Origin of the sequence: Mycolicibacter hiberniae (assembly GCF_010729485.1) — a bacterium.
Classification (GTDB): domain Bacteria; phylum Actinomycetota; class Actinomycetes; order Mycobacteriales; family Mycobacteriaceae; genus Mycobacterium; species Mycobacterium hiberniae.
The window spans coordinates 342,356-399,658 of the sequence record NZ_AP022609.1; the positions used below are offsets into that span (position 1 = coordinate 342,356).

Here is a 57,303-nt window from a genome sequence, read left to right on the forward strand (position 1 = left end):
GGAGCTTCGGCGCGACGAGGCCGACACCCGGATGACCGAAACCGAGTTCGCGCAACCGGCGAACTTCGCCATCCAGGTCGCACTCGCCGAGCAACTCGCCCAGTTCGGCATCAACCCGGACGCCGTGGTCGGCCACAGTGCCGGCGAGGTGGCCGCCCACCACCTCGCCGGCCTGCTCACCTTCGAGCAGGCCATCCACGTGATCTATCACCGCAGCCGGCTCCAGCAGCGGGCGAGCGGGTCGGGCAGCATGCTCGCCGTCGGTCTGGACGCGCAGACCCTGATGCGAACCCTCGATGAGGCGACCCGTGCGGCGCTGGCGGACCAGCGCGTCTCGGTGGCGGCGATCAACAGCCCGTTCGCGGTGACCCTCGCCGGCGACACCGAGGTTCTCGACGAGATCGCCCGGCAACTCAACGATGCCGCGGTCTTCAACCGTCGCCTCTCGGTGAAGGTGCCCTACCACTCCCACCACATGGACGCGGTGCGTGCCGAGCTGTTCAGCGCGTTTGAGGGGTTGTCGTCGAAGGCGGCGGTGCTGCCGTTGTACTCCACGGTCACCGGGGAGAAGCTGGACCGCTACCACGCCGGCGCCGCGTACTGGTGGCAGAACACCCGCGCCACGGTGCTTTTCGAACCGGCGATCCGCCGGATGCTCGACGATGGATACACCCACTTCGTCGAACTGGCCCCGCATCCGGTGCTGGCCGGATCGATCTTCGAGACCGCCGGCAAGCAGAACATCTCGGTTACCGCGAGCCAGCGCCGCGGCCAGGATGCCGGGCGGGCACTGCTGGAATGCGTGGGCGCGCTGTTCTGCCGGGGCCACGACATCGCCTGGTCGGTACTGCACCCCGACAGCGCGCACCGACTGCTCAAGCTCCCTTCCTACCCCTGGCAGACCAAACGGTTCTGGACCGAAACCCAGGAGGCGACCGAGGCGCTGTTCTACCAACCGGTGCATCCCCTGTTGGGGCAGAAGGTGAGTGCTGTCCACCCGACGTGGGAAGCCGAGTTGAGCACCGTCCTCACACCGTTTCTCAACGACCACCGGGTCCAAGGAAGCGTCGTCCTGCCCGGTTCGGCCTACGTCGAAATGGCTCACGCCGCCGCCGCCGAGACCTACGGCGCGACCTGCAGCGTGGACAACCTGGTGTTCCATCGCGCGGTGATCCTCGACGAAACCTGCGATCCGATACTGAGAACCACGCTGAACGAGCAGGACGGCATGCTGGAGTTCGCCGCCTTCACCGCGACGGCCAACGGCGACACCAGCTGGGCCATCACCGCCACGGCCGAACTCAACGTTCGCCCCGTCTCGCCGCGACTGCGTGACCTCTCCGTACAGCCCGACCCGCTCATCACGCTGGCCGATGAGGGCTTCTACGCCCGGACTCAGTCGATCGGCTTCACCTACGGCGATGCATTCCGATCCGTTCGGCGAGTGGCGGCCGGTGACGACTGGTCTGCCGCCGAACTGGTCATACCGCCGGCGATCGTCGACGACATCGACCAGTACCGGTTTCATCCGGCCCTGATCGACGGCGCCTTCCAGACCCTGTTCGGCGTCGCCGGCCTCGGCGAAAGGGCGGGCGACGACCCGTTCCTGCCCGCCCGAATCCGGCACTGCGCCATCTACGGCGCCCCCGCAGACGAGATGCGCGTGCACGCCCAGGTCGTCACGGCGACCAAAGACGAGGTCGAATGCGACATCACCGTCACCGATGACATCGGGACACCGCTGGCCGTTTTCAACGGCTTCACGGTGCAGTCGCTGGGCGTCGCAGCCCGCCTGTCGCTGGACCGCATCGACAGGGGACTGCTCGAACTGCACTGGCGCTTGGCCGACCACTCCCCGGACCGGCAGCCGGCCGAGCCGGCCGGCGAGTCGTCGTGGCTGGTGTTCACCGATGACTCGGGCGTGGGCGATGCCCTGACCGAGGAGCTGCGCCGCCGTGGTCACCGGGTCGCCACCGTCCGGCACCGGCGTGGCGGTGGGCTGCACGAAGCCGACGGCGGCTGCCAGATCGATCCCGGCTGCCCCGAACAGCTGGACCAGCTGTTCGCACAGCTCCACGGCGCCGCCGAACTCACCGGCATCGTCAGCTGCTGGCCCCTGGACATCGCTTCGGGTGCGGTCGAGCAGGACCGCTCGGGTGCGCCGGCGGACGACACGGATCTGCAGCTGGGCGTGCTGGCCGTCCTGCGCATCGTCAAAGCGCTCGCAGCACGGCCGACGACGGCACGCCTGCACCTGGTCACCGGCAACTGTCAGCCGGTGGCCGGCAGCCGACTCACCGGATTCGCCCAGGCCCCCGTCTGGGGCCTGGGCCGCGTCATCGGGCACCAGGAATTCGCCGAAAACTGGGGAGGTTTGATCGATATCGACGATGCCGATGACCCGGCTCAGACCGCTGTCCGCATCTGCGATCACCTGCTGGACGCCGATTCCGAAGACCAGATCGCGCTGCGCGGCGGAGCCGCTTTGGTCCCGCGCCTTCGTCCGTGCCACAGCCTGGCATCGCCGTTTCCCATCAAACTCAGCGCCGATGCGACGTACGTCGTCACCGGCGGCGTGGGTGCGCTCGGACGTCTGGTGGCCGGCTATCTCGCCGAGCGGGGAGCGCGGCATATCACGTTGCTGAGCAGAACTGAGCTACCGCCGCGGGAGGGCTGGGCCGCGTTGTCCGAATGCGACGCCCATTTCGCGACGGTCCGAGCGCTCGAGGCGATCGAAGAGCTCGGCGCAGAGATCGAGACCGCCAGCGTCGACATCACCGATTTTCAGCAGGTGGCCTCCTGGCGCGCCGATCACCTCGGCCGCGGCGGCCGCCCGATTCGCGGGCTGGTCCATGCGGCGGGCAGCGTCGACGATCACCTGCTGGTCAACATGTCCGAAGACGACTTCACCGCGGTGCTGGCCCCCAAGATCGTCGGCACCCAAGTGCTCCACGACGCGCTGCGCGACGACGCCCTGGAGTTCTTCGTGCTGTTCGGGTCCGCCGGCTCAGTCGTCGCGTCGCCGGGCCAGGGAAACTATGCGGCCGCCAATGCATTTCTCGACACCTTCGCACACTACCGGCGGGCGCAGGGCCTGCCGGCGTTGACCATCGGGTGGGGTCCGTGGTCGGTGGGCATGGTCGAGGAACTGAAGTTGGAGAACCTCTACGCGCAGCGGGGAATCGATCTGATCGCGCCCTCGGTAGGGTTACGGATTCTCGATCGGCTCATCAACCAGCAGATTCCCAGCGTCGTGGCGATGAGCGCGGATTGGAATCGCGCTCGCCGTGTCGGTTTCGCCGGACAACCGCCGCAGATGTTCGCCGATCTGGAGACCGTCGAAGGCCGTCGTGACGACGCCGAAGGGGCCTCCTCGATTCTGGCCGAGCTCGCCAACACCCCCGAAACCGAGCGTTTCGGCGTCATCGCCACCGCGGTTCGACAGCTGGTCGCCGATGTGTTCGACTGTGCGGTAACAGACTTCGAGACCAATGAAATGCTGGATGACATCGGCTTGGACTCCATGATGGCGATGGACTTCCGAGTACGCATCAACGAGGCGTTCTCCATTGATCTGCCGCTGCTGGAGATTATCCGCGGAGTCAGCGTCGACTCCCTTGCCGACCGGGTGCTCACGGAGCTGCACACCATCCACGGTGATGTTCCCACCGGGACGCCCGAGCCGGAAACGGCCCAGATCCCCGTCGAGGACGTCGACAGCGTGGTCGATGACCTCTCGGAGGACGAACTGCGAGAGTTGTTGGCCCAGCTCGATGCCCCGGCCGGCGGGCCGGACATGGACGGCGCACGGCGATGACCTCGGATCGGGCGTCAGCGGTGCAGGTACGGGGCCTGTGCAAAAGCTACGGGCGCCTGCGCGCCGTGCACGACCTGGATCTCGACATCTATGCCGCCGAGATCTTCGCCATCCTCGGTCCCAACGGTGCCGGAAAATCGACGACCATCGAGATTCTGGAAGGCCACCGCAAACGCGACTCCGGGCGGGTCAGCGTCCTGGGGCAGGATCCAGGTTCCGCGGGACGCGGCTGGCGCGCCAGAATCGGGATCGTCCTTCAGGAAACCAGTGACTTCGGGATGCTGACGGTCCAGGAAACCGTAAACATGTTCGCGAAATGCTATGGCACGGCGCGAACGTCGGGGGAACTGCTGGAACTGGTCGGGCTCGCCAGTACCTCCGGTTCGCGGGTCCGAACGCTGTCCGGCGGGCAGCGTCGCCGGCTGGATGTGGCGCTGGGGATCATCGGCCGACCGGAGCTGCTCTTTCTGGACGAGCCGACCACGGGTTTCGACCCCGAAGCGCGACGACAGTTCTGGGATCTCATCAGGCTGTTGTCCTGCGACGGCACGACCATCGTGCTGACCACCCACTACCTGGAAGAAGCCGCCGCACTGGCGGACCGGGTGGCGGTCGTGGCGGGCGGACGTCTGGCGGCGCTGGATTCCCCGGCGCACCTGACCGCGCACGTGGCTTCGGCCGCGACGGTGCGCTGGATCCAAGACGATGTGCTTCACGAGCAGCAGACCGACCGGCCCACGGAACTGATCCGGCGCCTCTCCGCCGGAGGCGGCGAACTGGCTCAGCTGACCGTCACGCGGCCCACCCTCGAAGACGCCTACCTGGGCCTGATCGAAGGGAATTGACGTGACCGACCTTGTACAGGATGCGACTGGTGCACGCAGCGTCGGACGGCAGGCGGCAACCGAACTCCCGTCGGCCGTGCGGATCGGCTTCTCGCGCGTCCTGCCCGAGCTGAAGATGTTCTACCGCCGCCCGGAACAGGTTGCGCTGACCTTCTCGATGCCGGCCGTGATATGCCTGCTGCTGGGATCGATCTTCACCTCCAAAGTGCCCGGCACCCAGACACCCACCGGAGCCGTGATCGCGGCGAGCATGCTTGCCTACGGAATCCTCTCGACGTCGTTCACCAACCTCGGCATCAGCATCGCGGCCGACCGGGAAACCGGAGCGCTGCGTCGACTGCGCGGCACTCCGGCGACAGCGACGTCGTACTTCATCGGAAAGATCATGCTGGTTGCCATCGCGAGCCTGGCCGAGGCTGCCCTGCTGTTGGTCTTGGGGGTACTGGTCTTCGACCTGCGCCTACCCACCAGTGCATCCGCATGGTTCACCTTGACGTGGGTGGCCGTCCTGGGAATCGTCAGCTGTTCGCTGCTGGGCATTCTGGTCAGCAACGTCGCCAGCAACGCGGTTTCGGCCGCCGTTCTCACCAACGGCCCCGCGGTCGGCCTGCAATTCCTCTCGGGCACCTATGTGCCACTGATGCTGATACCGACGTGGATGTTGGTCATCGGATCGCTCTTTCCCGTCAAGTGGATGGCTCAGGGATTTCGTTCGGTGTTCCTGCCGGCACAGATGGTGGTCTTCGAACCAGCCGGGGCCTGGGAGCTGGGGCGCATCTTTGTGGTCCTGGTGGCGTGGAGCGTGGCCGGTCTGGTGGCTTGCCTGCTGGTGTTCCGATGGTCGGATCGAGGTTGACCGTGCTCGAACGCAGTGAACCGCCGGCAGTTCAGCCCGGCGAAGCGATGGCGTTGTCGCGAAGGGGGACACGATGCCTTCCCTGTTGATGATCACCTATCACTTCTTCCTTCAGGTCGTGGTCATTCTGGCCACCTACCGCCTGCTGTGGCCGCTGTTCCGTCGGCTGGCTCAGGTGCAGGTGGTCGCGATGATGGTGGCGGGGTTCCTGCTGGGTCCCTCCGTTCTGGGATGGCTCTGGCCGGCCGGTCAGCGCTGGCTGTTCCCCACGAAGCTGACCCTGGGGTCGGAGACGTTCACCCACCCGAGCCTCACGGTCATCTACGTGGTCGGCCAGCTGGGCCTGGTGCTGTACATGTTCTTGGTCGGGGCATCGTTCAAGCTCGACATCCTGACCGCGCACTGGCGGCAAGCCGGCGTCACCTCGGCTGCGGGTATCGGCGTTCCCCTGGTGCTCGGCGGGGTCCTCGGAGCGTGGATGGTAAGTCGCGGAGGCTATTTCACCGACAACGTCGCATCATGGCAAGGCGGCCTGTTCGTTGCCGCCGCCGTCGCCATCACCGCCTTTCCGATGCTGGCGTGGATCGTCTACGACTCGGGACTGCTCAATACGCGGCTGGGAACGGTATCGCTGTCCTGCGCCGCTTTCGATGACGCGTGTTCGTGGGTGTTGCTGGCGACGGTGGTCGCCACAGCCAAGGGAAGCCTGTTCGGTGCGGTTCTTGCCATCGGCGGCGGGCTGGCGTACCTGCTGTTCATGGTCTATCTCGGCCGGCCGCTGCTGGCCCGATTGGAGACCTGGTCGCCGCCCCGCGCTGCGATCGAGCGAACGGGTGGACTGCCCATCGCCCACACCAGCGTTGTTCTGCTGGTCGTCCTGGCGGCGAGCTGCTTCACCGATTTCGTGGGAATCTATTCGGTGTTCGGCGCTTTCGTGGCCGGTGCCGTGATGCCGCGCGGTCCGTTGCTGACCCAGATCCGAGAGCACTTCGAGCCGTTGACGGCGTATCTGCTCATTCCGGCCTTCTTCATCTACTCCGGGCTGAACACGCAGCTCACCCTGATACTGGACGCGCCCACGCTGCTCATGGCGGCGGTCGTGCTGTTGGTGTCGTTCGGCGCGAAGTTCGGCGCGGTGGGTCTGGCAGCCCGGTGGCAGGGAATGAGCCGGCTCGAGGCCGCATCCATGGGGGCACTGGCCAATGCGCGCGGCCTGATGGAGCTCATTCTGCTCAACATCGGATTCGAAGCGGGTCTCATCTCCGGGAAGCTGTACACGATCCTGGCCCTGATGACCATTGTCACGACCCTGGTCGCGACACCCCTGCAGCGGCAGTTCGAGCGCCGCCTGCGGAAAGCGGGATCGAAGTTCGGCGTGGACGGGGAGGAGCCCCTTGTCGCGGGTGGCGTCGAGGACGCACCGGCCGTTGCCGTGCCCGGCCGGTGATCGGTCACCCGGCGCGGCGGGCGCCTCCGGCGCATACGGCGGGCGTATTTGCGTCCCGCAGCCCGAAGAGTCCGACCACAGCCCCGTTGGCTCCGAATAACTTTCATGTCAATATCACCGCAACGCAGGAGGTCCGTCGCTGTCATCGGCAGTGGAGTTGCCGGCTTAACGGCCGCCTATGTGTTGTCCCGGCACTGCCGCGTCACTCTCTATGAGGCCGACACCCGGCTCGGCGGCCATGCCCACACCCACTTCGTCACCGCTGACGACGGCAGCGCCCTTGGCGTCGACTCGGCCTTCTTGGTTTACAACGATCGGACCTACCCGACGCTGTGCCGGCTGTTCGACGAGCTCGGGGTGCGCGGCACCGAGACCGACATGTCGATGGCGGTGCGCAACGACGCGACAGGCCTGGAATACGCCGGAGCGCAGGGCGCCGCGGGCCTGTTCGCCTCACCGCGGACGCTGCGTCCCCGCCACCTGCTGATGCTGGCCGAGATCCGGCGCTTCCACCGTGCGGCCACCGCCGTACTGCGGCAGTCGACGCCGGATGATCTGGAGCCCCTCGGCGCATTCTTGGCACGGCACGGCTTTTCCGGCTACTTCGTCGTCAACTTCATCACGCCGCTGGTGGCCGCGGTGTGGTCCTGCCCGGCCGATGATGCGCTGAGCTACCCCGCCCGCTACCTGTTCACCTTCCTGCAGCACCACGGGATGCTCTCGGTGTTCGGATCCCCGACGTGGCGCACCGTGACCGGTGGCTCGGCGAGCTACGTGAACCGGATCGCTGCGCGGGTTGACGAGATCTGCACCGACAGTATCGTTTGGGCGCTGCGCCGGGTGTCGGACGGAGTGCTGCTGCACGCGCCCGGCGTGGGGCAGCGGCACTTCGACGCCGCGGTTGTCGCGGTGCACCCCGATCAGGCGTTGCGCCTGCTGCACAGCCCCACAGCCAAAGAGCGGGCCGTGCTCGGGGCCATGCCCTATTCGGCCAACCATGCCCTACTGCACACCGACGAATCCGTGCTGCCCCGGCATGCCAGAGCCCGGGCGTCGTGGAACTACCGGATAACCGCGGACCGCCGGGGTGTGCTGGTGACCTACGACGTCAGCCGGTTGATGCGCATCAAGTCCCGCCGGCGCTTCCTGGTCACGCTGGGTGGCGCAGATCTGGTCGATCCGCGATCGGTGCTTGCCGAGATGACCTACCAGCACCCGCTTTTCACCCCGGAGTCGGTCGCCGCCCAGCGCCGTCTGGCCGAACTCGGCGATCACCGCATCGTGTTCGCCGGTGCCTACCACGGCTGGGGCTTTCATGAAGACGGCGCGGCGTCGGGCGTCCGCGCTGCGTGGCGACTCGGGGTCGACTGGGCGCCGGCCGCGACGTGCGATCGGGCGTGCGCATGCTGACCCCGGCGATCTATCGGACCGCGATCACCCACCGCAGACAGGTGCCGGTGGTCCACCAATTCGCCTATCGCGGATACAGCTGGTTCATCGACGTCGATGAACCGCCCCGCCTGCCCCGGTGGTTGAGCCCGTTCGCCAGATTCGACGCCGGGGATCACCTGCACGGGTCCACTGGCGACTCGCTGCGGCAGCGCGTCGACCGATTCCTGGCCGAACGCGAAGCCGCCGTCCCCGCCGGACGCGTCTACGCACTGCTGCAGGCACGGGTCGGCGGTTATGCGTTCAATCCGATCAGCGTGTTCTGGTGCCACGACCGGCACGGAGAGCTGCGGCACGTGATCGCCGAGGTGCACAACACCTACGGGCAACGTCACGCCTATCTTCTGCCCCCCGCCGAGGCGCCGGTGCGGGTCGCCAAACAGTTCTATGTGTCGCCGTTCTTCACGGTCGCGGGTCACTATCTGGTGCGGGCTCCCCGCCCCGGGCGTGGCGTGGACATCAGTATCTCGCTGTACCAGGACGACAGGCCGGTGTTCGCCGCGACGATGCGCGGCGTCGGGCACCCGGCCACCCCCGCTCGCGTCGCCCGCATGCAAGTCCTGGCGCCGCTGGCGCCGCTGGTGGTCGCGGCACGCATCCGTCTACAGGGCATCGCAATCTGGTTGCGCGGAGTTCCGGTGGTGAAACGATGACTGCCCCAACGGGTTTGGTGCCAACCGTTGACGTGGACCCGGGCCGGTGGCCGCAGCTTGTGCACAGTCCGTCGGGGCCCGTGGCGGCCGCATCCGCGGTGGTGGTGCACGCCCTGCTGCGGCGCGCGGCGCGACGCCTGCCGGTGCGCCTGCAATACCCCGGGGGCAAGAGCTTCGGTGCCGCCGACCCCCGAACCCCGGCCCTGGTGATCGCCCAGCCGGACCGCATGGCGCGGCGCATCGGACGATCCGGGCTGATCGGATTCGGCGAGGCGTATATGGCCGGCGAGTGGCACTCCCCGGACCTCGTCGCGCTGCTCAGCGTCCTGGCCGGCGCGATGGATGAGCTGGTCCCGGCTTCGCTGCAGCGCCTGCGGCCGCTGGTGGTGGCCTCAGGACCGCGGTCGGCGAACACACCCGACCGTGCCCGCCACAACGCCTCGGCTCACTACGACCTGTCCAACGAACTGTTCGCGGTGTTTCTCGACGAGACGATGACCTACTCCAGTGCGCTGTTCGACCGGATTCCCAGTTCCCAGGCGGTACTCACCGGCGCCCAGCGCAACAAGATCGACCGGCTGCTGGACGCGGCCGCCGTCGGGCCCGGCAGCAGGGTTCTGGAGATCGGCACCGGCTGGGGCGAGTTGTGTCTGCGCGCGGCGGGCCGCGGGGCGCACGTTCGCTCCATCACGCTGTCCCGTAAACAACAGGAGCTGGCCAGGCAGCGGGCAGCCGTCGCCGGCGTCTCCGACCGGGTCGAGATCGAGTTGTGCGACTACCGCGAGGTCGCGGGCAGCTACGACGCGGTGCTGTCGGTGGAGATGGTCGAGGCCGTCGGCTACCGGGCCTGGCCGGAGTACTTCCGCGCCCTGGACCGTTTGACCGCCCCGGGCGGCCGGGTGGCGATACAGGCGATCACCATGCCGCACGCCCGGATGATGGCCAGCCGGCACACGCTGACCTGGATTCAGAAGTACATCTTCCCGGGAGGTCTGCTGCCGTCCACGCAGGCGATCTCCGGCGTCACCGGCTATCACACCGGACTGCGCACCGTCGACATGCGCGCATTGGGCCCCCACTACGCCGAAACGCTGCGGCTGTGGCGGGAACGCTTCAACCACAGCGACTCCGCCGTGGCCGCGCTCGGCTTCGACGAGGTGTTTCGCCGGATGTGGGATTTCTACCTGGCCTACTCGGAGGCGGGCTTCCGGTCGGGCTATCTGGATGTCTACCAATGGACGTTCGCCAAACCCGGCGAACCTCCCCCGGTGAGGGGGTAGCGGGATGCCCGCGGTTTCACGCACCTTCGACGAATGGTTTCCAACCACTGCGTCGGTGACGGTTCGGCGGCTAGGCTGGCGTCCGATGAACCAGCCCACCGCGGGTGCCTCCGAACTGGATGCGGTACTTCACCGGGTAGCAGGGGGAAGTCTCGCCGACTTCGCGATGCTCTACGACCGGACCGCCGCGCGTGTGTACGGATTGGTTCTTCGGGTCCTGCGCGATACCGGCTACAGCGAGGAAACCACCCAAGAGGTGTATCTCGAGGTGTGGCGCAACGCCGGCAAATATGACCCCACCAAGGGATCGGCCCTGGCATGGCTGCTCGCGATGGCGCACCGCCGCGCGGTGGACCGGGTCCGCGCCGAACGCGCGGCGGGGCAGCGGGAGTCGCGTTACGGGGCGGCCAGCGCAGATCCGCCCGGAGATGTGGTGGTGGACGCGGTGATCGTCAGCGACGAGCAGCGCCGCGTGGTCGACTGCCTCGGCGGGCTGCCCGAAAAGCAGCGGCAATGCGTCGAGTTGGCATACTACGGCGGATTGACCTACGGCGAGGTCTCACAGCGTCTGGCGGTCAACCCCTCCACGATCAAGACACGGATGCAAGAAGCTTTGCGCCGCTTACGTGAATGCCTGGGTATGCCATGACCGAGCCGCACCTCCCCGACCTGTTGGCGATGGCTACGCCGTATGCGCTCGACGCCGTCTCCGACGCCGAGCGCGCAGAATTCGATCGCCAGATGGCCGCGGCGCCGAAAGCGATCGCGCAGGCCTTCGACGAAGCGGTGACGGCGGTGCACGAAGCGATGGCCCTGGTCTCCGAGGCCACCGCCGTGCAACCTCCGCCGGGGCTGCGCGAAGCCGTCATGGGCCGCGCCGTGAACCTCTCGGCCAGCCGTTGGCGATGGCGCACCGCGGTCCTGGCCGCCGCGGCGGCGATCGTGGGGGGCCTGGCGGCCGTCAGCGTCGGGATCGCACTGCGACCCGATACGCAACCCTCGGTCCCGGAACAGGTTCTCGCGGCCCCCGACGTGGCGAGCGTGTCGAGTCCGCTGGCCACCGGCACCGCCACGGTGCTGTTCTCCCGAGACCGCAGCGCCGGGGTCCTGGTGATGAACAATGTGCCGCCGCCGGAACCGGGCACGGTCTACCAGATGTGGCTGCTCAGTCCCAGCGGCCCGACGCTGGCCGGCACGATGGACGCCGCAGCTGTTTCGCCGTCGACCACAGCGGTGATTCCCGAGCTCGGGGATTCGACCGCGCTCGGATTCACCGTTGAGCCCGATCCGGGATCGCGCCAACCCACCGGGCAGATGCTTGTGGAAATTCCATTGCGTTAAGACGGGGGTTTGCTCCGATGGATCTGGGGTCGCGGGGGTACCGGCTACTCGATTCCGTTCTGGACCGCTCTGTGGTGCTCGGCTATACCCGGCTCGGGTACGGGATCCGCCGGCGCGCGTGGCCGCGCGATCCGGCACCGGACGCGCTGGCCGGCAAGGTCGCCATGGTGACCGGTGCCAACAGCGGTATCGGCAAGGCGATTGCGGCGGGGCTGGCGGCGCTGGGCGCCACGGTGCTGATGGTGGGCCGAGACCCCGAGCGCACCGAGCGCGCCCGGGCCGAGCTGGCTGCCGAAAACCCCGCGGCGGACCTGCGCGTGGAGGTCTGCGACGTCGCCGATCTGGCCGCGGTGCGCCAGTTCGCCGCCGGCCTCGCCGCTCGGCTACCGCGGCTCGATGTGCTCGTCCACAATGCCGGGGTGCTGCCCGACGAGCGAGCCGAGACTGCCGACGGGCACGAGATAACCTTGGCAACCCACGTCCTCGGTCCGATACTGCTGACCGAACTGCTGGTCCCGGCTATGGCCGCGTCCGACGACGCCCGGGTGATCCTGATGTCCTCCGGCGGCATGTACACCCAGGCGCTGGCCGCCGACGACCCGGAGTACCGCAGCGGGAACTACAGCGGCGTGACCGCCTACGCGCGAACCAAACGGATGCAGGTGGCGCTCACCCCGGTGCTTGCCGAACGCTGGAAAGCCCGCGGCATCGCCGTGTACTGCATGCACCCGGGTTGGTCGGACACACCCGGGGTGGTCACGTCGCTGCCGACTTTCCAGAAACTGACCAAACCGTTGCTGCGCACCCCGCAGCAAGGAGCCGATACCGCCATCTGGCTGGCCGCAACGACGCCCGCCCCACCGACGGGTGGCTTCTGGCACGACCGGCGACAGCGCCCCGAGCACTTCCTGCCGTTCACCCGGGAAAGCCGCGAGGACCGTGATCGGCTCTGGGCTTACTGTGCGCACGCCGCCGGACTGCCCGACAGCTGAGGCAGGCCCCGCTCAGTCGAATTGCTTGCGCAGCTGCGGCTTGACCACCTTGCCGCTGGCATTGCGCGGCAGCTCATCGAGCAACACCAGCTCTTTGGGGTGCTTGTAGCGGGCCAGCCGTTCGTTGAGGAACGGCTCGAGGTCGGTCAACGTCAGTGCGGCCTCGCCGGAGACCAGGGCCACGATCGCCACCGGAACCTCGCCCCACTTCTCGTGGGCCCGGCCGATCACGGCTGCCTCCCGGACCAGCGGGTGCTCGAACAGCACGTTCTCCACCTCGGCGCAGTAGATGTTCTCGCCGCCGGAGATGATCATGTCCTTCTTGCGGTCGACGACATAGACGAAGCCTTCGTCATCGACACGGACCAGATCGCCGGAGTGGAACCAGCCACCGGCGAACGCTTCGGCGGTCGCCTCGGGTTTGTTCCAGTAGCCCTGCATCATGGTGGGCCCGCGATAGACGATCTCGCCGATCTCACCCGGCGCCACATCGTTCATGTCGTCGTCGACGACGCGGGCCGCGATGGTCGGGATCACCTTGCCCACCGAACCGAGCTTGCGGATCGCGTCAGCGCCGTCGAGGACACAGGTGATGGGCGACATCTCGGTCTGTCCGAACACCGCGACGTTGAGCGCGTTCGGGAAGCTCTCCGCCATGGCCCGCAGTACGGTGTCCGACGCCGGCGCGGCCCCCCAGCTGATCACCTCCAGGGCCAGGTCACGTTGCCGCACAGTCGGATCGGCGCAGATCATCTGCCACTGGGCCGGCACCAGGAACACCGAGGTGGCCCGTTCCCGCTCCCATGCGTCGAGAGTGTCCGTGGAGTTGAACGCACCGAGCGGGTGGATCACGGTCTTGGTCCCGACCATCAGGTTGGGTGCGATGCTGCCCAGGCCGGCGATGTGGAACATCGGTGCCGCGCAGAAATACACCGTGTCCGGGCTGGTCTGCAATGCCCGGACACACGTCAACGACTGGGCGGCAAGGTTGGAGTGCGACAGGATGGCGCCCTTGGGATTTCCCGTGGTTCCCGAGGTGTACATGATCAGCGCCGGGGTGTCTTCGGGGACATCGGCGCCGGGATGCGGCACACCGGTCTCGGCGATCAGCGATTCGTAGTCGTCACCGAGCACCACGGCGACATCGAGTCCGGGAGTGTTCTTGCGGACCGACTCGATCAGCGGCGCGAGCACGTCGTCGGTGATGACGCCCTTGGCGCCGCTGTCGGAGACGATATAGCTGATCTCCGGGTCGGTGAGGCGGAAATTGACCGGTACGGCGATGGCGCCCAGGGCGTTGATCGCCAAGGTCGCCTCGACGTATTCGGTGTGATTGAGCATCACGATCAGAACACGGTCGCCGAAGGAGATCCCGCGCCGGAACAGCGCGCTCGCCAGGCGTTCCGAGCGGTCGTGCAGCTGCTGCCAGGTCGTGTCGACGCCCCGACAGCGGAAGGCGACGGCATCGGGCCGCATCTCGGCGTGGATCGCCACATGGTTCATCCAGTGGTTGCGGCGCGACCGCAGTGGCTGCAAGCTCATTCGCCGAAGACCGCCTTGCGCTTCTGCAGCATGGCCGTCGCGCCTTCGAAGAAGTCGGGCGAGGTGAGCAGTTCCACCTGACCGGCCTTCTCGCGGGCCAGTGCGGCGTCGAGCGCAGCGAGGTTGGTGGCGTTGAGTGCCCGTTTGGTCAGCTCGAGCGCGCGGCGCGGCCCGTGGGCCAGCTTCTCGGCGGCGGCTTCGACCCGAGCGTCCAATTCCGCGTCGGACAGCACGGCGTTGATCAGCCCGGCATCGCGGGCGGCGGTCGCCGGCAGGCGCTCGCCCAGCAGTGCCATCTCATTGGCCACTGCCCGCCCGGCCGCCGCAGCGACCAGGGCGGTGGTGCCGCCGTCGGGCATCAAGCCGATGTTGGTGAAGGAGAGCAGGAAGTAGGCGCTCTCGACGGCGTAGATCAGGTCCGCGGCCAGCGCGAGGCCCACGCCCACGCCGGCGACCGGTCCGTTGACCCGCGCGATCACCGGCAGGGGGCTTTCGGCGACCGAGGTCACCAGCCGGGCCGCGCAGTCCATCACCTCCTCGGGGCTGACACCGCCGGCGGTCGCCGACAGATCCGCGCCGGTGCAGAAGGCCTTGCCTTCGCCGGTGAGCACCACAGCCCGCACGTTGCGGTCCTCGGCTGCGCTGGAGAAGACGTCGCCGATGGCCGTCATGGTGGCGTAGTCGATCGCGTTGAGCCGGCCGGGGTTGGTGATCGTCACCCGCAGCACGCGGCCGTCGCGCGTCGCGGTCAGTTTGGCGGAGCTGGTTTCGGACACGATCAGACCCACCCTTGCGTGAACCGGGATTGCAGCACGTCACTTCCTCCGTGGATGAAAACGTAAATTGTGGTTAACGTATGGGCGGCGGCCCGAACAGTCAACACAGGGGGTGAAAATGGCCACGGCTCCAGCGGCGCCGGTGTCGACGGCTGCGGTGCAGCGGCGCCCCAAGGACCGCAAGGCCCAGATCGTGCGGGCCGCGGCCCGCACGTTCAGCCAACGGGGCTACCACGCGGTCGGTGTCGATGAGATCGCCGCCGAGGTCGGTATCTCCGGACCGGCCCTCTACCGGCACTTCGCCAACAAGTACGCGCTTTTGGTGGCGACCGCCGAATACGCGGCGCAGGCGTTGGTGACCGCCGCGAGGTCCGCCGACGAGCAGGGCCGGCCACCGGCTGAACGGCTGCGCGCGATCACCGCCGCGCTGATCGACGCCACCATCGGGATGCGCCGCGAGGGCGCGTTCTACCGGTGGGAACGGCGCTACCTGCAACCGCCGGATCGCACCGAGATCCGCGCCAGCTACGACGCGCTCAATGCCGCCATCATCGAACCGCTGGCGCAGCTGCGCCCCGGCCTTGCCGCCGCCGACACCGCGATGCTGGCCGCCGCCACCCTCAGCGTGATCGGCAGCATCTCGGCGCACCGCACCAGGCTGGGCGCCGCCGCACTTCAGGATCTGCTCGGCGAGCTGTGCTGGTCGGTGCTCACCACCGAGCTGCCACCGGCTCCGTGCGGACCCGCGCCGCGGCGCCCGCAGCGGGGCCTGCCGAGTATGTCCAAACGCGAGCGGTTGCTCGCCGAGGCCATCCGCATGTTCGGCCAGCGCGGCTTCTACGAGGTCAGTATCGAGGAGATCGCCACTGCGGCGGGCCTGAACGGCTCGAGCGCCTACCGCTATTACCCGAGCAAGGCCGCCTTGCTGGCCGTCGCCTTCCACCGGGCCAGCGACCGCTTGCTGATGGCCATCACCGACGCCCTGGCCGAGTCGAGCAGCCCGCGGCAGGCGGCCCTGCGCATCGCCGAGCGGTACACCGCGCTGGCGTTCGCCGCACCCGAGCTGGTCAACATCTACTTCGCCGAGTTCGCCAATCTGCCGGAGGCCGACCAGGCCGAGTTGCGCAGGCTGCAGCGGCAGAACGTCGACGAGTGGGCGCACCTGGTGAGCCAGGTCGGCGCCCGCGAAACCGAAGCGCTCTTCCGTGTCCACGCGGCCCTCGCCCTGGTTGTCGATATAGGACGCCTGGTTAACTTCGACAATCGAGGCGAACAGCGGATGCGGGTCCAGGCATTGATGGCGGCGGTACTTTTCGGCGACGGCCGCGGGTATGCGCAGGACGGCGCGCTGGCTACCATCGACCGATGAGTGCCGCATTGGTAGACCAGCGTGACGCCGAGACCACCGCGCGCGGACTGGCCGGGTTGTTGCTGGGCGCCGGGGCCGGTCATTTCGTCTGGCCGGGACCGTTCGACGCGATCGTTCCGCCGGAGCTTCCCGGCAGCGCCCGCGCCTATACCTACGCGTCGGGGGTCGCCGAGCTCGTCATCGGTGCGCTGTTGCTGTCGCGGCGCACCCGCCGCCGAGCCGGTCTGGCCGCCGCGGCCCTGTTCGTCGCGGTGTACCCGGCGAACCTGCACAGCGTGCGGTTGTTCTGGGCCAGGCCCTGGCTTCGGGCCGGGGCGATAGCGCGGCTGCCGCTGCAGATTCCGATGATCGTCGCCGCGTTGCGGGTGTGGCGCGCCGGCTAACGCGTAATCCGGGCGCATCCGCGATCGTTGCTGCTCGCCGAACGAATCGGGGTAGCCGGCCCACTGATTCGGCCGGCGAAGCTCGTCGTCGGTGAGCAATGCCCCCGACAGCGCCTGGCGGACCTGCTCGGGGCGGCGCCGCAGAGCAGGGTCACCGGAGTCCGCACCACCCTCCTAATGAAAATCATTGTCAATAAAGCCGTTTCTGCGGTAGCCTCCAGCTCGTCGCTTGTCGACAATCATTTTCAATAAGGTTGAAGGAGGGGTTCGTTGTCTGCACGCTGCCAAGTCACCGGCCGGGTGCCCGGTTTCGGGAATGCGGTGTCGCACTCGCACCGCCGCACCCGGCGACGCTGGTCGGCGAACATTCAGGTGCGGACCTACTACCTCCCCTCGCAGGATCGCCGGATCACCCTGCGGGTCAGCGCCAAGGGGATCAAGGTCATCGACCGTGACGGCATCGAGGCCGTGGTGGCCAGGTTGCGTCGGGAAGGTCGGCCGGTCTGATGGCGCGCACCGATATCCGACCGGTGGTCAAGCTGTGCTCCACTGCCGGTACCGGCTACACCTATGTCACCCGGAAGAACCGGCGCAACGACCCCGACCGAATGGTGTTGCGCAAGTACGACCCGGTCATCCGCCGCCACGTCGACTTTCGCGAGGAGCGCTGAGGCGTGGCCAAGAAGTCCAAGATCGTGAAGAACGAGCAGCGTCGGGCGCTGGTGGCCCGTTACGCAACACGGCGCGCTGAGCTCAAGGTCATCTGCGCGACGTCGAGCAGTCCGGAGCTGCGGTCGGCCGCTCGGCGTGAGCTGGCTCGTCAGCCGCGTGACGCCAGTCCGGTGCGCCTGCGACACCGCGACGCGGTCGACGGGCGTCCGCGCGGTTACCTGCGCAAGTTCGGACTGTCGCGGGTGCGCGTGCGCCAGCTCGTGCACGACGGCCTGGCGCCCGGCGTCCGGAAGGCGAGCTGGTAGGGCTTCACGTCCCCCGTGGCGGGTCCGGCGCCAAGCCGCCGTCCGGAGCGATGTGGGCGAAGATCTGCTGCAGCAGGGTCAGGATGTGCGGGTCGTCAACGCTGTAGATGTGGTGGCGTCCGTCACGGCGCGCATTGATCAGCCCGGCCAGGCGCAGCTTGGTCAGGTGCTGGCTCATGGTGGCCACGTTGATGCCGGCCCGTCGGGCCAGGGTGGTCACGTCATAGGCGTCCTGGGCGGCCAGCCACATCACGTGCAGGCGCGCCGGGCTGCTCAGCAGTGCGAACGTGCTCGCGGCGGAGGCCAGTTGCGGCGGGGTCGGCTCATCGGGCCGGTCGGCTGAACTGATTTCTTCGGGCCGCCGTTTTTCATCTTTAGCCATGGCGGCATTCATTGTGTCCCACGCGCGATGTCGGGATTCGCCGAACAACACATTCATATAGTTGCGCAATAGCCAAAGTGTTGGTGAGAATGAGGCAGTTCATCGCGGCGCATCGGGCACCTCGAGGGGGCTCGAACACCGCCGCCACGCCACAGGATTGGTTGCTGCCGAATTGCTTTCGAGATCGTTGCTGCGCCCGGTCGCGCTGGGACTGCGTACGGCATCAGTGGTGCTGGGCGCTGCGGTCCGCGGAACCTCAGCCACCGCCGAAGCGGTGGGGGGCATCACCTCGGCCGGCGTGCAGGTTGCTGCGCTGCCGATTCGCGAGGCCACCCGGCTGCTGTCCGGCGAGTCCGCCGCGGGATCGCTGACCCGCAACTGCTGGCGCGGCCAACAACGTGCCTGGATCGAAGTGCGCGGCCTGAACGATTCGCCCGACGTGGGCCAGCGGGTGCTCGACACGCTCAACGGCGAGCCCGCTGTGGTCTCGGCCCGGTTGAACCGCCCGCTGTCGCGGGTGGTGGTGGAACTCGCGGACGACGCTGAGCTCTCGCTGCCCGACCTGTGCCGCCTGACCGCCCGGGCCGAGCGCGGCAGCGGTGGCGTGCACCGCCCCACGGCGCCGATCTGCGCGACGCCGACCGCGGTGTTACCCGGCGACGGGCTGCTGCTGATGTCCCGGGGCGTGATGGTCGGCGTCAACGCCGCCGGGCTGGCGATCGCCTTCGCCGGGCGCGCGTTGCGCCTGCCGCACGCACCGGTCGCCGTCGACGCCGTCGCGGCGATGGCGAATTACCAGCCGTGGGTGCGCCGCCGGCTGGCTGACCAGATCGGCCGCGGAGCGGCCGACACCGTTCTGTCGCTGATTTCCACCGGGGCACGCATCGCCACACTGTCCCCGGCGACGCTGGCAGTGGACTTGGCGCTGCAGGGCATCAAGGCCGCCGAGTCTCAGGCCGCGGCCCAGGCCTGGACCCATCACGAACCGCACCTAGCCGCGCACGCCGAGCAGACGCGGCTTTACCCACCGTCGCGCCCGATGCCGCTGCCCGAGGGCGCGGTCGACCGGCACGGCCGCCGGGCCGGCTACGTCCAACTGTTCGGGTCCGGCGTGGTGGGGGCGCTCACCGGCAACCTCAGCACCGCCGCGACCGCGGCCGTCGTCACCTCCCCAAAAGCCATGCGCAGCACCACCGAAGCCTTCGCGGCCACGCTGTGCCGCTCGATGGTGCAGCAGCACGCGGCGTTACCGCTGCGCCCCGACAGCCTGCGCCGGCTCGACCGCGTCGACGCCGTCCTCATCGATCCCCGCCTACTGTGCACCGCCGACACACACCACCCGCTCGCCGCGGCGCTGCTCGCCCAGGCACGGGCCAGCGGCGCGGAGTTGATCACCCTCGACGTGGCGGCGCTGGGCGAGCTCCGCCCGGCATTCGACGAACTGGCGCCGCCCGGTGCCGGCGGCGACGACGCTCTCGATGCGGCACTGGCCGACGCCCTGACGGCACGTCAGCAAGACGGCCGCACCGTGGCCGTGCTGACCTCGACCGGCGCGAAGGCGCTCGCCGGCGCCGACGTCGGCCTGGGAATCCTGGTCGAGGACGCCGCCCTGGCTCCGCCGTGGGAAGCGGATCTGCTGCTGACCGACCTGGCCGGCGCCTGGCGGGTGCTGCACGCGATACCGGCGGCACGCCAGGCCGCTGCGCGCGGCATCGCGTTGGCCACCGGCGCATCCACGCTGGGTGCGGTGCTGATGGTTCCCGGAGTACGGGGCGGGCGCGGTCCCGGACCGGTCACCGCCGGGGCGGCCACCGGGCTGCTCTCGGGATACCTGCTGGCCCGCCAGGCGGCGCGGACGCCGGCGCCGCGGCCCGCGCCGGCCCACGAGTGGCATGCGCTGTCGGCCGAAGAGGTCCGCGGCATCCTGTCCGCCCCCGACCTCGCCGGCACGAACGCCGCATCCGAAGCCGCACCACCGCCCGTGGCATGGCAGTTCGTCAAGGCGGTGCGAGCGGAGCTGTCCGATCCGCTGATGCCGGTGCTGGCGCTCAGTTCGGCTGCCACCGCGATGCTGGGCTCGCCGGTGGACGCGATGATGGTCAGCACGGTGCTGATCGGCAACTGCATGCTCGCGGCGGCCCAACAACTGCAGGCCGAGAACCGGTTGAACCGGCTGTTGGCTCAACAGACCCCGCCCGCCCGCATCGTCGAACCCGACACCGGAACCTACGGTGAGATCGCCGCGGATCGGTTGCTGCCCGGCGCCGTGATCGAGGTCCGCAGCAATGAGGTCGTGCCCGCGGACGCCCGACTGATCGAGGCGACCGACCTCGAAGTCGACGAATCGTCGCTGACCGGCGAATCCCTGTCGGTGGACAAGCAGACCGCGGCGACACCCGGCGCCGAACTGGCCGAACGGCGCTGCATGATCTACGCCGGCACCACAGTCGTCGCGGGCACCGCACGCGCCGTGGTCACCGCCGTCGGCCCCGACACCCAGGCCCGCCGAGCCGCTGAGCTGGCCGCGGGGGACCTCCCGGTCGTCGGCTTGCAGCACCAGCTCAGTCAGCTCATGAGCCGCGCCTTCCCGGCCAGTGCCGCCGGCGGCCTGATGGTGGGTCTGTTGGGCCTGCTGCGCGGGGGTGGACTGCGGCTGGCCCTGGGCAATGCGATCGCGGTCGCCGTGGCGGCGGTGCCGGAGGGGATGCCGCTGATGGCGACCCTGGCCCAACACGCCTCGGCGCAACGGCTCACCGATACCGGGGCCCTGGTGCGCATTCCGCGTTCGGTGGAGGCCCTGGGCCGGGTGGAGGTGGTCTGTTTCGACAAGACGGGAACGTTGAGCGAGAACCGGCTGCGGGTCACCCGGGTGCACCCGGTGGCGGGATTCAGCGACGACGACGTGCTGCGGTGCGCGGCCAACGCCGCGCCGGCTCCCGAGGGCGATCCCCACACCCACGCCACCGACCAGGCGGTCGCCGAAGCCGCGGCCCGCGTCGCCACCGGCGATACGCCGCTGTGGAGCACCCCGGACGCCCACCTGCCCTTCCGATCCGGCCGGGCGTTCTCGGCATCGGTGCTGGGGCGGGACCTGATGATCAAGGGAGCGCCCGAAGTGGTGCTGGCCGCCTGCACCGGCCTTTGCCCGGACAGCGATGCGCCGGTGGCCGAACTGGCCGCCGGTGGCCTGCGAGTGATCGCGGTGGCGCGGCGCCGGCTCACTGCCGCCCAGGTCAAGTCGCTGGCCGACGAGCCGGACGCCCTCACCGGGCTGTGCCGATCCGGGCTGACGCTGACCGGGTTCCTCGGCATCTCCGACACCCCGCGACCCGAAGCGCCGCAACTGCTGGCCGACTTGGCCGAACGTGGTATCGGTATCCGGCTGATCACCGGCGATCACCCCGTCACCGCCACCGCGATCGCCGCGGAGCTGGGGGTCCCGGTCACCGCGGAGCAGGTCATCACCGGAGCGGAGTGGAACGCGCTGTCGCGCCGGGACCAGGAACAGGCGGTGGGGCAGCGGGTGATCTTCGCCCGGATGTCGCCGGAGAACAAGGTCCAGGTGGTGCAGACCCTCGAACGCAGCGGACGGGTCTGCGCCATGGTGGGCGACGGCGCCAACGACGCGGCGGCGATCCGAGCGGCCAGCGTCGGACTCGGCGTCGTGGCCCGGGGCAGCGACTCGGCACACGCAACCGCAGACATCGTGTTGACCGACGGTCGGATCGGCGCGTTGGTCCACGCCATCGACGAGGGCCAGCGGCTGTGGCGGGGGGTCCAGCTGGCGGTGACCGGCTTGCTCGGCGGCAACGTCGGCGAGGTGATCTTCGGGGTCGTCGGCGCCGCGCTGTCGGGGACTTCGCCGCTGAACAACCGCCAACTGCTGCTGATGAACATGCTGACCGACGCGCTGCCCGCCACCGCAGTGGCGGTCAGCACCCCGGCCGGGGCCTCGCACCGGGTGGTGCGCGGTATCGACGAGCGCCGTCTGATGCGGGCCGTCGCGCTGCGCGGGGCCATCACCGGAGCGGCGGCCAGCGTCGCCTGGGGGCTGGCCTCGCTGACCGGACGCCGGCAACGCGCCGCCACGGTGGCGTTGATCGCGCTGGTCACCACCGAGCTCGCCCAGACCCTGTTCGACTCCCACGCCCCGCTGGTGCTGGCCACTGCAGCCGGCTCGTTCGCAGCATTCGCGGCGATGATCAGCCTTCCCGGTGTCAGCCAACTGCTGGGCTGCGTCCCGGTGGGCCCGCTGGGCTGGTCGCTGGCGCTCGGAGCTGCCGGCACCGCGGTCCTGGCGATGGCCGCGGCTCCGCACCTGCTGCCGGCCGGCCGGCGTGACGCAGCGCAGGACAGCGATGAGGGTGCCGAGCTGGCCACCGTCCAGGTGCTGCGGCCGGCCGACGCCCGGGCCTGCCCGGAGGACACCGTGATGGGGTCTACCGTGAGGGTCAGCAACTGACGAGCGGAGGCGTGGCATGCACCCATTCCGGCAGGCCGTCGAGGCCGGCGACGCCGCGGCCATCGAAGCGCTACTGGCCGATGATGTCGTGTTCACCTCTCCGGTGGCGTTCAAGCCTTACCAGGGCAAGCCGATCACCGCGGCCATCCTGCGCGCAGTGATGCGGGTGTTCTCCGACTTCCGCTACGTGCGGGAGATCGCCGATTCCGCAGGACGCGACCACGCCCTGTTGTTCGAAGCGTCGGTCGACGGCAAGAAGATCAGCGGATGCGACTTCCTGCACAGCGACGACGACGGCAAGATCGATGACTTCGTGGTGATGGTGCGTCCGCTGTCGGCGGCGACCGTTCTGGCCGACGCCATGGCGCAGCAGTTCGAGCAGATCACCCGGGAGGCCGCCGCGAGCCTCGACGGCGGCGCAGCCTAGCCAGGGCCGATCGCGGCGGTCGCATCCGGAGGCGCTGTCGGCGCGCTCACCGGGGCGGCCGACCCACTATCGTTCGGTGCAACGGGCGGAGTCTCCGATGGGCTGACGGCACAAATGGGGCGTCAATTGTCTTCGGAGACCGGTCGGTTCACTTCGTTGAGGATGTCGTTCGCGCTGCCGCTTCGGTTCACCCCGAGGCGCTGGGCCCGGGCATCGAGCTCGTGGTGGGCGTGTTCGGGGGTGTAGCCGCGGGCGATCAACACCCCGATCGCCTGATCGATCAGCGAGGCCGCTGCGAGCCCACCGGGCGCGGATTCGGCCGTGGGCAGGGCGCGGTGCTGATCCAGAACGAACTCGGTCAGGGCGAGGCCGGTCAGCCAGGCGAGGTCGGCGGCCAGGTCGACGAAAGCGCCGGGGTTGCCGGCGTAGAGGATCAGCACCGCGAACGGCCCCGCGATGCCGTCGGACACCGCCGGAGTCATCGGTAAGCGCAGCGAGGTGACGATGTCGCCGAGCTCGGTCCCCGATTCGAGCACGGTGAAGCTGGATTGACGACCGACGGCAGTGATCATCACCGTCAGACCCAGATACGAACCCACCGCGAGTTTGGTGTTGCCCGCCAACTGGCGCAGCGTGTCGGTGAGGTCGAGGTCGGGGTCGTCCAGGATTTCGGTCAGGGCCGCGAGATCGGCAGCCAGCGCCGCGGTGATGTCCACAAGGGGTGGTGCTCCCCATTGACGCCCCGAACGCCGATCTTTCGGTCCAAGCCGAGTGCCGCAGGTCGCGACTGCCCGGGCGCAATATCTGACCACGGATCAGGGATCCGGGTCTAACAGTGCCTATATCTAACGCTACGCGCGGTCATGGTCCGGTGCGGCGGGCGCGGGCGCGGCGCACCGCTTCGTCGACGATGCTTCGTGCAACCACCGCCAGTTTGATGTTCTCGGTCTGGCTGATCCGGCGCAGCCGGTCGAACGCCTCTTCGGCGGTTCCTCCGGAACGGGCACGCAGGATACCGATGGCCTGGTCGATGACCGGGCGGGTCGACAGTGCGGTCTGCAACTGCGCGGTCAACGTCCGGGCCTGGTTGAGCACGTGCGCGTTGTGCACCGCCACGGCGGCGGGAACAGCGAACCGTTCCCCGAGCTCGGCGGCGCGTTCGGTGAAGGCGTCCTTACGGTGCGCGTAGACGTTGATGGCACCGACCACCTGGCCGGGAAGCAGCAGCGGTAGCGACAACACGCTGTGCACACCGAGACGTCCCACCCGGGGCCCGAACCGCGGCCAGAGCTTCTCGCCGCCCAACGACCCGGATCGCACCGTGCGGTGCTCCAACGCGGCGGTGATGCAGGGTCCCTCGTTGACCTCGAAGTATTGGATCTCGTCGATCTGCTGTACGAAAGTGGCGCTGGCGGCCAGAACCTCGACCCGGTTATCCGGGCGATTACTGCACAGCAACGTCAAACCCGCGCCGTCTGCGGCTGGAATGGCCTGTACCGCGTAAGTGGCCACGCGGGCCAGGAGCTCCTCAAGTCCGAGCGAATCGGCCACCAGATTGGCGAGATCGGCCAGCCCGGAACGCAGGTCACCAACGTCCGCGTCGGTGCTCTCTGCAGTCGACGTCAGCCGGCTACCGGGGTCGGACTTGTCGGTAACGACCGCGCCGTCATCTGCTGAAACGCGGCAAACTCACGCTGAAATTCTAGTGCCGCCGGCCGGAGTAGTCCATGTCTCCTGTCGCTCTCGGAGGCACGTTGACGGCGGTGCACCGCCGCGATCGCTGTCTTGAGCCCGCGGTGGCGCCCGGTCGCCGGGTCGGTGTCGACGAAGTCGGTGGCCAGTCCGGCGAACATTCGCTCGCTGCGGGTCTCGGGGGCGTCATCGGAGGGATCACGCAGATAGCGATCCGGCAGCGACAGCTTGGCGATGGTGCGCCACGTCTTGCCGTACTGCGTCAGGAACGAACCGGTGGTGTAAGGCAGGTCGTAGTGGTCGCAGATCTGGCGCACCCGCACCGAGATCTGGTGCAGCCGGTTGCTCGGCAGGTCGGGGTACAGGTGATGTTCGATCTGGTGGCAGAGGTGGCCGCTCATGAACCGCATCGCCGGACCGGCGTTGAAATTGGCGCTGCCCAGCATCTGGCGCAGATACCACTGACCGCGGGATTCGCCGATCATGTCGGTCTTGCTGAATTTCTCTGCGCCATCGGGAAAATGTCCGCAGAAGATCACTGCGTTTGCCCAGACGTTGCGGATCACGTTGGCCAGCAGATTGGCCTTCAGGGTCGTCGCGTAGGTCGCCTTCGGTGACAGCGAGGTGAGCGCGGGAAACGCGACATAGTCTTTGACCACCTGACTGGCGGCTTTGGACACGAACCGGCGAGCCTTTCCGAGGGCGTTGCTGCGCTCCGCGCCGCCCTTGGCGATGTTGCCGAATTCGATGGGTTGCAAGCCGATTCCCCACTCGAATCCGACCGCCAGGATAACGTTGAACAGCAGGTTGCCGATGTTGCTCGGATGCCAGGGCTGGTCACGAGTTACCCGCAGAGTGCTGTAGCCGACGTCGTCGTCCATTCCGACGATGTTGGTGTACATGTGGTGGCGAAGGTTGTGGGTGAACTGCCAGTGCTTCGACACGCCGGCCATGTCCCACTCCCAGGTCGAGGAGTGGATCTCGGGGTCGTTCATCCAGTTCCACTGGCCATGCATGACGTTGTGGCCGATCTCCATATTCTCGATGACCTTCGCCAGCGCGACGGTCAGTGTTCCCGTCCACCAGCCGAGATTCTTCGAACCAACGGTCAGCATGAGGCGGCCGACCACTTCGAGGGTGCGTTGTGCAGCGATAGCACGCCGGATGTAGCGCGCATCCCGCTCGCCAAGGGAATCCTCGATGTCCAGCCGGATGGCGTCCAGATCAGCGGCCAACGAGTCGATGTCGGAGTCTGTCAGGTGGGCGAAGACCGAAATGTCAGTGATCGCCATAGCTTTCCCCTTTCGGCGGCTTTCGGCCGGACGAGCGGGCAGTCGCTAAATGCATGTGGATGCTTCTGGCGGTTAGTAGTAGTGGCTACGCCCGCCGACTGCGTGGCCCATCCGACCCATTAGGGCCAAGAGCAGCCCGACGACAAGAAGGACGACGCCAATGACCACGCAGATATGGGCATAGGCAAAGGTGGGAACCAGGGCGGGCAGGAGGAGCCCGAGGACGATGAGGATCACTCCGAGAGCAATCATGGTGTTTGCCTGATTTCTGCGTAGGTGTGTTGCGCGGAGTATTGCGGGGTCAAGTCTTGGAGACGTCATGAGCAACTCGAATCGCCCGATCGGCATGGATGGCCTCAGCGGACTAAGGGAATGAGCGAGCTGTATGCCCTGCATCGACGGCATTGTCGGATGGATATCGGGATGTGCGGCTCGAAATCAAAACTCATCGAAATCGGCGGCGTACAGCCGAACTCGCTCCCGCACTGGCTGAAGGGCTCAGCACCAATGACACTACACCCTTTCTCCTTTTCGCGGGCGGCAGGCGAGGCCGGGCAGTGCGATCCGGTTAACTGGGGCGACTCCGCGTGTGCTCTGGCGCTCGGGCCGAATCGGCGTAGGGTTGTTGGCAGCGGCGGTACCTCTGTACATGCATGCGGTCTTTTCAAGTCCCGTCATCGCCGGAGATTCTGGCCAGCTAGGCACATGAGATGGGAGCGTCGTCATGGCGCGACAGCAGACGACCCGCAAGAGCCCCGATAACTCCACCTCCCCGCTGCGGACGCCGCGATTGCGCTTGAAGCGCAAAGCTCCGCAGAGCGGATACGTCGATGGTGCGTGGTGGCCTCGTACCGATAATCTCGCCGTGGAGCTGCCTGACCTGCTGGCTGTACTCTCCGTTCGGTTGGGCCGCATAGGCCGGGTCTTATATAAATTGAATGAATGGGCGAGCGCGCCCAGGAGACTCGTCATTGACAGGCGACCGGTACGGCTGGATGGGTACCGGCTTCAACCGACCGGCACTGTTGAAGTCCTGGGGCTCAATGGCGAGCGTCTCACGTTGGCAGTGGTTCCCGCACGCGCCGACCCGAGCGACGCGCACGCCACCATGATGACTGCAGCGCAGCCGAAAAATGATGTGAAAGTGAGCGATCTGCTTACGCTCAGTGAGCGCGCCCGGGAGCGCAACAATCTGGCAGTTGGCGCTCTTGATCGCTGGGAATCAGAAGGGGGGAACTGAGGCATCCCAGACATCCTTGATTCGGCGACGCCCAGTCGTACGGTGTTCAGCGGCCGTCGGGGTCCTGCCATAGCAGGCTGACCCGGTCGCGAGGAGGCAGATGAGTACGGCCAGGGTTACCTCGTGTTTGATGCGAGTAACGCATCTGGACCATTCGGTAAAGTTCTACTGCGATGTATTCGATTGCGATGTAGCTATTTACGAGCGCGATGCGGCACTTCTTTTGACTCCGAACGGTTTTGAGATCTACCTGCGCGCACATGAGGCGTCCAGGGCAGCTGGCGTCACCAACGTCGGTGTCGAGCAGTTCATGTGGTCTGTCGGCAGCGAGGAGGAGCTGCAGCGGATTGAACAACGTATGCGTCTCCACGATCCGAGCGCGTACTCGAACACCGTAGGTGAGATCAGTTTCGTTGATGGTGCCGATCCGGATGGCATTCGGGTGCTGGTTACCTATCCGACCCCTCACCAGCTACCACGTGAGGTCATCGACCGACGGTTCCGGTAAAGCCCGGTTAAGATCACCTCCGAAAAAGATGCCGAAATGGATCGAGGCCACCGGGCCCAGCGAAGATTACCGCTCCACGGTTTTGAGGTGGGCAGCTACGACGAGGATCGCCGATGCAGGATGCACGGATCTGACGTAGCCGCTGGCGCCGACCTGTTTGTTCGGCGCCGGCGGCTTCACGCGCTGCGCGAGCAGGCTCCAGTGGTTGCGATGGTTTCGCTTGGCGGAGCTCTCGGGGCGAGCGCCCGCTACGGCATCATGCTGGCGTGGCCGACCCCAATCGATGGATTTCCTTGGGCGACAATGGCTATCAACATTACTGGGTGCGGGCTGATGGGTGTGTTGATGGTGGCGATCACCGAACGGTGGGTCGGGCATCGGCTGCTGCGCCCGCTGCTGGGCACCGGTGTGCTGGGCGGTTACACGACGTTCTCCGCGTTCGCCGGCGATGTAGACGCCCTCGTCAGCGCTGGCTATCCTGCTCGGGCTTTGCTCTATCTGCTCAGCACTCCGGTGGCGTTGCTGATCACGACGTGGGCCGCCGCAAGCCTCACGCGACGTCTGATCGCCGGGAGGGCATCATGAGCCAACTCACCGGACCGGCGTTGCGTCTGACCGTGTTCGTCGGTGGGAGCGACACCTGGCATCACAAACCGCTGTTCAGCGAGATCGTGCATCGGGCGCACCGAGCCGGTCTGGCCGGTGCGACGGTGTTCCGCGGAGTCGAAGGTTACGGCGCGTCCTCGGCCATCCACACGACCCGGCTGCTGTCGATGTCGGAAGATCTACCGGTCGCGGTCATCATCGTTGACTCCCCCGAGCAGATCCGTGCCTTCCTGCCGGAGCTGGACGAGCTGGTCACAGGGGGCCTCATAATGCTCGACGAAATCGAGGTCGTCCGGCACATCGGCCGAACCGTCGATAGCCGATGACCTGGCTGCTGGTCGCCGCTGGCGCCGCGGTGGGGGCGCCGCTGCGGTATCTGACCGATCGATTCGTCCAGGCGCGCCACGACACCACATTCCCGTGGGGAACGTTCATCGCCAATATGCTCGGCAGTCTGATCCTAGGGGTGCTCACCGGCTCAGTAGGCGGCGGCGATGAGCGCTTGCAGTTGTTGATCGGTACCGGTCTGTGCGGGGCACTGACCACCTACTCTTCCTTCTCCTACGAGACGTTGCAGCTGGCCGGTGCCGGGGCACGGCTGTATGCGGTCACCAATCTGGTGCTCACGGTGACCTGCGGTCTGGGCGCCTATTACGCAGGCGGCTTCGCCGCACAAATGGTCTGGGTGTGATAGGTCTCGGGGTTATCCGACGCCGCTCAACGGCTATCAGGACGAGGTGCCACAATCGAGCTGGCCGTGTCCAACGACGCCCCACGGAACCACCACAGGAGTAGCAATGTCGTTCTCGGTAGAGCTCAGCGATGACGTGATTGAGGTGCGGGACTGGGTTCATCAGTTCGCCGCTGAAGTTGTCCGCCCCGCAGCCGCCGAATGGGACGAACGGGAAGAGACGCCGTGGCCGGTGATCCAGGAGGCGGCAAAGATCGGGCTGTACTCGCCGGAGCTTTTCGCTACCCAGGCCGCCGAACCAAGCGGAATCGGCATGCTGACGGTGTTCGAGGAACTGTTCTGGGGCGACGCCGGCATCGCGCTGTCGATTCTGGGCACCGGGCTTGCTGCTGCGGCGCTGGCGGGCAACGGAACTCCCGAGCAGCTGGGCCAGTGGTTGCCGCTGATGTTCGGTACCGCCGATGACCCCAAGGTCGCCGCATTCTGCTCCTCGGAGCCCGACGCCGGATCGGATGTCGGGGCCATTCGCACCCGGGCCCGCTTCGACGAGACGACCCGTGAATGGGTGCTCAACGGCACCAAGACGTGGGCAACCAACGGCGGAATCGCCAACGTGCACATCGTTGTCGCCTCGGTGTACCCCGAACTCGGCTCACGCGGGCAGGCCACGTTCGTCATCCCGCCAGAGACTCCCGGTCTGGCCCAGGGGCAGAAGTTCAAGAAGCACGGCATCCGGGCCTCGCACACCGCCGAGATCGTGCTCGACAACGTCCGGCTGTCTGAGGACATGATCCTCGGTGGCCGGGAGAAGTTCGAGGAACGCGTCGCCCGGGTCAAGGCCGGTGCATCGGCCAGGGGGCAGGCAGCGATGAAGACCTTTGAACGGACTCGGCCCACGGTTGGCGCCATGGCGGTCGGAGTGGCCCGGGCCGCCTACGAATACGCCCTCGAATACGCCTGCCAGCGGGAACAGTTCGGCCGCAAGATCGGCGAGTTCCAGGCCGTCTCCTTCAAACTGGCGGATATGAAGAGCCGTATCGACGCCGCTCGGCTGATGGTCTGGCGGGCCGGCTGGATGGCGCGCAACAACAAGGCGTTCGACAACGCCGAGGGTTCGATGGCCAAGCTGTTCGCCAGTGAGACCGCGGTCTATGTCACCGACGAAGCCATCCAGATCCTGGGCGGCAACGGCTACACCCGGGACTACCCGGTCGAGCGGATGCACCGCGACGCCAAGATCTTCACGATCTTCGAAGGCACCAGTGAGATCCAGCGGCTGGTCATCGCCCGGGCCCTGACCGGCCTGGCTTTGCGCTGACCGTCACTGGCCCGGCGAGCTCCTCAGGCCGGGGCGCGGACGAAGGGGAACCGCGGGCAGTCGGTTTTAGTGTTGCCGGAGCTGGCCCGACCGCAGTCGGCGCCACAAAAGAACCGGAATTCACTAAGCTCCTTCCGGGGCAGAATTTCATCCCTTCGGCGTCGCCGAGTTGCCCTTCGGTGTCACCGAGTTGACGGTTGGCCCATAGGGCGTCAGCGCCACCCGCGATTTTTGCTCTGGTGCAGTACCAGAGCCCCGTCCACGACGCCGCCGTGAGCGTCGCGCGCCGTTTCAAGTGTGAGGCGGCCCGCCCGCAGGTGGTTCGACCGCCCGCGGTGCGGGCGCGCCGCGGGCGCCGCGGAGCGCGGGAAAGGTTGCCGCTGGCGTGAAAAGTGGTCACCGAGAGCGTCAAAGCGTGGACGTTTGTGGTTGACAGGTGCCGAGCCTATGTTTACCGTGGGCCTTAACCTACGGAACCGTAGGTTGGGCTGGGGGGCCAACTGAGGGCCACAGTTCTTTAGGGAGGGGACTAGAAGCATGGTGAACGTCCAGACGGAGCTGCTGCACGAACTGGAGCCGATCGTCGAGCAGAACCTCAACCGCCACCTCGAAGCGGCCAAGCCGTGGTTGCCGCACGATTACGTGCCGTGGAGCCGGGGGCGCGATTTCGCCTTCCTCGGCGGACAGGACTGGGTTCCCGAAGACTCGCCCTTGGACCCGGTCGCCAAAGCCGCATTGCTCGTTAACTTGCTGACCGAGGACAACCTGCCGTCGTACCACCGGGAGATTGCCACCACCTTCGGTCGCGACGGGGCCTGGGGTAGCTGGGTGGGCCAGTGGACCGCTGAGGAGGGCCGTCACAGCATCGCGCTGCGCGACTATCTCATCGTCACCCGCGGGATCGACCCGGTGAATCTGGAGAACATGCGGATGCGCCACACCATCGCCGGCTACGACTCCGGCGGCAAGAACATGCTGCAGGTGCTGGCCTACGTGTCGATCCAGGAACTCGCCACGCGGGTCTCGCACCGAAACACCGGCAAAGCCTCCGGGTGTCCTATCGCCGACCAGTTGCTGGCCCGGGTCGCCCTGGACGAGAACCTGCACATGATCTTCTACCGCAACCTGCTGCAGGCAGCCTTCGACATCGCCCCGGACGACACCATGTGTGCGATCCGTGACGAGGTGCTCGGCTTCGCGATGCCCGGGATGAACATGCCCGGCTTCCAGGAGAACGCCGTCATGATCGCCAAGGCCGGTATCTACGACCTGCGCATCCACCACGACGAAGTCGTGCAGCCGGTGTTGCGATTCTGGAAGGTCGATGAGCGCAACGATTTCGGCGAGGCGGGGGAGCAGGCGCGTGAGCAGATCGCCGGCTACATGAAGATGGTCGACGAACGTGCCACCTACTACGAGGAGAAGGCGAAGGCGCGCGAGGGGGTTTCCGCCTAGGCGGGCTCTGCACCCTGCTTGATCGCGCCCTGCTTGATCGAGGTGTAGTAGGTGGTGTCGGCCATCGTCACCGCCCCGGCATCGCGCTCCGGCGTGGGACGCCGGTACTGCGCCAACAGGTCGGCCAGGCTTTGGCCGGTCGATGCCCAGCCCAAGGGGGCCAGGTAGGCGGCGACGTCGTGGCGGTCGCCTTCATACCCGAGTTCGGAGAACTCCAGGTCGAAGCCGTGCTCCTGCCACTTCTCGGTGGCGCTGCGCATCGTTTCGCGGGCCTGCTCCTGTTCGGCCGCGGACAGGTTCGGGATGGCCTCGGTGGCCAGTCGGCTGCCGTCGGCGCTCAGCGCGGTGAGATTGTCCAGCAGCCGGTCTTGTGCCTGCGGCGGCAGATAACCGAGCAGTCCCTCGGCGATCCATGCGGTGGGCTGGGTGCGGTCGAAACCCGCCGCGATCAATGCGGCCGGCCAGTCGTCGCGGAGATCGACCGCCACGGCGCGCCGATCCGCGGTCGGCTCGGCGCCCAGGTCTGCCATCGTCGCGGCCTTGAAATCGAGCACCGCCGGCTGGTCGATCTCGAAGACCGTCACACCGTCGGGCCAGGTCAGGCGGTAGGCGCGGGCGTCCAGGCCTGATGCCAGGATCACCAGTTGGCGAATCCCGTCCTGCGTGGCGCCGGTCAGGAACGCGTCGAAAAAGCGGGTGCGGGCGGCCATCGCGTCGGGCATCTGACCGAGCTTCCAGGCGGAGTCGTGGTCGTCAAGGTCGGTGCCCTCCAAGTCGCCGGCGGCCCACCTGGTCAGGAAGTCGACACCGACGGCGCGCACCAGTGGTTCGGCGAAGCGGTCGTCGATCAGCGGATTCTCGGCTTTGGTGGCGATGGCCCGGGCGGCCGCGACCATCGTCGCGGTGGCTCCGACGCTGGTGGCCAGGTCCCACGTGTCGTTGTCGGTTCGTGCCATGGCGTGCTCCTCGAAGTGGCTGGTGAGACTATTTAGTTAGTCTAGCAAGTAATTAGTTTGATTAACAAACATCCGGGCGTGCCTGATCGCCGCTACCGGCTGCCGCGGACCGTCGCCGGCTAATGCAGGGTCAGGTAGATCAGCGCGATGTTGAGGCTGCCGATCACCGCCGTGACGGCCCAGCCCAACGCGGAGGTGAGCTGCCCGTTGGCGTCGTCACCCATCAGGGTGCGGTCGCTTGTCGCCCGGATCAGCGGCACCAGTGCGAACGGGATGCCGAAAGACAGCACCACCTGTGAAATCACCAGCGCCCGGGTGGGCTCGAGGCCGGCGGCGAGGATTACCAGCGCCGGGATCAACGTGATCAGCCGGCGCCACAGCAGCGGGACCGACACCCGCAGCAGGCCCGCCATGATCATGGAGCCGGCATAGGCGCCCACCGAGGTCGAAGCCAGGCCAGAGGCCAGCAACCCGACCGCGAAGAACAGCGCGACCATGGGACCCAGGGTGTTGGCCACCGCGGCGTGCGCTCCCTCGATGGAGTCGGCGTAGTCCAGTCCGCGCAGATTGTGGGCGGCCACGACCAGCATGGCCAGGTTCAGCGAGCCGGCCACCAGCATGGCCAAGCCGACGTCCCACCGGGTCACCCGTAAAAGTCGGCGTCGTGCCGAGCCGGGCTCCGGTCGGCCGTGCCGGTCGCGGGCCAGGCCCGAGTGCAGGTACACCGCGTGGGGCATCACCGTGGCCCCCAGGATCGCGGTGGCCAACAACACGCTTTCAGCGCCGTCGAAACGGGGCATCAGGCCGGCGGCGACATCGGCCGGCGCCGGCGGGGCGACCACCAGACTGGCCAGGAATCCGATGGCGATGATGAGCAGCAGCCCGCTGGTCACCTGTTCGAACATTCGCGGTCCGCGCCGGTCGCCCACCATCAACAGCGCTATCGACACCGTCCCGGTGATCAGACCGCCGAGCACCAGCGGCAATCCGAAGATCAGGTTCAGGGCGATCGCGCCGCCCACCACCTCGGCCAGATCTGTTGCCATGGCAACCAATTCGGCCTGCAGCCAATAAGCGATGCGCACCGGCGTACTGCTGCGGGCGCCGATCACCTCCGGCAGTGAATTCCCGGTCACCAATCCGAGCTTCGCCGACAGGTACTGCACCAGGCCCGCCATGGCGTTGGCCGCGACGATGACCCACACCAGCAGGAACCCGTACTTGGCTCCGGCGCTGACATTGGCGGCGACGTTGCCCGGGTCGACGTAGGCGATGGCCGCGACGAAAGCCGGGCCGAGCAGCGCCCAGCCCGGCTTGAGTCGCACCGCGGTGTCTGCGGCCACCGGCGCCCTTTCCGTCCGACGAACAGAAAAGTCAGGGTAGCCGGAAATCCGGCGGAGCGTCCGCGCTCAGCAGGCGCGGTAGAGGCCCCTGCCGGTGATCAGTGGAAGGTCCAGGGTGGTCCGAATACCCGGCTCGGCCGCCACCACCGCCGGAATCGCGTTGACCACCCGCATCGCGGTGGCCACCAGACCCGCGTGGTTGTGGTCGCCGTTTGGGCTCGACAGACACAGGTCCAGGGCGTAGGAGGGCTCGCCGGTCACCTCGACCCGGTAGGACCCCCCGGGCTGCGCCGGCTGCGGCCACTGCGGACACAGGTCTTCGCGCAGCCGCGTGACGTGCTCGAGCACCACGGCGGCCCGGCCGTCGACCATGCCGCGCACTTCGAAGCGCAAGGCAGCGGCCGTGCCCTTCGCGATGGCGCCGGAGGCGATGGTGAAGTCCTCCGGCGCGGGCACCCGGGTGTGGGACTGCTCGACCGCGTCGAGTTGCAGCCCCAGGCCGGCCGCGAGCTGGCGCACCACCGAACCCCACGCCAGGCTCAGCACGCCGGGCTGCAGCAACATCGGTGTTTCGTCCATCGGCTTGCCGAAACCCATCACGTCGAACATGACGGCGGCGCTGTCATAGGTGGCGTAGTCGACGATCTCCATGCAGCGGATCTGCTCGATGCTCTGGCAGGTGCCCGCCAACGCCAGGGGCAGCAGGTCGTTGGCGAATCCCGGATCGATGCCGTTGACGAACAGGCTCGAACCGCCTTGCCGCGCGGCGTCTTCGATCGGGGTGAGCATCTCCGGTGGCAGCACGTGCCACGGGTACTGCAGGAACACCGCGCTGCTGCCCACCACGTTGATGCCGGCGCTCAGGATGCGCTTGAAGTCATCGAGCGCTTCGAGGAGCCGGTTGTCGGCCAGAGCCGTGTAGACCACACAGTCGGGCTTGGCGTCGAGCACCTGCTGCAAGTCGGTGGTCGCGGTCACGCCCGTCGGCGTGCTCACCCCGGCCAACTCCGCAGCGTCTTTGCCGGCCTTGGCATCCGAGGACACCCAGACGCCGGTCAACTCGAATTCCGGGTTGATGATCAGTGCCTTGAGCGCATGGACACCGACATTGCCGGTGCCGATCTGTGCCACGCGAACGGTCATGGGTCAGTTCCTCACAGGTCCGGGACGGGCAGATCGAGGTTCGGGAAGGTGAGGCCGCCGTCGACCTCGAGCACTTTGCCGGTCAGGTAGCTGCCGGCCGGTGAAGCCAGGTACAACGCGGCCGCCGCGATGTCGTCGGGGTCGCCGAGCCGACGCATCGGTGTGGCCTTCTCCATCGGGGCGCGCAGCGCGTCGTTGGACGCCACGACGTCCAGCGCCGAGGTCAGGATCGATCCCGGTGCGATGCCGTTGACGCGGATCTTCGGGCACAGATCGAGTGCGGCCAGCCTGGTGTAGTGCGCCAGCGCCGCCTTGGCCGTCCCGTAGGCGGCGAACCCGCGTCCGGCCACCCGCCCCATGGTGGAGGTGATGTTGATGATCGAGCCCGTGCCGGAGTGCTCCAGGATCAGCGGCACCGCTGCGACCGTCAGCGCATGCGCCGTGACGACGTTGAAGGTGAACGCGTCCCTGAGGTCTTTGGTCGACGTGGTCAGCAGGGTGTTGGGCATCGTCCCGCCGACGTTGTTGACCACGATGTCGAGCCTGCCGAACGCCTCGACCGCTTCGCCGGCCAGCTTTGCCGTCTCTTCGGGGTGGGCCAGATCGGCGACGACGATGTGCGCACGACGCCCCGCCGCCTCGACTCGTTGCGCGACGGCCTCTAGTTCGGATTGGGTGCGCGAGGCGATGACGACATCCGCGCCCGCCTCGGCAAACGCGACCGCGATCGCAGCGCCCAGTCCTCTGCCGGCACCTGTGACCACCGCTGTTTGATTGTCAATTCGGAACTTGTCGAGTATCACCGCGCAACGCTAACAAGGATCGGCGGTGGGCTGAACCCCTTCTTTGAAACACGTTCTAATTCGACGGCTGGCGCCTCGGCGGCGGGCGCCGGGGCTAGGTTCGCGCCGCCTTCTTGGCCGGGGCCTTTTTGGCGGGGGCCTTCTTTGCGGGTGCCTTCTTCGCGGGTGCCTTCTTCGCGGGTGCTTTCGCGGCCGGTGGCTGTTCGGCGGCCGAGCGCTTCTTCACGCTGGCCTCCAGCTTGGCCAGCAGGTCGGAGACATCCTCGGTGGCATCCAGCTCCGCGGGCTGCTCCTGCGGGGTGAACGCCTCATCGCCTTCGAGCTTGGCCGCGATCAGCTCCTGCAACTGCTCCTGGTAGGTGTCGTGGTAGCGGTCGGGGTCGAAGTCATCGGCCATCGAGTCGACCACCTGCCCGGCCATCTTGAGCTCGGCCGGCTTGATCTCGACCTTGCCGTCGAGCGCCGGGAAATCCGGATCGCGGATCTCGTCCGGCCACAGCAGGGTGTGTACCACCATCACCTCGCGCTTGGAGAAGTCCTTGACCCGCAACGCCGCCAGCCGGGTCTTGTTGCGCAGCGTGAAGTGGACGATCGCCACCCGGTCGGTTTCGGCCAGCGTCTTGGCCAGCAGCACATAGGATTTGATCGACTTCGATCCGGGTTCCAGAAAATAGCTGCGGTCAAAAAGCATCGGGTCCAAATCGGCGGCCGGCACGAACTCGAGCACCGCGATCTCGTGGTCGCGTTCCTCGGGGAGGTTCGCGATGTCGTCGTCGGTGATCACCACCATGCGGCCGTCGTCGGACTCATAGGCCCGCGCGATGTCGCTGTAGTCCACGACTTCGCCGCACTCCTCGCACACCCGCCGGTAGCGGATCCGGCCGTGATCCTTGGCGTGTACCTGGCGGAACTTGATGTCGTGGTCTTCGGTGGCGCTGTAGACCTTGACCGGCACGTTGACCAGACCGAATGCGATCGAGCCCTTCCAGATGGAGCGCATGAGGCCAGTATGCCCACGCCAGAGTGCCCATAACCGGCATTGCCACGACGTAGGTTGGCTGCATGGCCGCTGAGTCCGTCACGACACGGGTCACGCTGACCAACGCCGAAAAGGTGCTCTACCCCGCGACGGGCACCACCAAGGCCGAGGTCTTCGACTACTACACCCGCATCGCCGAGGTGATGCTGCCGCACATCGCAGGACGCCCGGCGACCCGCAAACGCTGGCCCAACGGTGTCGAGCAGAGCTCCTTCTTCGAAAAGCAGCTGGCGTCCTCAGCGCCGGGCTGGCTGGCTCGCGCCGACATTCAGCATCGCTCCGGCATCACCACCTATCCGGTGATCGAGGACCTCGACGGGCTGGCCTGGATCGCCCAACAGGCCGCGCTGGAGGTGCACGTCCCGCAGTGGCGGTTCGAAGCGCAGTGGACGCACGGCGGCCGCGTGTTCAAGCCCGGCCCGGCAACGCGACTGGTCTTCGACTTGGACCCCGGCGAGGGCGTCACCATGAGTCAGCTCGCCGAGGTGGCGCGCGCCGTGCGTGAGCTGATGGCCGAGTTGAGCCTGCCCACGTTCCCCCTCACCAGCGGCAGCAAGGGAGTGCACGTCTACGCCGCCCTGGACCCGCCGGTGAGCAGCGCCGGTGCGGTTGTCTTGGCCAAACGCGTTGCGCAGCAACTTGAAAGCGCGATGCCCACGCTCGTCACCGCGACCATGGCCAAGAAGCTTCGTGCTGGGAAGGTGTTCCTGGACTGGAGCCAGAACAACGCCTCCAAGACCACCATCGCCCCGTATTCGCTGCGCGGCCGCGATCACCCGACGGTTGCGGCCCCCAGAACCTGGGCGGAGCTCGACGACCCCGACCTGCGGCAGCTGCGCTATGACGAGGTGCTGCAACGCGTCGCCCGTGACGGCGATCTGCTGGCCGCCCTGGACCGCGCCCTGCCGGCCCAGGATCGGCTTGACGTCTACCGGTCCAAGCGCGATGCGCGCCGGACCCCCGAACCGGTGCCGGCCACGGCGCCGGTGCCGGGCGGCGGCAACAGCTTCGTCATCCAGGAGCACCACGCGCGCCGGCTGCATTACGACTTCCGGCTGGAGCGCGACGGCGTGCTGGTGAGTTGGGCGGTGCCCAAGAATCTTCCGGAGACGACAGCGGTCAACCATCTCGCGGTCCGCACCGAGGATCATCCCCTGGAGTACGGCAGTTTCGAAGGCACGATCCCCAAGGGCGAGTACGGTGCCGGCACGGTGCGCATCTGGGATTCGGGCACGTATGTGACCGAGAAGTTCGAGGACCCGGCCGGGGAAGGGGCCGAAAAAGGAGAGGTGATCGTCGTGCTGTCCGGCAGCCGGATCTCCGGGCGCTACGCGCTGATCCGCACCGCCGGCGACCAGTGGCTGGCGCACCGGATGAAAGACCAGCAGGCATTCACGTTCAGCGAACTGGCCCCCATGCTGGCCACGCACGGCTCGGTGACCCGGCTGGACCCGAATCAGTGGGCCTTCGAAGGCAAATGGGACGGCTACCGGCTACTGGTCGAAGCCGAGAACGGCGAGGTCCGGTTGCGTGCCCGCAGCGGCCGTGACGTCACCGCCGAGTACCCGCAACTGCCGTTTCCGGCCGAGGACCTGGCCGAACACCACGTCGTCCTCGATGGTGAACTGGTCGCGCTCGACGACCGCGGCGTCCCCAGCTTCGCCGCGATGCAGAACAGCGCCCGCGCCGCTCGCCTGGAGTTCTGGGCCTTCGACCTGCTCTATCTCGACGGCCGCCCGCTGCTTCGCGTGGCCTACCGGGATCGGCGACGCCTGTTGGAAACACTCGCCCAGGGAACAGGTCTCGTGGTCAAGGAGCTCCTGACACCCGATGGCGCCAAGGCCCTCGAGCAGTCGGGCCGCCTCGGCTGGGAGGGCGTGATCGCCAAGAGATGGGATTCGCCGTATCGGCCGGGTCGCCGATCTCCGGCCTGGATCAAAGACAAGCATTGGCAGACCCAGGAGGTGGTGATCGGCGGCTGGCGGGCAGGGGAGGGCGGCCGCGGCGGCGGAATCGGATCGCTGTTGATGGGGGTGCCCGAAGCCGACGGCCTGCGCTTCGTGGGACGGGTCGGCACGGGGTTCACCGAGCGTCAGCTGGCGGCATTGAAGGAGATGCTGGAGCCGTTGCGCACCGGCGAATCCCCGTTTCGGGAACCCCTGGCGCGGCCCGACGCGAAAGGCGTCACCTTCGTCGAACCCACCGTGGTGGCCGAGGTGCGCTACAGCGAACGCACGGCCGATGGCCGGCTCCGCCAGCCCAGCTGGCGCGGGCTGCGTCCCGACAAGACCCCCGGCGAGGTGGAGTGGGAGTGAGGTGTCGAACCGATCGGCGCCGCTGAGGAACCGGACGGCTTTGGCGCCTCCGGTGCTCACTCGCGTGTATGTCTCAACTCGCGACGGGACGTGACCCCGAGCTTGCCGAAGATCCGGCCGAGATGCCATTCCACCGTCCTGGGGCTGATGAACAGATGGCTGGCGATCTCAGAGTTGGTGTACCCGTCGCCGGCGAGTCTGGCGATGTAGCTTTCCTGCGACGTCAGCTTCCCCGGTTTTCTGGCATCGTGTTGCTTGCTCAGGGGCTCGCCCGCCGCATGGAGTTCGCGCTTGGCTCGCTCGGTGAAACCCTCGGATCCCATTTCGGCGAACAGCCCGTGAGCGATGCGTAACTCGGCTCGTGCTTCGCCTCGGCGGTTCTCCCGCCGCAGCCACTCACCGAAGATCAGGTGCGTACGCGCGGACATGACCTTCAACGGTGAGCGTCCCAACTCCCGAATTGCGATCCGGTACTCGTTCTCGGCAGCGGGACCGTCGGCGGTCAAGGCTTTCGCGCGGGCGGCGTATCCGAGAGCAGTCGCCGTGGGAGTCGTTCGTGACCGCTCGATCAATTGTGCTGCAGCCGTTTCGGCGACATCGGTGCTTCCGGCGCGGACGGCCGCTTCGACGGTCTCGTTCAGGAGGTGGCCATACATGCCGATATCGTCGTACTCCATTGCCGCCGAGCACTGTTCGAGCGCCTTTTCGTAGTTTCCGATCCCGTTGTACAGGACGGCCAGCGAGAAAAGCACCAAGGTGATCTCGCTGCCCTCGCCCCGGGCGGTCGCGTCGCGGACAGTCGTCCGTGCGATCTCTTCTGCTCGAGCTTGCTGCCCGCGACAAGCGGCGAGATAGATGTGGATGGAGCGTTGCTGCGGCGCGCCAGTGGCAGCAGAGATGGTCTCTGCCTGCGCCAACAGGTCGGCGGCTTGTGCGAAGTCGCCCGCGGTGACACATACACCCGCATACGTGGTCAATGCCGCGGGCAGGACGGTCAATTCACCGGCCGCGCGCAGTAGCTCGAGTTGGCGCGCATTCAGGGAGTTGTAAGTGTCCTGGGCGAACAGGTCGAGTAAGACGCGCAGGGTGATGTCGTGCAACCGCGGGTCTGCAACACCGGCGTTGTCTTCCGCAAGATACTGCTGTATTGCTCGCTGGAGCACCGGCGCCGCTGCTGCGTGTCCGTCATCGATGCGCAGGACGATTCCCTCGAGGAAGAGATCTGCCGCAGTGGCGGGGCCCGACCTCGGTGGCAGCTGCCGCACCGATCTGACTATCGTCGCCGCAGATGGCGCTTCCCCGGTGCAGAGGCGCCCGACGATCATCGTTGCCATCAGCGCGCCGAGGTAGGCGTCGCGGGCGAAGACCGGATCCAGTGGCCGCAGCTTTCGGGCTGCCGCCAGCAACAGCGGAGGCGCGTCTCTGCCCCGCCGGGTCGCAAACGCAACGTTGGCGCGTAGCAGATCTGCCCGCGCACTCAACAGTTCGTCGTCCGCTCTGTCCACCGCGGACAGGAGTCGGATCGCCGCTTCTGGATCACCGGCGTCCAGCTTCGCCCGGGCAGCTTCGAGTGCCCGGTCGGCGCGACGGAGGGGATCGGGAGTCAGTTCGACGGCATAGGCCAAGAATGCGGCTGCGGCGGCGGCACCACCACGGCAGCGCGCCCGTTGCGCGGACACCACAAGCTCGACAGCAACGCTCTCATCGGGTGTGGGCGTGGCGTGGGCGTGGTGCCAGGCGCGGTGTTCGGTATGCGTGGGGCCGGATATCACGTCCGCCAATGCTGCATGAACCTGCCGGCGTTGAGACGCGGATGCATAGTGGTAGACCGCCGATCGCACCAACGGGTGGCGAAAGCGCAGGCGGGATTCGACGGTGACCAGGCCGCTGCGCTCCGCGGGAACGGCCGCGTCGGCGCCCACCCGGAGCTTCTCCGCGGCGGCCCACAGCCAGGTGGGGTCGCCGGTCGGCTCCGCAGCCGCGATCAGCAGCAGCGTCTGTGTGGTCGGGGGCAGCGTGTGTAGGCGCTGACTGTACTCGCGCTCGATTCGACCGGCTATCGACGCTGCGGCCGGCAGGCCGTAACCGCCTGCCAGCGCTGTGGGCGCTATCGACTGGCGAAGGTCCAGTAACGCCAAGGGGTTTCCGTCGGCTTCGCCCAGGATGTTCTCCCGGACCCGCTCATCTAACCGGCCCGGCATCACCTGCGACAGCAGTACGCCGGCGTCGGCATGCGCGAGCCTGGTCAGGGTCAGCTCGGGTAAGCCGTCCAATTCTTCAGGTGCGCCCGGAACGCGGGTGGCAAAGATCATCACCACGGGGTCGGCCAGTAGTCGTCGTGCGGCGAATGTGAGCGCTTGCAGTGACGCTCGATCGACCCACTGCGCGTCATCGATGATGCAGGCGGTCGGCCGCTCGGCGCCCGCCTCGGCCAGCAGCGACAGGGCCGCCAGGCTCACCAGCAGGCGATCCGGGGCGGTACCTTTGCCGAGTCCGAGGGCGATTCGCAGTGCGGACCGCTGCGGGTCAGGCAAGACGGCGATATGGGCAAGAATCGGGCCACACACCTGCTGCACGCCGGCGTAGGCGAGTTCCATTTCCGTCTCGGCACCGCTGATCCAGACAGTGCGTAGTCCGTCCGCCTGCGCCACCACCTCGGCCAGTAACGCACTCTTGCCGATGCCGGCCTCGCCGTTGATGACCAGCACGCCGCCTTTGCCGGCTCGGGCACGGCCGCACAACTGCGCGAGCTGCCGCTGTTCGTCTTGCCGGCCGATGAGCGTTGTGCTGCCCATGCTGGTGATCCTGACACGTCCGGAAGCCACCGGCGACCGAACTGCGCCGGTAGGAGTCGGGCTGTGAGCGCCCCCGGGTTGTCACATCCCGGGGTTTCTACGGGGTCGGCGACCAGGGTGCGCGGTGTCAGATAGGTAATCGCGGTGCCCGCAGAGATCGACGAGAGGAGTCAGTGATGGTCAGCGGCAAGACAGTCCATGAGGTGACTTATGACCTGCTCCGGTCTCTGGGCTTGACCACGATATTCGGCAACCCCGGCTCCACGGAGCAGACCTTCTTGCAGAATTTCCCGGACGACTTCACCTATGTGCTGGGCTTGCAGGAGGCGTCGGTGCTGGCGATGGCGGACGGGTTCGCTCAATCCACCGGCAACGCCGCGCTGGTGAATCTGCACACCGCGGCCGGCACCGGTAACGCGATGGGCAGTCTCGTTGCGGCGTATCGGGCGAACACCCCGATGATCGTCACGGCAGGCCAACAAACCCGCGAAATGTCCTTGTGCGACCCGTATCTGAACAACCCCGATGCCACGCTCATGCCACAGCCGTGGGTCAAATGGTCCTACGAGCCTGCTCGCGCCGAGGATGTTCCCGCAGCATTCATGCGTGCGTATGCGGTGGCCACCCAGCCTCCCGCCGGGCCGGTGTTCTTGTCCATCCCACTCGACGACTGGAACAAACCGGCGCTCGGTCCGGCCGTGGTGCGGACCGTCAGTCGCCGTGTGCAGCCCGACGAACAGCGGCTGCGCGCCTTCGCCGCCAGGATCAGCAGCGCTCGTCGACCACTGCTGGTGCTGGGACCGGAGGTGGACCGTGCCGGCGCCTGGGCTGCCGGCATCGCCTTCGCTGAGAAGCTGCGCGCGCCGGTCCGCGGCGGTCCGCTGTCGGACCGGTGCTCGTTCCCCGAGGATCATCCCCTGTACGGAGGGCCGCTGCCCCTGACGATTGCGGGCGTGAGCGAGGTGTTGACCGGCCACGACCTGGCAATCGTGATCGGCGCTCAGGTTTTCCGCTACTACCCGTTCGTCCCCGGTGATTACCTGCCCGCGGGCACCGATCTCCTGCAAGTCACGGCGGACCCGCACCTTGCCGCGACGGCACCGGTGGGTGACAGCCTGCTCGGTGACGCGGGCGTCGTACTCGAACAACTACTGGACCTCGTCGAGATGCCCCGTGACCGGCAGGCGTCACCGGGGTTGCAAAGACCCTCGAGTGGGGATCTGCCGGCGGCATCGGCGCCATTGTTGCCCAGCGATGTCTACGCTGCCCTCAGTACGGTCAAGCCCGACGACGCTGCGGTCGTGATGGAGTCGACATCCACTCTGGCGGACCTCATCACGTGGTGGCCGACGCGCAGGCCGGGGAGCTTCTTCGCCACCGGCAGCGGCGGTATCGGCTGGGGAGTGCCGGCGGCTGTGGGAATCGCGCTCGGAGATCGAGCGCGCGGTGTGAAGCGGACCGTTGTCGCGTCGATCGGCGACGGTTCTTTCCAGTATTCGATACAGGCTCTCTGGACAGCGGCACAGCACAGCCTCCCCATCGTGTTCGTGGTGCAGCGCAACGGTGAATACGCGGTCCTCAAATCGTTTGCGCTGCTGGAAGAGACTCCCCACGTTCCGGGTATGGATCTGCCCGGACTCGATATCTGCTCCTTGGCAAGGGGTTTCGGCTGCCGTACGGCTTCGGTGGAGGACGCCGAAAGCTTGGTTTCGGAATTCAAGGCTGCCCTGGAAGCCGACGGCCCCACCGTTCTGGTGGTACCCACCCAGCCGCAACTGCCATTCCTGGGTTAAGACGTGCCGGTCTACACGTGCACCACGCCGCAATCGACGCTGAGCGTCGAGACGAAGGCTGAGCTGGCCGCCGAGATCACCCGGGTTCACTCCATGATCAACCATGTCCCCGGTACGTATATCAACGTCGTGTTCCATGAACCGGCGCCCGAGAACGTGTTCACTGATGGGAAGCCTGCACGGCCACTGCTGATCAACGGCTGGGTTCGGACCGGACATCCCGCCGCGCAAAGTAGTCAGTTGGTCGCTGAGATCGCCTCAGCGGCGACCCGCATCACCGGGATACCGGCCCGGATGGTGTTGGTGGTCATCCAGAACAGCCCCGCGCATCTCGCCATCGAGGGAGGAAGGGTGTTACCCGAGCCGGGCGAGGAAGAGGCGTGGCTGGCAGAGCAGGAGGGTACCGAGTCGGATGAGTCCTGACACTGAGCAAACCGCGGTGGTTGCTGTGGGTGTTGCCTTGGAACAATTCGCCGGGGCAGTCGCGAACCACGGCGACGTCACCGTGATCGACGGTCAGATGCCGGCTCGATCCGGCGGCGAGACGATGAAGGACGTTGCGGGCTACGACACCAAAAGGCTCTACATCAGCGGTCACGGCGCCTTCGGTGCCCTGACCTCGTTGATTTTCAAGGTGACGGTGAAACCGTAGCCGCGGGGCTCAACCGGCGGGGCGTCGGATGCTGCGTTCGGGCTCGTTATGGGTGACGATGGACCGGTGCGATGGGTGACCTATCGAAGCGAAGACGGGCAGCGTACCGGCGTACTCAACGGCGACGTGATCCATGCGGTGGCGCCCGGCGTGACATTGTTGGAGCTGATCCGGCTCGGCCCGGACGGGCTGCACGAGGCCGGCGAGCGGGCGCTGAGCGCACCGGCGGCGACAGAGCGGATCTCGGCGGTGTCGCTGATGGCTCCGATACCGCGCCCGCCGTCGATCCGCGACAGTCTGGGCTTCTTGGACCACATGCGCAACTGCCTGGCGGCCACCGGCCGAAGCCCCGTCCTCGACGACGCGTGGTACCGCATCCCGGCTTTCTACTTTGCCTGCCCGGCAACGGTGCTGGGTCCCTATGACGATGTCTCCATGGCCCCCGGCAGCGTCTGTCAGGACTTCGAACTGGAGATCGCCGCGGTGATCGGCACCGCCGGGGCGAACCTGTCGGTGGCCCAGGCGGAGCAGGCCATCATCGGCTACACCATTTTCAACGACTGGTCCGCGCGGGATCTGCAGGCGCAGGAGGGAGTTTTGGCGATCGGGCAGGCCAAGGGCAAAGACAGCGGTGTGACGCTTGGGCCCTGTCTGGTCACGCCCGATGAGCTGGAGCCCTACCGCAGCAACGGCAGGATCAGCCTGCAGGCCACCGCGACCGTCAACGACGTGATCGTGGGAACCGGATCGACCGGCGCCATGGACTGGAGCTTCGGCGAGATCATCAGCTACGCCGCCCGTGGGGTTCCGTTGGAGCCCGGTGACGTCTTCGGATCGGGCACCGTACCCACCTGCACGCTGCTGGAGCATCTGGACCCGGCTGCGCCGCAACAGTTTCCAGGATGGCTTGGTGACGGCGACGTCGTGACCCTGCAGGTGCAGGGCCTGGGGGAGCTGCGCCAGACGGTACGGGCCAGCGCTGCGCCGATACCGCTGGCGGAGCGCCCGCGGCCCGCGACGGGCTAGGTCCGGACCAACGTGACGGTGATGGTGGAGGTGTCGCCGTTGGAGTCGATGGTCAGGATGGGGGCATTGGGTGCCGAGGTGACGGTTCCGCCGGTAACGGTTACGGCGTAGCCGCCGGGGAAGTGGTTGGGCGGCACCGAGATGGCGGTCTCTGAGCCGGCTCCGAAGGTGCCTGAGCCGTCGACGCGGTCGGTGGTGTAGCTGAAGCTGAACTCGCCGTTGTTGAAGGACAGTGCGGTGGGCGTGCCCGAGATCATCTGCGGGTAGGGCTGGGCCAGCAGGTCGAGTTTGCCCCAGTTGACGTTGTCGCCGACCGGGGGCTGGCTCGGGTCGTAGACCAGCGCCTGGTCTTCCGGCGAGGCACTGGTGATGTCCTTGCCGGTGTAGGCCCAGGCGGCCCAGCCGGACAGGTACTGGTTGGAGGACTGCAGGCTGGCGTCGATGGCGCCGAGGTTGTTGGTGGCCCCGAACTCGCTCAGCCACCCCGGAACGTTGTTCTCCTCCATGTAATCGGTTGCGTAACCGAACACGATGTCGGCGTTCCAGTCGCAGCCGATGCTCAGGCCGGGAATCAGCGACGTGGTGAGGCAGTAGTGGTGGAAGGAGAACACCGAGTTCTCGTCTTGCACCGGGCCCATATGCGTGGGCACCGGCAGGCTGCCGAACAGGGTGTTGGGTTCGAAGAACACCGTCTTGTTCGGGTCGACGGAGCGAATGGCTGCGGTGATCTGGTCGTAGAACGGCACGAGTTGCTGGGTGTCGAAGTAGGGGTTGCCCAAGATGCTGCCCAGAGCCTGCGATCCGGCCCACGGCTCGTTCATGATCTCGTAGCCGGCGACGTTCTCGTTGCCCTTGAAGTAGTCGGCGACCGCCTGCCACATCAACCCGTAGTGATTCTGCAAGCCGATGCCATCGGGAGCCTTATCGTTGCCCCAGAACGCATCCCAGGCGTAGTTCTGCGCCGGGCTCACCGGGTAAGTCCCCGGGAAGCCCACGCCGATGTGGGGCAGTCCACCGGTCAGAACTGCCCAGTCGGGGGCGCCCTCGCCGCCGAAGGCCTCGCTGTACAGATCTTGGTGCATGTCCAGGACGACCAGGATGTTGTGGCGGCCCAGGATTTCGACGGTGTTTTCGATGGAGGCCAGGTAGTCGTAGTCGATGACGCCGGGTTCGGGTTGCACGCCGGCCCAGATGACGCCCAGGCGCACGACGTTGAATCCGTTGGCGGCCAGGAAGGCTGCGTCGTCTTCGTCGAAACCGGCCGCGGACGGCTCGTAGGGTGGGATCTTGTAGACCTGGTTGAGTCCGCGCAGCATGACGACCTGGCCGTCGCCGTTGGTGAGCCAGCCGTTGGAGACCTCCACCGGCGGTGGAACGGTGCCGGTGAAGCCGCCGGGCAGGGCACCGAAGTGGCCTACGTCGCCGTGGGTGCCGTAGAGCAGTCCGGCGGTGCCGCCGACTCCGCCGAGTGCGGGCAGCCCGGTCAGGGCTGCGCCGTCGCCGGCGTCGCCGCCGTTGCCGCCGTGGCCCCACAGCCACCCGCCGTCGCCGCCGTCACCGCCGACGGCCCCGGTCCCGCCGTCGCCGCCGGCTCCGCCGTTGCCGAACAGTCCCAGGGCGGCGCCGCCGGCGCCGCCGGCGACGCCGTCGGTGGTGCTGCTCCAGCCGGCGCCGCCGTCACCGAACAGCCAGCCGCCGTTGCCGCCGTCGGGGTTGGCCTCGGTGCCGTCGGCGCCGTTGCCGATGACCGTCGACCCGAACAGGGTGTTGATGACGCCGTTGACCTGGCTGCCCAGTTGACTGTCGATCCATTGCTGACCGGCGTCGTGCAGTACTGCGTAGAGGTCCAGGTTCAGGGCGGGCCCGGGTTCGGCCAGTGCGCCGAAGGCGGCATCCCAGTGGGCCGAGGACAGGAACGCATCCCAGGCTGAGGCGTCGAACAGGGCGCCGCCGTCGAGGTCGCCTGCGGCGGTGACGAACGGCGAGATCAGCATGTCCATCATGTCGTCGAAATCGGCGTGTGCGGGCGCCGAGATCGGGGCGATCGCCAGGAATGCAGCTACTCCGACGGCCTTGGTGCCCACAACCGTGCTGCGGCGACGAGACATCGCGACCAACCCTTCTCGCGGACAAACCCGATTCTGAAGCCTGTCTGAGAAAGGTAAACGACTTACTTAGCCTACGCAAGGTAGCGGCGCGGGCCGGTGCGGCGGTCGTCACCGCACCGGCCCGGCGCTGTCAGTCCTTGGCGGTGACGGTCACATTGACGGTCGTGGCGCCGGCGCTGGAGCTGATGGTCAACAGGGGGGCGTCAGCGCCTGAGGTGACCTCGCCGCCGGTCACGGTGACGGTGTAGCCGTTGGGATACTGGCCGGCCGGCACTGAGATGACGGTCTCGGATCCGGCGTCGAAGATCCCGGTGCCGTCGGCGCGTTCGGTGGAGTAACTGAACGACAGGACGCCGTCGTTGAAGGACAAGCCGGTGGGGATGCCCGAGATCATCTGCGGGTAGGGCTGCGCCAGCAGGTCGAGTTTGTCCCAGTTGACGTTGTCGCCGACCGGGGGCTGGCTCGGGTCGTAGACCAGCGCCTGGTCCTGCGGCGACGTGCTGGTGATGTCGTTGCCGGTGTAGGCCCATTCGGTCCAGCCGAACAGGTACCGGTTGGCCGCCTGCAGGCTCGCACCGATGGTCGGCAGGTTGTTGGTGGCGCCGAACTCGCTGAGCAACGCCGGGATGTTGTTGCGTTGCGCGTAGTCCATCGCGTTCGCGAACACGACATCGGCATTCCAGTCGCAACCGAAGCTGAAGTCGGCGAACAGTGCATTGACCATGCAGTAGTGGTGGAAGGAGAAGACCGTGTTCGGGTCGTCGACCCTGCCCAGGTGCGTGGCCACCGGCAGGCTTGCCTCCAGCGTCGTCGGCCCGAAGAACACCGGCTTGTTGGGGTCGACGGAGCGAATGGCCGTGTCGATCTGGTTGTAGAACGGGGTCAGCTGCTGGGTGTCGAAGTACCGGTTGCCCAGCAGGCTTCCCAGCCAGTGCGTGCCCGCCCACGGCTCGTTGATGATCTCGTAGCCGGCGACGTTCTCGTTGCCCTTGAAGTAATCGGCGACCGCCTGCCACATCACCCCGTAGTGATTCTGCAGTCCGATCCCCGAAGCATGGGTGTTGCCCCAGAACGCATCCCAGGCATAGTTCTGTGCGGGGCTGACGAAGTAGCTGAACGGGAAGCCGACGTCGAAGTTCGGCAGTCCGCCGGTGAAGGTGGCCCATTCCGGGGCGCCGTCGCCGCCGAAAGCACCACCGTAGAGATCCTGGTGCATATCGAGGATGGCGACGATGTTGTACCGGCCCAGGATTTCGACGGTGTTTTCGATGGAGGCCAGGTAGTCGTAGTCGATGACGCCGGGTTCGGGTTGCACGCCGGCCCAGATGACGCCCAGGCGCACGACGTTGAATCCGTTGGCGGCCAGGAAGGCTGCGTCGTCTTCGTCGAAACCGGCCGCGGACGGCTCGTAGGGTGGGATCTTGTAGACCTGGTTGAGTCCGCGCAGCATGACGACCTGGCCGTCGCCGTTGGTGAGCCAGCCGTTGGAGACCTCCACCGGCGGTGGAACGGTGCCGGTGAAGCCGCCGGGCAGGGCACCGAAGTGGCCTACGTCGCCGTGGGTGCCGTAGAGCAGTCCGGCGGTGCCGCCGACTCCGCCGAGTGCGGGCAGCCCGGTCAGGGCTGCGCCGTCGCCGGCGTCGCCGCCGTTGCCGCCGTGGCCCCACAGCCACCCGCCGTCGCCGCCGTCACCGCCGACGGCCCCGGTCCCGCCGTCGCCGCCGGCTCCGCCGTTGCCGAACAGTCCCAGGGCGGCGCCACCGGCGCCGCCGGCGACGCCGTCGGTGGTGCTGCTCCAGCCGGTGCCGCCGTCACCGAACAGCCAGCCGCCGTTGCCGCCGTCGGGGTTGTCCTCGGTGCCGTCGGCGCCGTTGCCGATGACCGTCGATCCGAACAGGGTGTTGATGACGCCGTTGACCTGGCTGCCCAGTTGACTGTCGATCCATTGCTGACCGGCGTCGTGCAGTGCCGCGTAAAGGTCGATGCCCAGGGCGGGGCCCGGCTCGGCCAGTGCGCCGAAGGCGGCATCCCAGTGGGCGGCGGACAAGAACGCATCCCAGGCTGAGGCGTCGAACAGGGCGTCGCCGTCGAGGACGCCCTCGGTGGTGACAAACGGCTCTACCAGCGCGTCCCACATGTCCTCGAAATCGGCGTGCGCGGGCGCGGAGAGCGGGGCGATCGCCAAGAACGCGACGACTCCAGCGGCCTTGGTGCCCACAACCGTGCTGCGGCGACGAGACATCGCGACCAACCCTTCTCGCGGACAACCAGATTTCTGAAGCCTGTCTGAGAAAGGTAAATGAGCTGCTTAGCGTGACGCAAGGGCGCCGCGGAAAAGGCGCGGTTTTGTCAGCACTGCGTAGCAGCCCGGATCCACTGGCGTCGAGCATCGCTCTGCCCGGCCTTGGACGCAGCGGCGCGAAGCAGGCGAACAAGCCGCTGGCGCTCCAGATGGCCGGGCGCAGGTGCGGCGGGCAGATACCTCTGTTGCGTCATGTCGACAACACCCCCTGCAGGTCGAAGAGAACTGCAGTACCCGCAGGAGGGTGCGGGCACGTATTGTTCAACGCCCCGGATGCCCAGTTCTATCCCGATCGGCCTGACAGAAACGGTGAGGTGAGCAGCCGCAAGCCCGGTATGTGACCGGGGTCACCCGACCCTGGCGATCACGTGCTCGGCGAACCGCTCCAGGTTGCGGATTTTGTTCTCCAGCGGCTCGGTGTCGGGCCCCAGGATGTAGGGAACCCGAAAGCCCACGATGACATCGGTGACGCCCTTGTCTTCCAGGCGTTTGATACCGTCGAGGGTGAATCCGTCGACCGAGATCACGTGGATCTCAAACGGGCCGGTCCGACCCTCCTCTTCCCGCAGTTGCTTGAGTCGGGTGATCAGCTGATCGAGTTCGGCGGGGTCGCCGCCGCCGTGCATCCAGCCGTCGTTGCGGGCCGCGCGACGCAGCGCGGCTTCGGCGTGACCGCCGATCAGGATGGGGATCGGCTGGGTGGGCGCGGGGGTCATCTTGGTTTTCGGGATGTCGTAGAACTCGCCGTGGAACTCGAAGTAGTCACCCGTGGTGAGGCCCTTGATGATTTCGATGCACTCGTCCATGCGCTTGCCGCGCCGGGCGAATGGAACTCCCATCAACTCGTAGTCTTCGGGCCACGGGCTGGTGCCCACGCCCAGGGCCAACCGGTTGTTGATCATCGCGGCCAGTGACCCGGCCTGCTTGGCCACCAGGGCCGGGGGACGGATGGGCAACTTCACCACGAAGGGGGTGAACCGCAGCGTGGAAGTGACCGCGCCCAGCGCTGCGATCAAGACGAAGGTCTCGATGAAGGCCTTGCCGTCAAGGAATTCCCGATTGCCGTCAGGGGTGTAGGGGTAGGTGGAGTCCGATTCGAACGGGTAGGCGATGCTGTCGGGAATTGTCATGCTGTGGTACCCGGCGGCCTCAGCGGCCTTGGCGAGCGGGATGTAGTAGCTCGGGTCGGTCATCGCTTCGGCATAGGTGAACCGCACGTCGTCTCCTCGGTTTCGGATGGTCTGGACGCAGCTCTCTGCATAGCAGACGCCCCGGCCTGACCGGGTGGGGACCGGTTACCTTTGCGGCGCTGTCGCGATCTGGACATCCTCCAGAAGAAACGGGGGGAAACCGGCAGCGCCGAGCACTGTCAGCGTGCCCCACGGGGTCCGCTCGCAGATGCGGCCCTGCGCGGCGTGCTCGCCGATCCGGATGCTGACCGGCGAGCCGGTGACGCCGGTACCGGGAATATCGGCGTAAAACATTCCCTGCCAGTGATATTGGCCGTCGATCGGATCGAAGTGTCCGCTCAGGCGCACGCGGGTCGGGTACTCGGCGCCGTCGTGCGTCAGCACCGCCGGCCCGTCATAGATTTCCTCATCGGCGCTCACCGAACCGGTGAGGTAGAACCGGGACAGTCCCCGGGTCGGCAGCAGCCGGTGTACCCGCAGCCGGGCAGCGCGCGACTCGATGCGGCTGGCTCCGCTGCGCCGCATCGCTTCCAGGAGCCGGGTCACGTACCGGGCCTGCCGGCGAGTGTGCGGGCCGGGAACCTGAAACCGGTTCGGGAGGCCGTGCCGCGCGACGACCCCGTCGGCTGCGGCGGCGGTGCCGATCAGCACCCGCGCTTTCAGCGTCTCGCCGTCGACGGTGGTCACCGTCCACGTGTCGGTGGCGCTGTCGAATCCGGTGTGCGCCGGATCGACGGCGCGGGCACCCTCGACCAACCCGTGCAGGGGCGCCGGGTCGCCCAGCACCAGCACGTCGATGAGGTGGTCGCGGCTCACAGGAACCCGGCCCGCCGCCACATCCGCCGGGCCAGCCCGCCCATGAGGCCGACTTCGGTGAAGAATGCGGCCAGCGGCGCGAACGAAGCGCGGGATGCCGCCTGAAAATGCGGATTGGCCCGCGCCACCCGGCGGGCTTCGCGGCCGTCGAGCCCAGCCCGGGTGTAGACCACCGGCAGGGTGAACAGGTGCCGGTAGAACGGGCCGCCGACGCCCTGCAGGTTGGCCAGCAGCATGCGACGGTAACGAGACATCCCCGGCACGGTGCGCCGCAGCCCGTCGCGGGCGTACTGGATATGGCGGGCCTCCTCGGTCACATGGATGCGCATCACCCGCCGCACGATCGGCTGCAGGTCCGGGTCATCGAGGATCTGGCGCTGCAGCGCGTCGAAGATCTCTTCGCCGACCAGCGCGGCTCCCCACAGGATGGGGCCGCGGAACAGGAAGGGCAGCGCGTTGATCACGATGCGCTCGTGCAGTCGCGGTCGTACCGGCACGCCGCCGATACGGTCGATGGTCTTGCCGAACATCAGCATGTGGCGGGTTTCGTCGCCCAGTTCGGTCAGCGAGTAGTGGGTGCTGGGCGCGGTGGGGTTCTTGTGCAGCATGTCGCGCAGCAGCGCCTGGTTGAGGATGTTCTCAAACCAGATGCCGGCCGACAGCACGTTGACCAGCTCCTGGCGCGACATCTCGATCTGCTGTTCGCGGGTCATCGCGTCCCACAATGCGGTGCCGTAGAGCGTGCACATCCTGGGCGGCAGGAAGTACTTGTTGGCCTCCAGCGGTGCGTCCCAGTCGATGTCGACCACCGGGGCGTAGGACTTCTTCACCGAGCCCTTCAGGAGGCGTTCGGCGAATTCCTCCCGGGTCGGTCCGCTCGGTCGCACGCTAGCCGTCATGACGCAATCCCCTCTCGCTCCGAAACCCCAAGCTAAGAGTCGCGACCCAAGATGTCAATACCGCCGGTACCGGGTACCGGCGGTTTGGGGCATGGTGCATTTCGGGGGGCGGGCCTACGGGGAAAGGGGGCGAGGAGGTGCGTCGGCAACCATTCCCGAAACAGACATCGACTGCCACAATCGTGGACATGGGAGAGGGTTTGGCGGACCGGGGGGTCGAGCGATCGGCCGTGAGTGCCTTCCTGTCTGCGGCACTGACCGAACCCGCGACTCTGCTTCTCGAGGGTGAGGCCGGCATCGGGAAGTCCACACTGTTGTGGGAGGCGGCGGCAACCGCCGCGGAGCGCGGCTATCGGGTGCTCTCAGGGCTGGGAGCACCGACCGAGGTGCGCTACGCCTACGCCGCGGTGGCCGACCTGCTCGGTGGGGTGGACGCCGACACCCTGGCGCAGTTGCCCGACGCGCAGCGGGGGGTGCTGGAGCGAATCCTGCTGGGCGGCGGGAACGGAGCGGCCAGCGATGAGCGGATGGTTGCGACCGCGTTTCTGGCGGCGGTCCGCAAGCTGAGCTCGGTTGCCCCGGTGTTGCTGTGCATCGACGACGTGCAGTGGCTGGACATGTCGAGCCGGATGGTGGTCGGCTTCGCCCAACGACGGCTCACCGGAGCGGTCGGCCTGTTGCTGGCCGTTCGCACCGGCGGGGTGGACGCGGTTGACCTCAGGTGGCTCAACCCTGCCTTACCCCGATCGGTCGAGCGTCTGCGCATCAACCCACTGACGCTCGGTGGTCTCCACGCTCTGATATCGGCCCGGTTGGGGCGTACTTTGCCTCGGCCCACCATCACGCGGATCCACGAGATATCGGGCGGTAACCCACTTTTCGCCCTCGAATTGGCTCGGTACATCGCCGAGGATCCGGGCCGGGCGGCGGTCGGCCTGCCCGACACCCTGGCGACGCTGGTGCACGATCGCCTCGGGCGGCCCGACCCGGAGGTCAGCGCGGTGCTGCTGGCCGCGGCCAGCGCTGCGCCGCCGACCGTGACGCGAGTGGGCCTTGCTGCGGGCATTGCCCCCGACCGGGTCGTCGAGCTGATGGAATCGGCGCAGGCAAGCAGCGTGGTCGAGATCGAGGGAAGCCGTATCCGGTTCCGCCACCCGCTGTTCGCCGCCGGCGTCTACAGCGCCGCGGCTCCGGCGGAGCGCCGGGCCATGCACCGTCGGCTCAGCGGCGTCGTCGACGAACCCGAGATCAAGGCCCGGCACCTGGCGCTGGCGGCCACGGCCGCTGACCCGGACGTGCTTCAGGCGCTGGATGAAGCGGCGGCCGCCACCCGCGCTCGGGGTGCCCCGGCGGTGGCCGCAGAACTGATCGAACTTGCCATCAACCTCGGCGGTGATACTCCTGTACGTCGAATTCAAGCCGCTGAGCAGCATTTCCGTTCCGGTGAGATCGTCCGGGCACGTTCGCATCTGGGGCCGGCTCTGGATGATCTGCCGTCTGGGAAACCGTTGCGGTGCATGGCGTTGATGATCCTTGCCGCGGTCACCGGCTACGACGAAAGCGTGGTGAAGGCCGCTGAACTGTTCGCTCAGGCCGTCGATGAAGCCGCCGATCACCCTGTGCTGCAGCTGCGGGCAAGGCTGCTGCTTGTGCCTCTGGTGGGGCTGATCGGTGACATGAAGAGAGCGGTCGATCTGGCGAAAGCCGCGGTGGAACAAGCCACAAAGTTAGATATTGCCGGCCTGTGCAGCCAAGCCCTCACGATCGCAGTGCATGTGCGATACCTGCACGGCCGCGGCATTGACGAAAACGCTCTGCGTATCGCGCGGGATACCGAAGACCCCAGCAGGGGCGCGGCGGCGACCTTCCAGGCCAGGGCCGCCGTACCCGTTATGACCGCCATGGCGGGAGATGTGCAGGCGGGGCAGGCGCAGATGCGTGTCATTCACCAGCGCTTAGCGGCCGACGGAACCGAAACCGACACCCTGTGGGCGGCCAACTACGTTGCTTTGTTCGATATGTGGCTGGGAAACCTGATACAGGCGGCGGCCCTCGCCGAGGACAGTGTCCAGCGCGCCGAGCAACTGGGCGGCAAGCACTTGCTCATCCATTCCTGGTGCACTCAAGCCTCGATCGCGGCATTGCGGGGTGACGAAGAAACGGCACGTAGCGCCGCGGCTGCCGCGATCGAGGCGGCGGCGGCTACCGGGGCGGCGTTCTTGACGGTGTCGGCGACAACGGCGTTGGGGCTGCTGGAGGTGTCGCTGAGCGACTATGCGGCGGCTGTCTCGGTTCTAGAGCCGGCGTTGGCGGTGTTCGACCCCGAGCACGACACCGAGATCGCGGTCGGCGCATACCTTCCCGACGCCGTGGAGGCGCTCACAGCACTGGGCCGGCTGGACGAGGCGAAGCAGCTGATCGATGCCCTGGAGACCAACGGGGCGCGGCTTGATCGGCCGTGGATGCTCGCGGTGGGAGCCCGCGGCCGCAGTCACTGGCTGGCCGCCCGCGGTGAACTCGACGCCGCCGAGCAGGCCGCCGTCGAGGCGCTGGTGCACCACGGGCGCTTGCCGATGCCCTTCGAAACGGCGCGCACCCAACTGTTGCTGGGCCAGGTTCAGCGGCGCCGCCGCCGCAAACAGGCCGCCCAAGCGAATTTGGCTGCCGCGCTAGCGACCTTTGAGAAGCTGGGGGTCCCCTTGTGGGCCAAGCGGGTGCGCGCCGAGCTGGACCGCATGGCTGCGGCGTCCCCGGGTGCGGGCCTGACCCCCGCCGAGCGTCGGGTGGCCGAACATGCGGCGTCGGGGCTGACCAACAAGCAGATCGCCGCGGAGCTGTTCATCGCCGAGAAGACCGTCGAGATGACGCTGAGTGCGGTGTATCGCAAACTGGGCATCCGCTCCCGCGCCGCATTGTTTGCCGCGCTCAACCCCGCAGATGTCCAGGGGAAACCCTGATTCGATCCAGGGTCGGTTTCACTAGCGTCGGGCGCATGGGCGACAGCGGAGCGGCACGTCAGTGTTTCTTGGTGGAGTGGTACCAGCCCGACCTGGCCGAATCGACCGTCGACACCGTGATCGACCGGTTGGCAGCTGCCGCCGCCGCCGTCCGCGCCACATTGGTGGTCGTCTTGACCGCGCCCAGCGATGAAACCCTGTTCGGGTTGGTGGCCGCCGATTCTTCGGACGCGGTGATGTCGGCCTGCCGTCAGGCCGGTTGGCATGTGGACCGGATCACGGCCGGCGTGCGGGCCCGCTTTGGCGGCGCTGGGACCTGGCTCTAGCCACCCATGCTCCGTGGGCCGCACATTCGGCGAAGCCCGGTCTGCGGAACCCGTGCCATGGCAAGATCTGCGCATGGGACCCTTCCTGCTCCGCGCCGCGCTGACCGGCCTCGCCTTGTGGATCGTCACCCAGATCGTTCCCGGCATCGAGTTCGTCGGCGGTGACACCACGGCGCAAAAGGTGGGCATCATCTTCGTGGTCGCCCTGATCTTCGGGCTGGTCAACGCGTTCATCAAACCGGTGGTTCAGCTGCTGTCCATCCCGCTCTACATCGTCACGCTGGGGCTGTTCCACGTCGTGGTCAACGCACTGATGCTCTGGATCACCGCGTGGATCACCGACAAGACCGCCAAACACTGGGGCTTGTATATCGCCGACTTCTGGTGGGACGCCATCTGGGCGGCGATCGTGTTGTCCCTGGTGGGCTGGATCTTGTCGCTGGTGGTGCGCAACCCGGGGCGCATCTCCAGGTAGTCCGGGCAGACTCGACAGCATGCCGGAGCTGCCCGAGGTCGAAGCGCTCGCCGACCATCTGCGCCGGCACGCCGTCGGCAACGGCATCGGCCGGATCGATGTCGCGGCGCTGTCGGTGCTCAAGACCTTCGACCCGCCGCCGGCGGCATTGCACGCCCAGGTGGTGACCGCTGCGCACCGGTGGGGCAAGTATCTGGGTTTGCAGGCCGGGGAGCTGTTCCTGATCGCGCATCTGTCGCGGGCGGGATGGCTGCGCTGGTCAGATCAGTTGGCGGCCGCCCCGCTGCGGCCGGGTAAGGGGCCGATCGCGCTGCGGGTGCACCTGGGTGTCCCGGGGCAGGCCCCCGGTTTCGACCTGACCGAGGCCGGCACACAGAAGCGGCTGGCGGTCTGGCTGGTCGACGACCCGGCGAAGGTCCCGGGTATCGCCACCTTGGGGCCGGATGCGCTGGCGGTCGACGCCGAGGAGCTCGCTCGCCTACTGGCCGGCCAGACCGGCCGCATCAAAAACGTCCTGACCGATCAGAAGGTGCTCGCCGGGATCGGCAACGCCTACAGCGACGAG

Annotated in this window: 50 protein-coding genes and 1 pseudogene (2 of these 51 only partly in view); 33 read left to right on the top strand and 18 right to left on the bottom strand. The window is 67.4% G+C overall.

Annotated elements, in window-relative coordinates; all coding sequences use genetic code 11:
- The 10 genes from G6N14_RS01665 to G6N14_RS01710 form a co-directional block, all read left to right on the top strand.
- Window positions 1-3,817, top strand: partial view of a type I polyketide synthase gene (locus G6N14_RS01665; RefSeq protein WP_085135092.1) — the 3' portion only. Its footprint begins 1,757 nt before the window's first position; 3,817 of the gene's 5,574 nt are visible here — the last part of the coding sequence; its start codon lies beyond the left edge, outside the window; the stop codon is at window positions 3,815-3,817.
- The gene (locus G6N14_RS01670) at window positions 3,814-4,662 is read left to right on the top strand and encodes an ABC transporter ATP-binding protein (RefSeq protein ID WP_085135011.1); all 849 of its coding nucleotides are present in this window, start codon (window positions 3,814-3,816) and stop codon (window positions 4,660-4,662) included. Before G6N14_RS01665 ends, G6N14_RS01670 begins: the two co-directional genes overlap by 4 nt.
- Window position 4,663: 1 nt before the next feature.
- Window positions 4,664-5,518: an ABC transporter permease gene (locus tag G6N14_RS01675; protein WP_234808849.1), complete on the top strand. Its 855-nt coding sequence runs from the start codon at window positions 4,664-4,666 to the stop codon at window positions 5,516-5,518.
- A 73-nt stretch (window positions 5,519-5,591) separates the two neighbouring features.
- Window positions 5,592-6,965 (top strand): cation:proton antiporter, encoded by a 1,374-nt coding sequence (locus G6N14_RS01680; RefSeq protein WP_085135012.1) that lies wholly within the window; start codon window positions 5,592-5,594, stop codon window positions 6,963-6,965.
- A 111-nt stretch (window positions 6,966-7,076) separates the two neighbouring features.
- On the top strand, window positions 7,077-8,375 hold the full coding sequence (locus tag G6N14_RS01685) for an NAD(P)/FAD-dependent oxidoreductase (protein WP_407663154.1): 1,299 nt from the start codon (window positions 7,077-7,079) through the stop codon (window positions 8,373-8,375).
- Window positions 8,369-9,067, top strand: a complete 699-nt coding sequence (locus G6N14_RS01690) for a DUF1365 domain-containing protein (RefSeq protein WP_109559753.1) — start codon at window positions 8,369-8,371, stop codon at window positions 9,065-9,067. Before G6N14_RS01685 ends, G6N14_RS01690 begins: the two co-directional genes overlap by 7 nt.
- Window positions 9,064-10,347, top strand: a complete 1,284-nt coding sequence (locus G6N14_RS01695) for a class I SAM-dependent methyltransferase (protein WP_085135015.1) — start codon at window positions 9,064-9,066, stop codon at window positions 10,345-10,347. Before G6N14_RS01690 ends, G6N14_RS01695 begins: the two co-directional genes overlap by 4 nt.
- 85 nt (window positions 10,348-10,432) lie before the next feature.
- On the top strand, window positions 10,433-10,996 hold the full coding sequence (gene sigK, locus G6N14_RS01700) for an ECF RNA polymerase sigma factor SigK (protein ID WP_085135016.1): 564 nt from the start codon (window positions 10,433-10,435) through the stop codon (window positions 10,994-10,996).
- Window positions 10,993-11,688 (top strand): anti-sigma factor, encoded by a 696-nt coding sequence (locus G6N14_RS01705; protein WP_085135017.1) that lies wholly within the window; start codon window positions 10,993-10,995, stop codon window positions 11,686-11,688. The genes sigK and G6N14_RS01705 overlap by 4 nt, the downstream gene beginning before the upstream one ends.
- A 17-nt stretch (window positions 11,689-11,705) precedes the next feature.
- The gene (locus G6N14_RS01710) at window positions 11,706-12,680 is read left to right on the top strand and encodes an SDR family NAD(P)-dependent oxidoreductase (protein ID WP_085135018.1); all 975 of its coding nucleotides are present in this window, start codon (window positions 11,706-11,708) and stop codon (window positions 12,678-12,680) included.
- Window positions 12,681-12,692: 12 nt separating this feature from the next.
- Here G6N14_RS01710 and fadD5 read toward each other — a convergent pair whose 3' ends face one another.
- Together fadD5 and G6N14_RS01720 are read right to left on the bottom strand one after the other, a co-directional pair.
- Complete coding sequence (gene fadD5, locus G6N14_RS01715) at window positions 12,693-14,222, bottom strand: fatty-acid--CoA ligase FadD5 (protein ID WP_085135019.1); 1,530 nt, start codon at window positions 14,220-14,222, stop codon at window positions 12,693-12,695.
- Window positions 14,219-15,001: an enoyl-CoA hydratase-related protein gene (locus G6N14_RS01720; protein WP_085135094.1), complete on the bottom strand. Its 783-nt coding sequence runs from the start codon at window positions 14,999-15,001 to the stop codon at window positions 14,219-14,221. The genes fadD5 and G6N14_RS01720 overlap by 4 nt, the downstream gene beginning before the upstream one ends.
- A 115-nt stretch (window positions 15,002-15,116) precedes the next feature.
- On the opposite strand from G6N14_RS01720, the gene G6N14_RS01725 reads away from it, so the two are divergent.
- The 5 genes from G6N14_RS01725 to rpsN all read left to right on the top strand — a co-directional run bounded on the left by G6N14_RS01725 (window position 15,117) and on the right by rpsN (window position 17,727).
- On the top strand, window positions 15,117-16,367 hold the full coding sequence (locus G6N14_RS01725; RefSeq protein WP_085135020.1) for a TetR/AcrR family transcriptional regulator: 1,251 nt from the start codon (window positions 15,117-15,119) through the stop codon (window positions 16,365-16,367).
- Complete coding sequence (locus G6N14_RS01730) at window positions 16,364-16,750, top strand: DoxX family protein (RefSeq protein WP_085135021.1); 387 nt, start codon at window positions 16,364-16,366, stop codon at window positions 16,748-16,750. The genes G6N14_RS01725 and G6N14_RS01730 overlap by 4 nt, the downstream gene beginning before the upstream one ends.
- Window positions 16,751-17,020: 270 nt before the next feature.
- The gene (gene rpmB / locus G6N14_RS01735; protein WP_085135022.1) at window positions 17,021-17,257 is read left to right on the top strand and encodes a 50S ribosomal protein L28; all 237 of its coding nucleotides are present in this window, start codon (window positions 17,021-17,023) and stop codon (window positions 17,255-17,257) included.
- Entirely contained in the window at window positions 17,257-17,421 is a 165-nt protein-coding gene (gene rpmG / locus G6N14_RS01740; protein ID WP_085135023.1) for a 50S ribosomal protein L33, read from the top strand. The genes rpmB and rpmG overlap by 1 nt, the downstream gene beginning before the upstream one ends.
- 3 nt (window positions 17,422-17,424) lie before the next feature.
- Window positions 17,425-17,727: a 30S ribosomal protein S14 gene (rpsN, locus tag G6N14_RS01745; protein ID WP_085135024.1), complete on the top strand. Its 303-nt coding sequence runs from the start codon at window positions 17,425-17,427 to the stop codon at window positions 17,725-17,727.
- Between the two features lie 4 nt (window positions 17,728-17,731).
- On the opposite strand, the gene G6N14_RS01750 is transcribed toward rpsN, so the two are convergent.
- Complete coding sequence (locus G6N14_RS01750) at window positions 17,732-18,109, bottom strand: ArsR/SmtB family transcription factor (RefSeq protein WP_109559754.1); 378 nt, start codon at window positions 18,107-18,109, stop codon at window positions 17,732-17,734.
- Window positions 18,110-18,299: 190 nt separating this feature from the next.
- Between G6N14_RS01750 and G6N14_RS01755 the strand changes: the two genes are divergently transcribed.
- On the top strand, window positions 18,300-22,571 hold the full coding sequence (locus G6N14_RS01755; RefSeq protein WP_165756877.1) for a cation-translocating P-type ATPase: 4,272 nt from the start codon (window positions 18,300-18,302) through the stop codon (window positions 22,569-22,571).
- Between the two features lie 16 nt (window positions 22,572-22,587).
- A complete protein-coding gene (locus tag G6N14_RS01760; RefSeq protein WP_085135026.1) occupies window positions 22,588-22,998 on the top strand; it encodes a nuclear transport factor 2 family protein in 411 nt (136 codons plus the stop codon).
- 122 nt (window positions 22,999-23,120) lie between these two features.
- Here the strand turns inward: G6N14_RS01760 and G6N14_RS01765 are convergent, their stop codons facing one another.
- From G6N14_RS01765 to G6N14_RS20695, 4 genes are all read right to left on the bottom strand, one after another.
- On the bottom strand, window positions 23,121-23,714 hold the full coding sequence (locus G6N14_RS01765) for an ANTAR domain-containing protein (protein WP_085135027.1): 594 nt from the start codon (window positions 23,712-23,714) through the stop codon (window positions 23,121-23,123).
- A gap of 145 nt (window positions 23,715-23,859) precedes the next feature.
- The gene (locus G6N14_RS01770; protein WP_085135028.1) at window positions 23,860-24,624 is read right to left on the bottom strand and encodes a GAF and ANTAR domain-containing protein; all 765 of its coding nucleotides are present in this window, start codon (window positions 24,622-24,624) and stop codon (window positions 23,860-23,862) included.
- Window positions 24,621-25,982 (bottom strand): fatty acid desaturase family protein, encoded by a 1,362-nt coding sequence (locus tag G6N14_RS01775; protein ID WP_085135029.1) that lies wholly within the window; start codon window positions 25,980-25,982, stop codon window positions 24,621-24,623. The genes G6N14_RS01770 and G6N14_RS01775 overlap by 4 nt, the downstream gene beginning before the upstream one ends.
- A 72-nt stretch (window positions 25,983-26,054) precedes the next feature.
- A complete protein-coding gene (locus G6N14_RS20695) occupies window positions 26,055-26,234 on the bottom strand; it encodes a DUF6131 family protein (protein ID WP_085128337.1) in 180 nt (59 codons plus the stop codon).
- Between the two features lie 472 nt (window positions 26,235-26,706).
- Here G6N14_RS20695 and G6N14_RS01785 point away from each other — a divergent pair, with 472 nt between their 5' ends.
- The 7 genes from G6N14_RS01785 (at window position 26,707) to G6N14_RS01815 (ending at window position 31,800) form a co-directional block, all read left to right on the top strand.
- On the top strand, window positions 26,707-27,222 hold the full coding sequence (locus tag G6N14_RS01785) for a DUF5994 family protein (RefSeq protein WP_085128338.1): 516 nt from the start codon (window positions 26,707-26,709) through the stop codon (window positions 27,220-27,222).
- A gap of 100 nt (window positions 27,223-27,322) precedes the next feature.
- Complete coding sequence (locus G6N14_RS01790) at window positions 27,323-27,730, top strand: VOC family protein (protein ID WP_085128339.1); 408 nt, start codon at window positions 27,323-27,325, stop codon at window positions 27,728-27,730.
- Between the two features lie 87 nt (window positions 27,731-27,817).
- Window positions 27,818-28,315: a fluoride efflux transporter FluC gene (locus G6N14_RS01795; RefSeq protein WP_234808851.1), complete on the top strand. Its 498-nt coding sequence runs from the start codon at window positions 27,818-27,820 to the stop codon at window positions 28,313-28,315.
- Window positions 28,312-28,662: a putative PII-like signaling protein gene (locus G6N14_RS01800; protein WP_085128341.1), complete on the top strand. Its 351-nt coding sequence runs from the start codon at window positions 28,312-28,314 to the stop codon at window positions 28,660-28,662. The genes G6N14_RS01795 and G6N14_RS01800 overlap by 4 nt, the downstream gene beginning before the upstream one ends.
- Entirely contained in the window at window positions 28,659-29,027 is a 369-nt protein-coding gene (locus G6N14_RS01805) for a fluoride efflux transporter FluC (RefSeq protein ID WP_085135030.1), read from the top strand. Before G6N14_RS01800 ends, G6N14_RS01805 begins: the two co-directional genes overlap by 4 nt.
- 106 nt (window positions 29,028-29,133) lie before the next feature.
- Entirely contained in the window at window positions 29,134-30,345 is a 1,212-nt protein-coding gene (locus tag G6N14_RS01810) for an acyl-CoA dehydrogenase family protein (RefSeq protein WP_085128343.1), read from the top strand.
- Between the two features lie 537 nt (window positions 30,346-30,882).
- A complete protein-coding gene (locus G6N14_RS01815) occupies window positions 30,883-31,800 on the top strand; it encodes an acyl-ACP desaturase (RefSeq protein ID WP_085128344.1) in 918 nt (305 codons plus the stop codon).
- Here G6N14_RS01815 and G6N14_RS01820 read toward each other — a convergent pair.
- The 5 genes from G6N14_RS01820 to ku form a co-directional block, all read right to left on the bottom strand.
- Window positions 31,797-32,756, bottom strand: a complete 960-nt coding sequence (locus tag G6N14_RS01820; RefSeq protein ID WP_085135031.1) for a class I SAM-dependent methyltransferase — start codon at window positions 32,754-32,756, stop codon at window positions 31,797-31,799. The genes G6N14_RS01815 and G6N14_RS01820 overlap by 4 nt on opposite strands.
- Before the next feature lie 119 nt (window positions 32,757-32,875).
- Window positions 32,876-34,099: an Nramp family divalent metal transporter gene (locus G6N14_RS01825; protein WP_085135032.1), complete on the bottom strand. Its 1,224-nt coding sequence runs from the start codon at window positions 34,097-34,099 to the stop codon at window positions 32,876-32,878.
- A gap of 66 nt (window positions 34,100-34,165) precedes the next feature.
- On the bottom strand, window positions 34,166-35,242 hold the full coding sequence (locus G6N14_RS01830) for an NAD(P)H-dependent amine dehydrogenase family protein (RefSeq protein ID WP_085135033.1): 1,077 nt from the start codon (window positions 35,240-35,242) through the stop codon (window positions 34,166-34,168).
- Window positions 35,243-35,253: 11 nt separating this feature from the next.
- Window positions 35,254-36,045, bottom strand: coding sequence for an SDR family oxidoreductase (locus tag G6N14_RS01835; RefSeq protein WP_085135034.1), 792 nt, complete (start codon window positions 36,043-36,045; stop codon window positions 35,254-35,256).
- Window positions 36,046-36,139: 94 nt separating this feature from the next.
- Entirely contained in the window at window positions 36,140-37,045 is a 906-nt protein-coding gene (ku, locus tag G6N14_RS01840; RefSeq protein ID WP_085135035.1) for a non-homologous end joining protein Ku, read from the bottom strand.
- A 62-nt stretch (window positions 37,046-37,107) separates the two neighbouring features.
- Here ku and G6N14_RS01845 point away from each other — a divergent pair, with 62 nt between their 5' ends.
- On the top strand, window positions 37,108-39,399 hold the full coding sequence (locus G6N14_RS01845; RefSeq protein WP_085135036.1) for an ATP-dependent DNA ligase: 2,292 nt from the start codon (window positions 37,108-37,110) through the stop codon (window positions 39,397-39,399).
- Window positions 39,400-39,455: 56 nt separating this feature from the next.
- Here G6N14_RS01845 and G6N14_RS01850 read toward each other — a convergent pair whose 3' ends face one another.
- The gene (locus G6N14_RS01850; RefSeq protein ID WP_085135037.1) at window positions 39,456-42,194 is read right to left on the bottom strand and encodes an AAA family ATPase; all 2,739 of its coding nucleotides are present in this window, start codon (window positions 42,192-42,194) and stop codon (window positions 39,456-39,458) included.
- 176 nt (window positions 42,195-42,370) lie between these two features.
- Between G6N14_RS01850 and mdlC the strand changes: the two genes are divergently transcribed.
- The 4 genes and pseudogenes from mdlC to G6N14_RS01870 all read left to right on the top strand — a co-directional run.
- Entirely contained in the window at window positions 42,371-43,987 is a 1,617-nt protein-coding gene (mdlC, locus tag G6N14_RS01855; protein WP_085135038.1) for a benzoylformate decarboxylase, read from the top strand.
- Between the two features lie 3 nt (window positions 43,988-43,990).
- On the top strand, window positions 43,991-44,410 hold the full coding sequence (locus tag G6N14_RS01860) for a tautomerase family protein (RefSeq protein ID WP_085135039.1): 420 nt from the start codon (window positions 43,991-43,993) through the stop codon (window positions 44,408-44,410).
- 25 nt (window positions 44,411-44,435) lie between these two features.
- The gene (locus tag G6N14_RS01865) at window positions 44,436-44,639 is read left to right on the top strand and encodes a hypothetical protein (RefSeq protein WP_085135040.1); all 204 of its coding nucleotides are present in this window, start codon (window positions 44,436-44,438) and stop codon (window positions 44,637-44,639) included.
- Window positions 44,640-44,705: 66 nt separating this feature from the next.
- Window positions 44,706-45,653 (top strand): annotated as a pseudogene (locus tag G6N14_RS01870) (fumarylacetoacetate hydrolase family protein); the annotation flags it as partial.
- An 8-nt stretch (window positions 45,654-45,661) separates the two neighbouring features.
- On the opposite strand, the gene G6N14_RS01875 reads toward G6N14_RS01870, so the two are convergent.
- The 5 genes from G6N14_RS01875 to G6N14_RS01895 all read right to left on the bottom strand — a co-directional run bounded on the left by G6N14_RS01875 (window position 45,662) and on the right by G6N14_RS01895 (window position 52,980).
- The gene (locus G6N14_RS01875; RefSeq protein ID WP_234808852.1) at window positions 45,662-47,773 is read right to left on the bottom strand and encodes a cellulase family glycosylhydrolase; all 2,112 of its coding nucleotides are present in this window, start codon (window positions 47,771-47,773) and stop codon (window positions 45,662-45,664) included.
- 130 nt (window positions 47,774-47,903) lie between these two features.
- The gene (locus G6N14_RS01880; RefSeq protein WP_234808853.1) at window positions 47,904-50,015 is read right to left on the bottom strand and encodes a cellulase family glycosylhydrolase; all 2,112 of its coding nucleotides are present in this window, start codon (window positions 50,013-50,015) and stop codon (window positions 47,904-47,906) included.
- Window positions 50,016-50,422: 407 nt separating this feature from the next.
- Window positions 50,423-51,292, bottom strand: a complete 870-nt coding sequence (locus G6N14_RS01885) for a TIGR03619 family F420-dependent LLM class oxidoreductase (RefSeq protein WP_085135043.1) — start codon at window positions 51,290-51,292, stop codon at window positions 50,423-50,425.
- Between the two features lie 78 nt (window positions 51,293-51,370).
- The gene (locus G6N14_RS01890; RefSeq protein WP_085135098.1) at window positions 51,371-52,081 is read right to left on the bottom strand and encodes a DUF4873 domain-containing protein; all 711 of its coding nucleotides are present in this window, start codon (window positions 52,079-52,081) and stop codon (window positions 51,371-51,373) included.
- Window positions 52,078-52,980 carry an AurF N-oxygenase family protein gene (locus G6N14_RS01895; RefSeq protein ID WP_085135044.1) on the bottom strand — a complete coding sequence of 301 codons (903 nt, stop codon included), beginning with the start codon at window positions 52,978-52,980 and terminating at the stop codon, window positions 52,078-52,080. The genes G6N14_RS01890 and G6N14_RS01895 overlap by 4 nt, the downstream gene beginning before the upstream one ends.
- Before the next feature lie 188 nt (window positions 52,981-53,168).
- Here G6N14_RS01895 and G6N14_RS01900 point away from each other — a divergent pair, with 188 nt between their 5' ends.
- The 4 genes from G6N14_RS01900 to G6N14_RS01915 all read left to right on the top strand — a co-directional run.
- On the top strand, window positions 53,169-55,937 hold the full coding sequence (locus G6N14_RS01900) for a LuxR C-terminal-related transcriptional regulator (RefSeq protein ID WP_085135045.1): 2,769 nt from the start codon (window positions 53,169-53,171) through the stop codon (window positions 55,935-55,937).
- A gap of 35 nt (window positions 55,938-55,972) precedes the next feature.
- On the top strand, window positions 55,973-56,263 hold the full coding sequence (locus G6N14_RS01905) for a hypothetical protein (protein ID WP_085135046.1): 291 nt from the start codon (window positions 55,973-55,975) through the stop codon (window positions 56,261-56,263).
- 73 nt (window positions 56,264-56,336) lie between these two features.
- Window positions 56,337-56,738 (top strand): phage holin family protein, encoded by a 402-nt coding sequence (locus tag G6N14_RS01910; protein ID WP_085135099.1) that lies wholly within the window; start codon window positions 56,337-56,339, stop codon window positions 56,736-56,738.
- Between the two features lie 19 nt (window positions 56,739-56,757).
- A protein-coding gene (locus tag G6N14_RS01915) for an Fpg/Nei family DNA glycosylase (protein ID WP_085135047.1) crosses the window boundary here: on the top strand, window positions 56,758-57,303 show its 5' portion. It continues 318 nt past the right edge of the window; the window shows 546 of its 864 coding nt (coding positions 1-546); the start codon lies at window positions 56,758-56,760; its stop codon lies beyond the right edge, outside the window.

Excerpts from the sequence above, each read along its gene's own strand:
- G6N14_RS01670 (WP_085135011.1), top strand. The coding sequence starts at position 3,814 with ATGACCTCGGATCGGGCGTCAGCGGTGCAGGTACGGGGCCTGTGCAAA.
- G6N14_RS01725 (WP_085135020.1), top strand. The coding sequence starts at position 15,117 with ATGGCCACGGCTCCAGCGGCGCCGGTGTCGACGGCTGCGGTGCAGCGG.
- G6N14_RS01760 (WP_085135026.1), top strand. The coding sequence starts at position 22,588 with ATGCACCCATTCCGGCAGGCCGTCGAGGCCGGCGACGCCGCGGCCATC.
- G6N14_RS01900 (WP_085135045.1), top strand. The coding sequence starts at position 53,169 with ATGGGAGAGGGTTTGGCGGACCGGGGGGTCGAGCGATCGGCCGTGAGT.
- G6N14_RS01815 (WP_085128344.1), top strand. The coding sequence starts at position 30,883 with ATGGTGAACGTCCAGACGGAGCTGCTGCACGAACTGGAGCCGATCGTC.
- G6N14_RS01905 (WP_085135046.1), top strand. The coding sequence starts at position 55,973 with ATGGGCGACAGCGGAGCGGCACGTCAGTGTTTCTTGGTGGAGTGGTAC.
- G6N14_RS01845 (WP_085135036.1), top strand. The coding sequence starts at position 37,108 with ATGGCCGCTGAGTCCGTCACGACACGGGTCACGCTGACCAACGCCGAA.
- sigK (WP_085135016.1), top strand. The coding sequence starts at position 10,433 with ATGAACCAGCCCACCGCGGGTGCCTCCGAACTGGATGCGGTACTTCAC.
- G6N14_RS01705 (WP_085135017.1), top strand. The coding sequence starts at position 10,993 with ATGACCGAGCCGCACCTCCCCGACCTGTTGGCGATGGCTACGCCGTAT.
- G6N14_RS01695 (WP_085135015.1), top strand. The coding sequence starts at position 9,064 with ATGACTGCCCCAACGGGTTTGGTGCCAACCGTTGACGTGGACCCGGGC.
- G6N14_RS01750 (WP_109559754.1), bottom strand. The coding sequence starts at position 18,109 with ATGGCTAAAGATGAAAAACGGCGGCCCGAAGAAATCAGTTCAGCCGAC.
- G6N14_RS01810 (WP_085128343.1), top strand. The coding sequence starts at position 29,134 with ATGTCGTTCTCGGTAGAGCTCAGCGATGACGTGATTGAGGTGCGGGAC.
- mdlC (WP_085135038.1), top strand. The coding sequence starts at position 42,371 with ATGGTCAGCGGCAAGACAGTCCATGAGGTGACTTATGACCTGCTCCGG.
- G6N14_RS01785 (WP_085128338.1), top strand. The coding sequence starts at position 26,707 with ATGGCGCGACAGCAGACGACCCGCAAGAGCCCCGATAACTCCACCTCC.
- G6N14_RS01850 (WP_085135037.1), bottom strand. The coding sequence starts at position 42,194 with ATGGGCAGCACAACGCTCATCGGCCGGCAAGACGAACAGCGGCAGCTC.
- G6N14_RS01730 (WP_085135021.1), top strand. The coding sequence starts at position 16,364 with ATGAGTGCCGCATTGGTAGACCAGCGTGACGCCGAGACCACCGCGCGC.
- G6N14_RS01680 (WP_085135012.1), top strand. The coding sequence starts at position 5,592 with ATGCCTTCCCTGTTGATGATCACCTATCACTTCTTCCTTCAGGTCGTG.
- ku (WP_085135035.1), bottom strand. The coding sequence starts at position 37,045 with ATGCGCTCCATCTGGAAGGGCTCGATCGCATTCGGTCTGGTCAACGTG.
- G6N14_RS01800 (WP_085128341.1), top strand. The coding sequence starts at position 28,312 with ATGAGCCAACTCACCGGACCGGCGTTGCGTCTGACCGTGTTCGTCGGT.
- G6N14_RS01880 (WP_234808853.1), bottom strand. The coding sequence starts at position 50,015 with ATGTCTCGTCGCCGCAGCACGGTTGTGGGCACCAAGGCCGCTGGAGTC.
- fadD5 (WP_085135019.1), bottom strand. The coding sequence starts at position 14,222 with ATGAGCTTGCAGCCACTGCGGTCGCGCCGCAACCACTGGATGAACCAT.
- rpmG (WP_085135023.1), top strand. The coding sequence starts at position 17,257 with ATGGCGCGCACCGATATCCGACCGGTGGTCAAGCTGTGCTCCACTGCC.
- G6N14_RS01895 (WP_085135044.1), bottom strand. The coding sequence starts at position 52,980 with ATGACGGCTAGCGTGCGACCGAGCGGACCGACCCGGGAGGAATTCGCC.
- G6N14_RS01690 (WP_109559753.1), top strand. The coding sequence starts at position 8,369 with ATGCTGACCCCGGCGATCTATCGGACCGCGATCACCCACCGCAGACAG.
- G6N14_RS01805 (WP_085135030.1), top strand. The coding sequence starts at position 28,659 with ATGACCTGGCTGCTGGTCGCCGCTGGCGCCGCGGTGGGGGCGCCGCTG.
- G6N14_RS01775 (WP_085135029.1), bottom strand. The coding sequence starts at position 25,982 with ATGGCGATCACTGACATTTCGGTCTTCGCCCACCTGACAGACTCCGAC.
- G6N14_RS01710 (WP_085135018.1), top strand. The coding sequence starts at position 11,706 with ATGGATCTGGGGTCGCGGGGGTACCGGCTACTCGATTCCGTTCTGGAC.
- G6N14_RS01910 (WP_085135099.1), top strand. The coding sequence starts at position 56,337 with ATGGGACCCTTCCTGCTCCGCGCCGCGCTGACCGGCCTCGCCTTGTGG.
- G6N14_RS20695 (WP_085128337.1), bottom strand. The coding sequence starts at position 26,234 with ATGATTGCTCTCGGAGTGATCCTCATCGTCCTCGGGCTCCTCCTGCCC.
- G6N14_RS01830 (WP_085135033.1), bottom strand. The coding sequence starts at position 35,242 with ATGACCGTTCGCGTGGCACAGATCGGCACCGGCAATGTCGGTGTCCAT.
- G6N14_RS01790 (WP_085128339.1), top strand. The coding sequence starts at position 27,323 with ATGAGTACGGCCAGGGTTACCTCGTGTTTGATGCGAGTAACGCATCTG.
- G6N14_RS01875 (WP_234808852.1), bottom strand. The coding sequence starts at position 47,773 with ATGTCTCGTCGCCGCAGCACGGTTGTGGGCACCAAGGCCGTCGGAGTA.
- G6N14_RS01820 (WP_085135031.1), bottom strand. The coding sequence starts at position 32,756 with ATGGCACGAACCGACAACGACACGTGGGACCTGGCCACCAGCGTCGGA.